At 39.1% G+C, this 44,239-nt stretch carries 38 protein-coding genes, 2 tRNA genes, 1 pseudogene and 2 riboswitches; of the genes and pseudogenes, 34 read left to right on the forward strand and 7 right to left on the reverse strand.

The features are described 5' to 3' along the window. Positions 1-737: 737 nt before the first annotated feature. The 9 genes and pseudogenes from IHV11_RS20500 (at position 738) to tsaD (ending at position 7,730) form a co-directional block, all read left to right on the forward strand. Positions 738-1,886, forward strand: coding sequence for a trans-sulfuration enzyme family protein (locus IHV11_RS20500; protein WP_197196057.1), 1,149 nt, complete (start codon positions 738-740; stop codon positions 1,884-1,886). A gap of 109 nt (positions 1,887-1,995) precedes the next feature. Beyond that, positions 1,996-3,375: an amino acid permease gene (locus IHV11_RS20505; protein WP_197192214.1), complete on the forward strand. Its 1,380-nt coding sequence runs from the start codon at positions 1,996-1,998 to the stop codon at positions 3,373-3,375. Positions 3,376-3,516: 141 nt separating this feature from the next. Beyond that, positions 3,517-3,593, forward strand: a tRNA-Met gene (locus tag IHV11_RS20510). 105 nt (positions 3,594-3,698) lie between these two features. Next, positions 3,699-3,774: transfer RNA gene (locus IHV11_RS20515), tRNA-Asp, on the forward strand. Between the two features lie 327 nt (positions 3,775-4,101). After that, on the forward strand, positions 4,102-5,100 hold the full coding sequence (thiL, locus tag IHV11_RS20520) for a thiamine-phosphate kinase (protein ID WP_197196058.1): 999 nt from the start codon (positions 4,102-4,104) through the stop codon (positions 5,098-5,100). A gap of 9 nt (positions 5,101-5,109) precedes the next feature. Further along, positions 5,110-5,620, forward strand: a pseudogene (gene tsaE, locus IHV11_RS20525) (tRNA (adenosine(37)-N6)-threonylcarbamoyltransferase complex ATPase subunit type 1 TsaE). Then, positions 5,562-6,257, forward strand: a complete 696-nt coding sequence (gene tsaB, locus IHV11_RS20530; RefSeq protein WP_197196060.1) for a tRNA (adenosine(37)-N6)-threonylcarbamoyltransferase complex dimerization subunit type 1 TsaB — start codon at positions 5,562-5,564, stop codon at positions 6,255-6,257. The pseudogene tsaE and the gene tsaB overlap by 59 nt, the downstream one beginning before the upstream one ends. 10 nt (positions 6,258-6,267) lie before the next feature. Further along, positions 6,268-6,717 (forward strand): ribosomal protein S18-alanine N-acetyltransferase, encoded by a 450-nt coding sequence (rimI, locus tag IHV11_RS20535; RefSeq protein WP_066399684.1) that lies wholly within the window; start codon positions 6,268-6,270, stop codon positions 6,715-6,717. Then, positions 6,714-7,730 (forward strand): tRNA (adenosine(37)-N6)-threonylcarbamoyltransferase complex transferase subunit TsaD, encoded by a 1,017-nt coding sequence (gene tsaD / locus IHV11_RS20540; protein WP_197196061.1) that lies wholly within the window; start codon positions 6,714-6,716, stop codon positions 7,728-7,730. Before rimI ends, tsaD begins: the two co-directional genes overlap by 4 nt. A 405-nt stretch (positions 7,731-8,135) precedes the next feature. Here tsaD and IHV11_RS20545 read toward each other — a convergent pair whose 3' ends face one another. Then, positions 8,136-10,076, reverse strand: a complete 1,941-nt coding sequence (locus tag IHV11_RS20545) for an ABC-F family ATP-binding cassette domain-containing protein (RefSeq protein WP_197196062.1) — start codon at positions 10,074-10,076, stop codon at positions 8,136-8,138. Positions 10,077-10,498: 422 nt separating this feature from the next. On the opposite strand from IHV11_RS20545, the gene moaC reads away from it, so the two are divergent. The 5 genes from moaC (at position 10,499) to IHV11_RS20570 (ending at position 12,945) form a co-directional block, all read left to right on the forward strand. Beyond that, the gene (gene moaC / locus IHV11_RS20550; protein WP_197196063.1) at positions 10,499-11,002 is read left to right on the forward strand and encodes a cyclic pyranopterin monophosphate synthase MoaC; all 504 of its coding nucleotides are present in this window, start codon (positions 10,499-10,501) and stop codon (positions 11,000-11,002) included. Between the two features lie 45 nt (positions 11,003-11,047). Continuing rightward, positions 11,048-11,683, forward strand: a complete 636-nt coding sequence (locus IHV11_RS20555; protein ID WP_144704923.1) for a redox-sensing transcriptional repressor Rex — start codon at positions 11,048-11,050, stop codon at positions 11,681-11,683. A gap of 18 nt (positions 11,684-11,701) precedes the next feature. Beyond that, positions 11,702-11,884, forward strand: coding sequence for a twin-arginine translocase TatA/TatE family subunit (locus IHV11_RS20560; RefSeq protein WP_191755387.1), 183 nt, complete (start codon positions 11,702-11,704; stop codon positions 11,882-11,884). A gap of 12 nt (positions 11,885-11,896) precedes the next feature. After that, positions 11,897-12,679, forward strand: a complete 783-nt coding sequence (tatC, locus tag IHV11_RS20565; protein WP_197134602.1) for a twin-arginine translocase subunit TatC — start codon at positions 11,897-11,899, stop codon at positions 12,677-12,679. A gap of 74 nt (positions 12,680-12,753) precedes the next feature. After that, positions 12,754-12,945, forward strand: a complete 192-nt coding sequence (locus IHV11_RS20570) for a hypothetical protein (protein WP_197196064.1) — start codon at positions 12,754-12,756, stop codon at positions 12,943-12,945. Between the two features lie 191 nt (positions 12,946-13,136). Here the strand turns inward: IHV11_RS20570 and IHV11_RS20575 are convergent, their stop codons facing one another. Both IHV11_RS20575 and IHV11_RS20580 read right to left on the reverse strand, forming a co-directional pair. Continuing rightward, complete coding sequence (locus tag IHV11_RS20575) at positions 13,137-13,340, reverse strand: YdiK family protein (RefSeq protein WP_153236451.1); 204 nt, start codon at positions 13,338-13,340, stop codon at positions 13,137-13,139. Further along, complete coding sequence (locus IHV11_RS20580; RefSeq protein WP_197196065.1) at positions 13,337-14,050, reverse strand: CPBP family intramembrane glutamic endopeptidase; 714 nt, start codon at positions 14,048-14,050, stop codon at positions 13,337-13,339. Before IHV11_RS20580 ends, IHV11_RS20575 begins: the two co-directional genes overlap by 4 nt. Positions 14,051-14,296: 246 nt before the next feature. On the opposite strand from IHV11_RS20580, the gene groES reads away from it, so the two are divergent. From groES to IHV11_RS20600, 4 genes are all read left to right on the forward strand, one after another. Further along, the gene (groES, locus tag IHV11_RS20585; protein WP_137792218.1) at positions 14,297-14,581 is read left to right on the forward strand and encodes a co-chaperone GroES; all 285 of its coding nucleotides are present in this window, start codon (positions 14,297-14,299) and stop codon (positions 14,579-14,581) included. 101 nt (positions 14,582-14,682) lie between these two features. Then, positions 14,683-16,320, forward strand: coding sequence for a chaperonin GroEL (gene groL / locus IHV11_RS20590; protein WP_137792217.1), 1,638 nt, complete (start codon positions 14,683-14,685; stop codon positions 16,318-16,320). 383 nt (positions 16,321-16,703) lie between these two features. Then, complete coding sequence (locus tag IHV11_RS20595; protein ID WP_197196066.1) at positions 16,704-18,566, forward strand: AAA family ATPase; 1,863 nt, start codon at positions 16,704-16,706, stop codon at positions 18,564-18,566. Position 18,567: 1 nt separating this feature from the next. Continuing rightward, complete coding sequence (locus tag IHV11_RS20600; protein WP_197196067.1) at positions 18,568-19,581, forward strand: hypothetical protein; 1,014 nt, start codon at positions 18,568-18,570, stop codon at positions 19,579-19,581. Positions 19,582-19,803: 222 nt separating this feature from the next. Here the strand turns inward: IHV11_RS20600 and drt3a are convergent, their stop codons facing one another. Continuing rightward, entirely contained in the window at positions 19,804-21,162 is a 1,359-nt protein-coding gene (drt3a, locus tag IHV11_RS20605) for an antiviral reverse transcriptase Drt3a (RefSeq protein ID WP_197196068.1), read from the reverse strand. 372 nt (positions 21,163-21,534) lie between these two features. Between drt3a and IHV11_RS20610 the strand changes: the two genes are divergently transcribed. Continuing rightward, complete coding sequence (locus IHV11_RS20610; RefSeq protein WP_197196069.1) at positions 21,535-23,301, forward strand: RNA-directed DNA polymerase; 1,767 nt, start codon at positions 21,535-21,537, stop codon at positions 23,299-23,301. A 163-nt stretch (positions 23,302-23,464) separates the two neighbouring features. On the opposite strand, the gene IHV11_RS20615 is transcribed toward IHV11_RS20610, so the two are convergent. The 3 genes from IHV11_RS20615 to IHV11_RS20625 all read right to left on the reverse strand — a co-directional run bounded on the left by IHV11_RS20615 (position 23,465) and on the right by IHV11_RS20625 (position 25,848). Then, entirely contained in the window at positions 23,465-24,646 is a 1,182-nt protein-coding gene (locus IHV11_RS20615) for a DUF4317 domain-containing protein (RefSeq protein WP_197196070.1), read from the reverse strand. 138 nt (positions 24,647-24,784) lie between these two features. Next, a complete protein-coding gene (locus IHV11_RS20620) occupies positions 24,785-25,192 on the reverse strand; it encodes a hypothetical protein (protein ID WP_197196071.1) in 408 nt (135 codons plus the stop codon). 131 nt (positions 25,193-25,323) lie between these two features. Beyond that, positions 25,324-25,848: an ECF transporter S component gene (locus IHV11_RS20625; protein ID WP_197196072.1), complete on the reverse strand. Its 525-nt coding sequence runs from the start codon at positions 25,846-25,848 to the stop codon at positions 25,324-25,326. Positions 25,849-26,153: 305 nt separating this feature from the next. On the opposite strand from IHV11_RS20625, the gene IHV11_RS20630 reads away from it, so the two are divergent. The 15 genes from IHV11_RS20630 (at position 26,154) to IHV11_RS20700 (ending at position 44,013) form a co-directional block, all read left to right on the forward strand. Continuing rightward, positions 26,154-26,864: a hypothetical protein gene (locus IHV11_RS20630; RefSeq protein WP_197196073.1), complete on the forward strand. Its 711-nt coding sequence runs from the start codon at positions 26,154-26,156 to the stop codon at positions 26,862-26,864. 383 nt (positions 26,865-27,247) lie between these two features. After that, a complete protein-coding gene (locus tag IHV11_RS20635) occupies positions 27,248-28,222 on the forward strand; it encodes an AAA family ATPase (protein WP_197134580.1) in 975 nt (324 codons plus the stop codon). Further along, positions 28,222-29,493, forward strand: a complete 1,272-nt coding sequence (locus IHV11_RS20640; protein WP_197196074.1) for a DUF58 domain-containing protein — start codon at positions 28,222-28,224, stop codon at positions 29,491-29,493. Before IHV11_RS20635 ends, IHV11_RS20640 begins: the two co-directional genes overlap by 1 nt. Next, entirely contained in the window at positions 29,480-31,678 is a 2,199-nt protein-coding gene (locus tag IHV11_RS20645) for a transglutaminase domain-containing protein (RefSeq protein ID WP_197196075.1), read from the forward strand. Before IHV11_RS20640 ends, IHV11_RS20645 begins: the two co-directional genes overlap by 14 nt. A gap of 40 nt (positions 31,679-31,718) precedes the next feature. Next, positions 31,719-31,820: riboswitch (purine riboswitch) on the forward strand. A 137-nt stretch (positions 31,821-31,957) separates the two neighbouring features. Beyond that, a complete protein-coding gene (gene guaA, locus IHV11_RS20650) occupies positions 31,958-33,514 on the forward strand; it encodes a glutamine-hydrolyzing GMP synthase (RefSeq protein WP_305069372.1) in 1,557 nt (518 codons plus the stop codon). Positions 33,515-33,616: 102 nt separating this feature from the next. Further along, positions 33,617-33,718: riboswitch (purine riboswitch) on the forward strand. Between the two features lie 328 nt (positions 33,719-34,046). Then, the gene (locus tag IHV11_RS20655) at positions 34,047-35,345 is read left to right on the forward strand and encodes an NCS2 family permease (protein ID WP_197196076.1); all 1,299 of its coding nucleotides are present in this window, start codon (positions 34,047-34,049) and stop codon (positions 35,343-35,345) included. Positions 35,346-35,507: 162 nt separating this feature from the next. Beyond that, positions 35,508-36,254, forward strand: a complete 747-nt coding sequence (locus IHV11_RS20660; RefSeq protein WP_197196077.1) for a prepilin peptidase — start codon at positions 35,508-35,510, stop codon at positions 36,252-36,254. Between the two features lie 126 nt (positions 36,255-36,380). Next, positions 36,381-36,884, forward strand: a complete 504-nt coding sequence (locus tag IHV11_RS20665; RefSeq protein WP_197196078.1) for a hypothetical protein — start codon at positions 36,381-36,383, stop codon at positions 36,882-36,884. 53 nt (positions 36,885-36,937) lie between these two features. Beyond that, positions 36,938-37,483, forward strand: coding sequence for a hypothetical protein (locus tag IHV11_RS20670; protein ID WP_197196079.1), 546 nt, complete (start codon positions 36,938-36,940; stop codon positions 37,481-37,483). A gap of 396 nt (positions 37,484-37,879) precedes the next feature. Further along, positions 37,880-38,062 (forward strand): hypothetical protein, encoded by a 183-nt coding sequence (locus IHV11_RS20675; RefSeq protein WP_197196080.1) that lies wholly within the window; start codon positions 37,880-37,882, stop codon positions 38,060-38,062. Positions 38,063-38,213: 151 nt separating this feature from the next. Beyond that, positions 38,214-39,887, forward strand: coding sequence for a transglutaminase domain-containing protein (locus IHV11_RS20680; protein ID WP_197196081.1), 1,674 nt, complete (start codon positions 38,214-38,216; stop codon positions 39,885-39,887). A 21-nt stretch (positions 39,888-39,908) separates the two neighbouring features. Beyond that, positions 39,909-40,118: a hypothetical protein gene (locus IHV11_RS20685; protein WP_197196082.1), complete on the forward strand. Its 210-nt coding sequence runs from the start codon at positions 39,909-39,911 to the stop codon at positions 40,116-40,118. Between the two features lie 20 nt (positions 40,119-40,138). Further along, positions 40,139-41,482 carry a VWA domain-containing protein gene (locus tag IHV11_RS20690; protein ID WP_197196083.1) on the forward strand — a complete coding sequence of 448 codons (1,344 nt, stop codon included), beginning with the start codon at positions 40,139-40,141 and terminating at the stop codon, positions 41,480-41,482. An 11-nt stretch (positions 41,483-41,493) separates the two neighbouring features. Then, positions 41,494-42,480, forward strand: coding sequence for a hypothetical protein (locus tag IHV11_RS20695; RefSeq protein WP_197196084.1), 987 nt, complete (start codon positions 41,494-41,496; stop codon positions 42,478-42,480). Positions 42,481-42,579: 99 nt separating this feature from the next. Then, positions 42,580-44,013 carry a nicotinate phosphoribosyltransferase gene (locus tag IHV11_RS20700; protein ID WP_197196085.1) on the forward strand — a complete coding sequence of 478 codons (1,434 nt, stop codon included), beginning with the start codon at positions 42,580-42,582 and terminating at the stop codon, positions 44,011-44,013. Positions 44,014-44,239: the final 226 nt, after the last annotated feature.

Here is a 44,239-nt window from a genome sequence, read left to right on the forward strand (position 1 = left end):
TGTGTTTTTTAAAAAGATAGAAAAGAAAAAAGGTGGCTTGGCGGTTGCCAAACTTCTGATTATGGAGGCTGGGGATGGAAGGCTCGAGCTCGGGGGTATAGCGCTTGGTTCTGGCTGAGAGCGGTTGTTGAGATTTAGCGAACCGCCTTTATTTTTGCTTTTAGACTTAATTGTGGTCTGTTCCGACTTAATTCGCTCTCATTTTGACTTAATTTTTCTTATTTAGACTTAATTAGGACCAGGAGATACCCATAGTGGTATCCGCGGGAGGCACTCTTTAACGCTTCAATCCCCCACAAAACTCTAAAAATACGAAGAAGATGGCCAGAGCCATCTTCCACCTCCCGATATTCTTAAAACAAAAACTCCAAAATCCATCCCAAAAGCCCCTCAAGCAGCTCCGACAACCAACACCCAAGCCAAAAACTCACTAAAACACCTCAGATGCCACACACAAATTCCCTAATCAGCTCTCCCCATCAACTCCACCGCACATAATTTCACGGTAATCGTGATTTTATTCACGGTAATTCTCCATATATTCACGGATAAGCTTCATAATTTCACGGATAAAATTTTTATCGAATTTTCGACAACTACAGCCACTAGCTAATTTTAAAACTACGCCAACAACTAACTAACACACATCACAAGCACAAACCAACATTTCTCTACACAATATCCCACCAATTTTATGCTAAACTAAAAGATAAAAAACAATGGGGAGGCCATATATCATGAAGAATGTTCATTTTGATACATCCAGCGTACATGCAAGTGGTCATAATAGTGTGAAGTCGGTAAGTAAGATCAATCCGATCTATCAGACATCAGCTTTTTCTTTTAACGATCTAGACGACCTAGAGGATTATTTTAGAGGAAAGAACGATTACTTATATACACGTATGAACAACCCCAACCAGAACGATTTTGCGAGTGGTGTCGCAAACCTCGAACAAGCTCCTGCCGGTGTTGTGACATCATCCGGTATGTCAGCCATTTTAGTTGGTATCTTAGCGGTCGCACAAGTTGGTGATCATATACTAGCATGTGATGATTTGTATGGCGGCACCTATCAGCTTCTTTCTGATGACCTCAAAGACTTTGGAATCGAAACCACGTTCGTTTCATTCAAGGACCTAGATGAGGTTAAACGAAACATCCGTAACAACACAAAACTCATATATTCAGAATCCATAACAAATCCTTTATTGCGTGTAGAGAATCTAGAGGGACTTGTTGCTCTTGCAGAAGAACATAATCTTACTACGATGATCGATAATACATTCGCCACACCATATGTGCTTCAACCGTATACGAAAGGTGTCGATCTTGTTGTTCATAGTGCGACGAAATATTTAAATGGACATAGCGACGTGACAGCAGGTGTAGTAGTAGGAAAAGAGGAGTTAATCGCAAAAGCTCGAGCGAAAATGATTCATCTGGGCTGTAATCTAGGACCGTTTGATGCGTGGTTAGCTTCTCGCGGCTTAAAAACATTAAGCGTGCGTATGGAGCGTCACATATCTAACGCCACTGAATTAGCGAACCAGCTTAAACAGACAGAGGGAATTAAAACCGTCTACTACCCAGAATACGTGAGTGAAAACGGAAATTCATCAATTGTTACGATCGAACTCGACGAGAAAAGCAGCGTGCATACGTTCTTTAAGTCATTGGATTGGGTTCATATCGTTCCAACGCTTGCTGGTGTAGAAACTACGGTCTCGTATCCACTCGGAACTTCTCACCGTTCACTACCAGCTGAAACATGTGAAAAATTGGGGATCAATAAGAATGTAATCCGAATATCTGTGGGTATTGAAAATATTGAGGATATCGTAACTGTCTTTAAAGAAGCTGCCAAAAAAGCCCTATTACAATAGGGCTTTTGGGCTTTTTACTGTAATAAAAACGAATTGTTTCTTTTTGTCGAAATGTGATATGATACCTGAGTGAAAGCGCTTCATCATATACATCAAGGGAGGCATAAAAATGAAGCCAAAACAAGAATTACATCGTGGGCTCGAAGAACGACATATTACACTTATGTCACTCGGGGCCGCTATTGGAGTGGGCTTATTTTTAGGGTCAGCTTCAGCAATTGAAATGGCGGGGCCAGCAATTTTATTAGCATATGCATTAGGCGGATCTGTAATGTTCATCATTATGCGAGCGTTAGGTGAGATGGCGATCCATCAACCTGTTGCCGGATCTTTTAGCCGTTATGCTAAAAACTATATTGGACCACTAGCCGGTTATTTAACAGGCTGGAACTATTGGTTCTTATGGATCGTAACATGTATGGCTGAGATCACAGCCGTAGGTATTTATATGAAGATGTGGTATCCGGATGTACCTGTTTGGATCTGGGCACTATCTGCACTCGTGATTATGGCGAGCATCAACTTGCTTGCGATCAAAGCGTATGGAGAGTTTGAATTCTGGTTTGCACTTATCAAGATCGTTGCCATCGTATTGATGATTATTACTGGTTTAGGCATGATACTATTTGGTTTTGGTAACGGTGGAGTTGCAACAGGAATCAGTAACCTTTGGGAAAATGGCGGTTTCGCACCAAACGGCATACAGGGAATCCTCATGTCTATGCAGATGGTTATGTTTGCATTCTTAGGAATCGAGATGATCGGTGTTACAGCAGGTGAAGTTAAAAATCCTGAAAAATCTTTAGCAAGAGCTGTAAACTCTGTATTCTGGCGTATCCTCATTTTCTATGTAGGGGCATTATTTGTTATCATGTCCATCTATCCGTGGGATCAGATCGGAACGCAAGGAAGTCCGTTCGTTCTTACTTTTGAAAAAATCGGAATCGGACAAGCTGCTGGTATCATTAACTTTGTCGTACTAACTGCGGCATTATCCAGCTGTAACAGTGGAATATTCAGCACAGGACGCATGCTTTTCAACCTGGCTGAACAAAAACAAGCACCAGCTAAACTTCATAAAGTAAGTAAAACGGGCGTACCATCTGTTGCTGTATTAGTTTCAGCCGGAGCACTTCTGATTGGAGTCGTTTTAAACTATCTTGTTCCTGAAAAAGTATTCGTGTGGGTAACAAGTATTTCAACATTCGGAGCGATCTGGACATGGTCGATTATTCTTGTGTCTCAGCTTAAGTTCCGCAGAAGCTTAAGTGAAGAAGAAAAGAAAACATTGAAATTTAAAGTTCCGTTCTTCCCATATGGATCATATATCGCACTAGCTATTCTTATCTTTGTTGTCGGACTCATGGCATACTTCCCAGATACACGTATCGCCTTGATCGTAGGGCCTTGTTGGTTGATCTTATTAACAGCGATCTACTATTTAAAAGGGTTCAACAAACGTCCCGAGAATAACGATAAAGTGGCATAAAATAGAGGGCACAGGAAATAAATAAAATTTCTTGTGCCTAATATTTTTAAAACACTTGCATCATACTAAGATACATGATATATTAATAAATGTCCGAAACAAGTTGTTATCTAAACCAGAGAAAACAACATTTTATAACGTCGCGGGGTGGAGCAGTCTGGTAGCTCGTCGGGCTCATAACCCGAAGGTCGCAGGTTCAAATCCTGTCCCCGCAACCAATTAAATTTCATGAACTACGTCGAGTAAACGTCTAGCCATGAAATATCGGGAGTGCCCATTGGGTGCAACCAATTAAATTTACTACATCAATTACATACTAAGCTGGACCCGTGGTGTAGTGGTTAACATGCCTGCCTGTCACGCAGGAGATCGCCGGTTCGACCCCGGTCGGGTCCGCCACTTTTAAAAACGAAACAAGGTTTCGTGTTTTTTTATGTCTAAAAGTAAGTTAAACTAATATACAACTGTCACCTTAGGAGTTTTATTATAATCCTAAGGCTTTTTTATAAGTTGATTTAAGAGTTGAGGTTGATTTCCCCTCCAGGTGCTTCGCTTTCCGCGGGGCGACCGGTGAGCCCCTTGCCGCTTTGCGCCCTTAAGGGTCTCACCTGACCGCTCGTCCCGCAGGAGTCTCGCACCTTCCGCTCCAATCAACTTAATCAATGAAGTCTTGTAAAGCTATTTAAATAAAACTTAGTAAAGTAAACTCCAGAGAGGAGCACATCCATGATTAAAGATGAATTTGAATGGATCAACAGCATCACGCCTCGTCACTTTTTTCAAAAAGAGGTGGTTCAAGGCATTGGGGATGACGCTGCTCTTTGGTCGGTGAACAAAAAGTTGGATCAAATCGTTTGTGTGGATACCATGGTAGAAGGTGTTCATTTTACGAGGAATACGTTATCACCTTATCAAACGGGCTTTAAAGCACTTGCTGTGAACGTGAGTGATATTGCTGCGATGGGTGGTATTCCGCAGTTCTACCTCGTGTCGATCGCGATTCCTTCAGAATGGACAGAGGAAGAGTTGCAAGAGATCTATCGTGGCATGAGCGAACTCGCAATGAAATACAAAATCGATCTTATGGGCGGAGATACCGTTTCTACAAAAGGGCCGTTAGTATTATCAGTGACGGTTATTGGAAAAGTAGAAAAGGGTAGATCTTTATTAAGAAGTAACGCGAGACCAGGAGACTCTGTATTTGTAACAGGAACAACGGGAGAATCAGCGGCAGGGCTTTCTGTTTTATTAGAAAAAACAAGACAGGCTGCATTTGCGGCAAATGAAGAAATATGGATACAGCAGCATCAGATGCCAATCCCTCATATCGAACAGGGAAGAATTCTCGCAGGAAGCGGTTTTCGAATCTCCTTAAACGATGTTAGTGACGGAGTGGCGAATGAGTTGAATGAGATCGCTGAAGCGAGTAACGTTTCCATTCATATAGAAAGAAACAGCTTACCCGTTAGTGAGTCCTTAAGAGATTTACCAGAGGCGGACGTGCTCAACCACCAGTTGTTTGGTGGGGAAGACTATGTGCTGGTTGGGACGGCGTCAGAAGAAGATTTTAAGGTGCTGTCAGATACATTCAAACAACATGGGCTGCCGCTTTATGAAATCGGAAAAGTTGGAGAAGCTGGTAAGGCTGAGGTCTATCTTCACAAACAGGACGAGAAGCCTGAACTTCTCACGAAAAAAGGATTTAATCATTTTAGGGAAAGGTAAGGGGAAGTCATGAGTACTTATCATTTTGAAACAAAGTCAGCGGAAGAAACGATGTCTTTTGCCGAAAAGCTAGGCTCTATTCTTCAAAAAGGAGATGTACTCACACTGGCTGGAGATCTTGGAGCGGGAAAGACGACTTTTACAAAAGGGCTCGCAAAAGGACTTGGAGTGACCCGTACAGTGAACTCTCCTACTTTTACCATCATTAAAGAATACAGCGGTCGACTGCCGCTATATCATATGGACGTGTACCGGTTAGAAGACTCTGATGAAGATCTAGGGTTTGACGAGTACTTTTCGGGAGAAGGCGTTTGTGTGGTCGAGTGGGCCGTATTTATAGAAGACTATTTACCAGAGGAAAGACTTGAACTCGTTATCTCACATAAAGGCGACGATGAGCGCGAGATTCAATTAAAACCTATCGGAAGCAGATACGAAGAACGCGTTAAGGAGATTATGTAATGAAAGTACTTGCAATAGATACATCCAATCTTGTGATGGGGATCTCGGTATTGGATGAAGGAAAAGTGCTCGGTGAGTATATTACAAACTTAAAAAAGAATCATTCGATACGAGTGATGCCCGCGATTGAAGAAGTATTAAAAGAGACCGGGGTAAAACCTGCAGAACTCGATCGCATCGTGGTGGCGAAAGGGCCAGGATCTTATACAGGTGTTAGAATCGGTGTAACGATCGCAAAGACACTTGCGTGGACGCTAAAAAAAGAACTCGTTGGGATCTCGAGCTTAGAAGTACTTGCTCAGAGCGGAAAATACTTTGATGGCTATACTGTTCCTTTATTTGATGCGCGCCGCACGCAGCTCTTTACGGGCCTCTACGGAAGAAATGATTCAGGAGAGTTTCAAAATCTTTGGGAAGACGGGATCATCTTATTAAAAGATTGGTTGGACAAGCTTCAAGAGCTAGATAAAAAGATATTATTCGTCGGGAACGATTTACCTCTGCACAAAGAGACGATTCAGAACGTGTTGGGCGATCAAGCTGTTTTTGGACAAGTATCTGATCACAATCCGCGTCCAAGCGAACTCGGACGTATCGGTATGACGAGCGAACCGGTTGATATCCATTCGTTTACTCCAAGCTATCTTCAGTTGGCAGAAGCAGAAGTGAACTGGCTGAAGTCACAGGGGAAGTAGGGTGGATTTGATGGGAGAGCCTTATACATTTAGACTGGCAAAAGTAAGCGACATAGATGATATCCTTGGAATCGAGCAAGCATCGTTTGCTGTTCCATGGTCCCGAGAAGCTTTTTACAGAGAGATTGTTGAGAACCAGTTCGCTCATTACCTCGTCATCGAAGACTCCTTTCAGCCGGTCGGTTATTGCGGCATATGGCTTGTTATGGACGAGGCGCATGTTACGAACATTGCGATTCTTCCTTCATATAGAGGGAGAAAGCTAGGGGAGATGCTCATGAGAGAAGCGATCAAGCTCGCGAAGATGCATGGCGCTGTATCGATGACTCTAGAGGCACGCGTAAGTAATCATGTTGCACAGAATTTATATAAAAAACTAGGATTCGAAGCAGGCGGTATCCGGAAAAACTATTATAGCGATAATGGTGAAGATGCTTTAGTGATGTGGGTGGAATTATGATAAAAGATGAATTGATATTAGCGATAGAAACAAGCTGTGATGAAACGGCAGTAGCGATTGTGAAGAACGGTACAGAACTGTTGGCAAACGTTGTCGCGTCACAGATTGAGAGTCATAAACGTTTTGGCGGCGTTGTGCCTGAGGTGGCGTCACGCCATCATGTTGAAGAGATTACAGTCGTGATTGAAGAAGCGTTGAAGCAAGCGGAGTTAGAGCCAGGAGATCTCACGGCTGTTGCGGTAACAGAAGGACCAGGACTCGTAGGTGCTCTTTTGATCGGTGTTAACGCAGCGAAAGCGTTCGCCTTCGCACATGGTCTGCCACTCGTTCCTGTGCATCATATCGCAGGGCATATCTACGCGAACAGACTCGTAAAAGAAATGACGTTTCCTTTGTTATCTCTTATCGTCTCAGGCGGGCATACAGAGCTTGTCCTGATGGAGGAGCACGGCACGTTCAAAGTGATCGGTGAAACAAGAGACGACGCAGCAGGTGAAGCGTACGATAAAGTAGCGCGAACGCTTAACATGCCATACCCAGGCGGTCCTCATATCGATAAGCTCGCACAAGAGGGAGAAGCAAACATCGACCTGCCTCGCGCTTGGCTAGAGCCAGAATCCCTTGATTTCAGCTTCAGTGGCTTAAAGTCAGCTGTGATCAACACGGTTCATAATGCTACACAACGCGGAGAAGTGATCAAGCCTGAAGACCTGGCTGCGAGCTTCCAAGCGAGTGTTGTGGATGTACTTGTGGAAAAAACATACCGTGCTGCAGAACAATATAACGTAAAACAAGTCCTCTTAGCCGGAGGAGTAGCGGCAAACAAAGGACTTCGTCACATGTTGGAGAACCGTTTTAATGAAACGAAGTACGACCTTGTCATTCCTCCACTTCACTTATGCACAGATAATGCTGCCATGATCGGAGCTGCAGGGAGTGTAGCGTACCAAAAAGGAACGCGTGGAGATATGGCGTTAAACGGTGTACCGGGGTTAGATTTAGAAGCTCAATAAGTAAAAAGCTCTTTTCCTTTAATGAGGAGAAGAGCTTTTTTAGTTATCGACAGAAATCGACACAAAAACCTTTCTTTTTTGTGGAAAAGTTATACACAGCTTTGTGGATAATGTGGACAATGGTTTTGAAACATTTGAAACCAAGGGTTTGTGTTATACACAATTCACATCATGTATACACATGTTCGTGTGGATAAAGTGGATAAGTCGTCAAAAAATGCAAAATCCACAGGTCGAACTGTGGATAAGATTTTATAGTAGTAACGTTTTTAAGAGGTTTTTGGGCTTTTGCTTAGTGAAATTGTTTGTAAAATGTGTAGAAGCAATGTCGAAATGTGCGAAGACCAACTTGAAGATGAATAAAAAAAGCTGATATCCCACTATATAAGGATATCAGCTTTCAATTTAAGCATTCTGAAGTTCTTCCCATTCTTCCATCAACGTTTCCATCTCTTCGTTCAAAGCATCAAGCTGAGACTGAAATTCTTGCGTTTTTTCATAATCCTGAAAGACCTCAGGTTTACAAAGCTCAGCTTCGGCCGACGTGATTTTCGTTTCGAGTCCTTCTAGCAGCCCCTCAATCTCCTCGATACGGCGCTGCCTTTTACGATCGAGCTTCTTCGCTTCTTTATCGATCGAGTTCTTTGCACCGTTCCCTTGGTTGGAAGAAGGAGTATTAGCCGCGTTCTCAGCTTTCTGGCGAGCGGCAATTTCTTCACGTGCTTTCATCTCGTTTTTCTTTTCGGTGTAATAGTCGTAGTCACCTAGATACTCGGTCACCCCTGTTGGTGCGAGTTCAACGACCTTTGTAGCGATACGGTTGATGAAATAACGGTCATGCGATACGAAAAGAATCGTACCAGGATAATGGATCAGAGCTTGTTCAAGGATCTCTTTGCTGTCGAGATCCAAATGGTTTGTCGGCTCGTCCAGCAGAAGAAGGTTTCCTTTTTCCATCATAAGTTTCGCTAGAGCAAGTCGAGCCTTCTGACCACCGCTCAGCTCTGTTACAAGCTTCAACACATCGTCACCGCTAAACAGAAACTGGCCAAGGATCGAACGGATCTCTTTTTCCGTTTTTTCCGGATAGTCATCCCATAGCTCGTTCAACAAGGTCTTGCGTGAATGCAGGTCTGCTTGTTCCTGATCATAGTGAGAGATCATGAGTCCACTGCCGTAACGTATATCGCCCGATATGAGCGGCAGCTGCTTACGTATCACTTTTAATAAAGTCGATTTGCCGATTCCGTTCGGTCCAACGATCGCGACGCTGTCCTGGCGGTTAACCGCTACCGATACATTCTTAAATAACGGTTCGCCATCTTCATATCCTGTGCTCACGTTCTCAAGTTTCAGCACATCGTTCCCACTTTGTCTTTCAATCTCAAAAGAAAAACTAGCAGACTTTTCTGCACCAGCGGGCCGCTCTTTCAATTCCATCTTCTCTAACTGTTTGCGACGACTCTGTGCACGTTTCGTGGTCGAAGCACGCACGATGTTGCGTTGAATAAAATCTTCCAACTTTGCAACCTGTTCTTGCTGCTTCTCAAACTCTTTCATCTCTTGAGCAAAGCGCTCCGCCTTTTGTTCTAGATAGCTTGAATAGTTCCCTGTGAAACGGTAAGATCGCTTTCTCGAAACCTCATAAACGGTCGTTACGATTTTATCGAGGAAATACCGGTCATGGGAGACGATTAAGATACCGCCGGGATAACTCTGCAAATATTGCTCGAGCCACGTTAGTGTTTTGATGTCTAAGTGGTTCGTCGGCTCATCGAGAATGAGTAGATCTGGTTTTGTTAAAAGAAGCTTCGCGAGTGCGAGTCTCGTTTTTTGTCCACCACTTAATGTGTTGATCTTCGTATCGCGATCAAAATCGGCAAACTGAAAGCCGTGAAGCACCGTACGTATCTCCGCTTCATACTGATAGCCACCTTCGTCTTTAAACGTAACCTGAAGCGCATCATAGTCTTTCAGGAGACGTTCATACTCCGCTTCATTCGCAATCACTTCTGGATCGCCCATGCGCGCTTCCATCTCACGCAGTCTTTTCTCTTTTTTACGAAGGTCTTCAAACACAGAGAGCATCTCGTTCCAGATCGACTCATCCGAATCCAGCCCCGCATCCTGTGCAAGATAACCAGTCTTCACGTCTTTCGGAATCATGACATGACCAGAATCATAGGAATACTCACCAGTAATCACCCGAAGCAGCGTAGATTTTCCCGCACCGTTCCGCCCAACAAGAGCGATCCGCTCGCCCTTTTGAACCTCTAGTTTTATATTCGATAAAATAACGTCCGCGCCAAAAGACTTCGTAACGTCCTGAACTTGTAAAATAATCATTATAATTTCACCTCTATGAAAAACGGGTGGTTTTATTTATTTAATTGACTTGTTTCAAAAGTGTGTTGCTTTTGAACAATGCTGAAAAAATGCTTCATTGATAAGTTGGTTGGAGCGTAAGACACGAGACTCCTGTGGGACAAGCGGTCAGGTGAGACCCTTAATGGCGCAAAGCGGCAAGGGGCTCACCGCCTGCCCCACGGAAAGCGAAGTGCCTGGAGCGGAGAACAACTACTTCCATAAGCATGCTTTTATACAATCAGCCCTTAAATAAACATTTAAACCCTGTCTAACTAGTAGTTTAGCGTAGTTTGGAGATTCGCGCCAACAAAGGGAATGTTCAACATTTTGCAATAATTACAAGTAAAATCTTAACGACAATAAAAGCGGTTTCGTGTATATTCATCATGAGGAGGGGTTTTATGACAGAGTTTACCCATTTTAACGAAGAAGGCCGTGCGCGCATGGTTGATATTTCGGAAAAAGAAACATCTCACCGAACAGCCGTAGCGGTAAGCGGGGTAACGGTTTCTGAAGAAGTCTTCCTTAAGATCAAAGAAAACGGATTTAAAAAAGGGGACGTTCTAGCCGTCGCGCAGATCGCTGGAATCATGGCTGCCAAAAAGACCTCTGACTGGATTCCGATGTGTCACCCGTTATCACTAACTGGCGTTGATCTGTCTTTTTCATGGGATGAATTGGCGGACAATATGTATAAATTAAACATTCAAGTCGAAGTGAAAACGAAAGGCAGCACCGGCGTTGAGATGGAGGCGTTAACAGCGGCTTCTGCAGCAGCGTTAACCGTCTATGATATGTGTAAAGCAGCGGATAAGGGAATGGTGATCGGGCCTACATACCTTTTATCGAAAACAGGAGGCAAGAATGGGGACTTTCTACGTTCTTCAAGCCCTGACAAAATATGATACAATAGGATTAGATAAGCTTTCTACACTTGGAGGGCTCCAAATATGAACCAAGATCAGTTAAAAATACCACACGCAACAGCAAAACGGCTGCCCTTGTATTATCGTTTTTTGAAAAACTTATCATCTTCCGGTAAACAAAGGGTGTCTTCTGCTGAATTAAGCGAAGCTGTTAAAGTAGATTCTGCGACGATCCGCAGAGATTTTTCTTATTTCGGCGCATTAGGCAAAAAGGGTTATGGCTACAATGTTAATTATCTGCTGTCGTTCTTCGCGAAAACGTTGAACCAGGATGAAACGACTACCGTAGCATTAATCGGAGTAGGTAACTTAGGTACTGCCTTTTTACATTACAATTTCACCAAAAATAACAATACCAAAATAGAAGTCGCATTCGATGTAGACAAAGCTAAAATCGGCAGCGAAATTGCTGGAGTTCCGATCTATCACACAGAAGACATCGAGCAAGAGCTGAAGAACCGAGGTATTGATGTTGCGATCTTGACTGTTCCAGTCGGAGCGGCTCAACCGATCGCAGATCAGTTAGAGCGCGCAGGTGTAACTGGCATCTTAAACTTCACACCCGCACGATTGACCGTCTCACCAGAGATTCGTGTTCATCACATCGATTTAGCTGTTGAATTGCAATCGCTTGTTTATTTTATGAAAAACTATTCTTAAACCAAGGAGGTAATCGTTATGTTAGGACCAGGAAGTATCGCGGTAATCGGACTTGCAGCTCTTGTTATGTTTGGACCGAAAAAGCTGCCTGAGCTAGGAAAAGCAGCAGGTAAAACGCTTCGCGAGTTCAAGAATGCTACAAAAGGCATGATGGACGAAGAAGATGACAGCAAAAAGGAACGCGAACAACTGAAGAAGTAAGGATGTTTGTCTATGACCTCTGAAAAAAATATGTCGCTATACGGTCACATTGGCGAATTACGAAAGCGCATCATGTGGGCGATCCTAGCTTTCTTCGTATTCTTGATCGCTGGATTTTTCTTAGCCAAGCCCGTGATCGTATATCTGCAAAGTGATCCAATCGCAAAGAACATTCAGATGAACGCTTTTCATCTAACCGATCCACTGAACGTGTATATGACGTTTGCCTTTTTTATCGGGCTCGTCCTATCCGCACCAGTGGTGTTGTACCAACTCTGGGCATTCATCAGCCCGGGGCTTTATGAGAACGAACGAAAAGTAACGCTCATGTACATCCCGATCGCATTCATGCTCTTCTTAACGGGACTCGCATTTTCGTACTTTATTCTGTTTCCGTTCGTTGTCAGCTTTATGGGAAATGTCGCTGTGGCACTTAGTGTAGAAGGCGAATACGGAATTCAGGAATACTTCTCATTCCTATTCAACATCACACTGCCGTTCGGACTGTTGTTCCAGTTCCCGGTCTTGATCATGTTCTTGACTCGACTCGGAATCGTAACACCTGATCTCCTCAAGAGCATACGAAAAGTAGCCTACTTTGGGATCTTAGTAGTAGCTGGATTGATAACACCGCCAGAGCTGCTGTCTCACTTAATGGTCACGTTCCCGCTGATCCTATTATACGAAATCAGCATCATCATTTCGAAGGCAGCTTATAAAAAACGAATGAAAGCGGAAGTCGAAGCACTCGTAAAAGAACGAGAAGCACAAGCAGAAGCTATGTATCATGATTAAAAAGAGGATGACTCCACGTGGGGAATCCTCTTTTTTGTGTGGTTGGAGTGAAGCTGTGGTATGGGAGAGTGGGAGTGGACAGTAAAAATGGAGAAGTGGACAGTAAATGTGAAAAAGTGGACAGTATTTCTTCGAAAGTGGATAGTAAAACTCAAAAAGTGGACAGTATTTTCGTTGAAGTCGACAGTAAGCATCGTTTGAGGTGGCTGGCGGGCTATTTAGCTGCCACCAAAAGTAATGAACAGCCTCCGTTTTGGTGCTGGTGATGATAATCTGTCGGATTCGGAGATTAATCTGTCCATTTCAGCAAATAATCTGTCTAATCTCCAACATAATCTGTCCAAACCAGCCAATAATCTATCCAATCCCACCTCCGTCACTGGCCAACCTCAAAAAGCACCACAAAAACACCCTCGCAAACAAAAAAACTGCCTCCATCAGAAGCAGTTCCCTCATATTATTTCTTCTTTTTTCTCTTCAAGTGGCTGTTTAATGCGAAATAGCGGATGGCATTGGCGTAATCGAAGGTTGCTACGACCATCGTGATGATCGTCCAGAAGCTTGTCATGCCGTACTCGCTTGCGTAATGAACGGCTAAGTACGTAAAGACGACTCCGATCCCTAGATATAAAAATGCCATAAACAGTGGTGATGTCTTCATAATAGTCCTCCAATAATCAATTGCGCTGTTTCTAGCTGTTGTTCCATTTCTTTGATTTTATCGGCAAATAATACTTGAACGATCAATACGAGCGTGTTCATGGCAACGTGTGCCGCGATCGGTACGATAAGACGTTGCGTTCGCACATACAGAAAAGCGAACGTGAAGCCCATTGCCGTGTAGATTAGTAAGTGTGTGAAGTCCGCATGAACAGCAGCAAAGATTAACGAACTGATCAAAGCAGAGATAAAGAAATTAAAGCGTTTATGAAGAGATCCGAAAATAATCTTTCGGAAGATGATCTCTTCTAGTATTGGCCCAACGATGGCCGTTACAATCATAAAATATTTAACGTTTTTCACGATTTCAACGAGTTGCTTCGTGTTTTCCGATCCAGGTTGGATACCGAACAGGTTCATCTCGATCATGCTCGCGATAATTTGAGCGGCGTACGCCATGAATATACCGATGATCGACCATAGAACGGCAGATCCTTTTGAGACGCGCTTAGTATTTCGGTGGCGTTCTCTCATTTCAGGGATCAGCATGTAAAGGATAATAACAAGAGCCGCAATAAAGCTGAACGTTCCCCACATTCCAAAAAGTTGATTTTTAGGAACACCAAGTTCATTTAACAGTGGAATCCCAATGTAACCTGAGAATTGCATCACGATATATATGAAGATGATCCACCAATATTTTTTCTTCAAATTACCTTCTCCTTTACGTACAGCCCTAAAAATAATTACGTTTTATACCTCTTTATATGCTTACCTATTTTAACATAGAATAGGCAGGGCTCGCGAGGATATCGAATTTGCGGGTAATTGGATTCAAATTTATATTTCTCACTTGCAAAATTTTTTAGTTTTATTTATTATTAGAAATGGAGTTAGCACTCACTAACAAAGAGTGCTAATAAGAAATCTTTTAACTATTTAAGGAGGGTGTTTCACTTGTTAAAGCCACTAGGTGACCGTATTATTATTGAGCTTGTAGAAGGTGAAGAAAAAACTGCAAGCGGCATTGTATTGCCAGATTCAGCAAAAGAAAAGCCTCAAGAAGGAAAAGTTGTTGCTGTAGGTACGGGCCGTGTAACGGATAACGGCGAGCGTATCTCTTTAGAAGTTTCTGAAGGCAACACGATTATTTTCTCAAAATACGCTGGTACAGAAGTTAAGTACCAAGGTAAAGAATTCTTGATTCTTCGTGAATCTGACGTATTAGCGATCGTAGGCTAAACGTTAGGTAACTTGGAAGCTTCAAAGTTTTGAAGCTACATAAATCAAACATAAAGCATATGTAAGTCACTAACTTTTAAAATTAATGGGAGGGTTTTTACATGGCTAAAGATATTAAATTTAGTGAAGACGCACGCCGCTCAATGCTTCGTGGTGTTGATGCACTAGCAAACGCTGTAAAAGTAACACTTGGACCAAAAGGACGTAACGTTGTGCTTGAGAAGAAATTCGGTTCTCCTCTAATCACAAACGACGGTGTTACAATCGCAAAAGAAATCGAGCTTGAAGATGCATTCGAAAACATGGGTGCTAAGCTTGTAGCTGAAGTTGCGAGCAAAACGAACGACGTAGCAGGAGACGGAACAACAACTGCAACAGTTCTTGCTCAAGCGATGATCCGTGAAGGATTAAAGAACGTAACAAGCGGAGCAAACCCAATGGTACTTCGTAAAGGGATCGAAAAAGCAACGGCTGCTGCTGTTCAAGAACTAAAAGCGATCTCTAAACCAATCGAAGGCAAAGAGTCTATCGCACAAGTTGCGGCGATCTCTGCAGCTGACGAAGAAGTAGGACAATTGATTGCTGAAGCGATGGAGCGCGTTGGAAACGACGGCGTTATCACGATTGAAGAATCAAAAGGATTCACAACAGAGCTTGAAGTGGTTGAAGGAATGCAGTTCGACCGCGGATATGCATCTCCATACATGGTAACAAACTCTGACAAGATGGAAGCAGAGCTTGAGAACCCGTACATCCTTATCACAGATAAGAAGATTACGAACATCCAAGAAATCCTTCCAGTACTTGAGCAAGTGGTTCAACAAGGAAAATCTCTATTGTTGATCGCTGAAGACGTTGAAGGTGAAGCACTTGCTACATTAGTAGTTAACAAGCTTCGCGGAACATTCAATGCAGTAGCTGTGAAAGCTCCTGGATTTGGTGACCGCCGTAAAGCAATGCTAGAAGACATCGCAGTTTTAACTGGCGGTGAAGTAATCACTGAAGAGCTAGGTCTTGACCTTAAGACTGCGAACATCACGCAGCTTGGTACAGCTTCTAAAGTTGTGGTTACAAAAGAAAACACAACAATCGTTGAAGGTGCTGGAGATTCTTCTAAGATCGCAGCTCGTGTTAACCAAATCAAAGCACAACTCGAAGAAACAACTTCTGAGTTTGATAAAGAAAAATTACAAGAGCGCTTAGCGAAATTAGCTGGTGGAGTAGCGGTAATCAAAGTTGGTGCAGCTACAGAAACTGAGCTTAAAGAGCGCAAACTTCGTATCGAAGACGCACTAAACTCTACGCGTGCAGCGGTTGAAGAGGGTATCGTATCCGGTGGTGGTACAGCTCTAGTTAACGTGCTAAAAGCGATCGCTCAAGTAGAAGCGACTGGCGACGAGTTAACAGGTGTGAAACTAGTACTTCGTGCACTAGAAGAACCAGTTCGTCAAATCGCACACAACGCAGGTCTTGAAGGATCTGTAGTGGTTGAGCGTCTGAAGAACGAAGAAATCGGAATCGGCTTCAACGCAGCAACAGGCGAGTGGGTAAACATGTTCGAATCTGGAATCGTTGACCCAACAAAAGTTACACGTTCAGCTCTACAAAACGCAGCATCCGTATCTGCAATGTTCTTAACAACAGAAGCGGTAATCGCGGATAAGCCAGAAGAAAACGCTGGCGGCGGAATGCCTGACATGTCCGGAATGGGCATGGGTGGAATGGGCGGCATGATGTAAGTAAGCTTTAACGCCTGTAATAGCTACGGCAAAAAAATTAATTAAAATTTATACTTGTTTTTAAATTTGAGCTAAGTATAGCCAAGGGTTTTCAACAGTTTAATAAACTGTTGGAAACCCTTTTTTCATTCAGTGATAGAATCTTTTATAATTTGGCTATCTTTCGTTTCTTTATTACCTCTTATAAAGCCAGTTAGAAGAGTTTCAGTTGACTATAACGGTATTACATGAGCAGTGTTTCTTTTTTAGACACGTAATCAAGTTTATAACATAATAAATTGCATTTTTTAATAAATAATCTATTACATAGTTCTTAAAATGCTATAATAAAATTTATTGGAAATTTTATGCTTAATTAGTTTATTTAGGAAAGAGGGTTAGCAGTGGAAATTCTGTATCTATGGATAAGAGGTTACAAGAATATAAGTAATCAGGGGTTTAATTTTGGGGGAGAATTGTTATTTCATTATGAAGGAGGTTACCTTGAAGTAGAACAAAACGTGATGCATATTCCAGGTTTTTTTGATATCTTTCCAGAACAAAGTGTTTCCTATTCAAATATATTGAATGTATCTGGTATCGCTGGTGAAAATGGTACAGGAAAAACAAATTTCCTTGATTTTTTAAAGTATTTATCGGGTCATAATATAGAAGATTATATTTTATGCTATAAAAGCAATAATGGGGACTATTATATATCAGGGGCAAAATGTGAGTTGAAAAAGTCACCTGTAGAGATTATACGAACTAGTCTAAGCGAGTTTTTTGCCTCTTGTAGATTTATTTATTTATCTAATATACTCGATATAACTAGGAGAGAAGAACCCAACTCCAAACTATTCAATATATCTACTAACTTTTTAATTACAAAAGAAGGATTCGAACAGTTTCGTGCAATTGAATTCTTAAGACAAATTACTTTTGCAATTGATAAAAATTTTTCTTCTTTAATAGATTTTGAACTTCCAGAAAAAGTTATTTGTAATTTGACTTTGGAGACAACAAATGACTTTTTGAAGGAACTAGATAGTTGGTATATGGATTCGATAGATCAAAAACAAATTAATAATCGTAATCAATTCCTTAATATTAGTATTAAAAATATAAAAAAGTTACACGGAGTATTCAGGGAACTATTAAAAAAACAAAAAAGTTCTCATTTTTATATTCAATTCATATCGCACATTATCAAAGTATTATGGTTAGACATACTTAAGCTTCCGAGAAGAATAGCAGAATATTTGATAAATAATAACACAAATTTTGATGAATTAATCAACTATATTACTAACTGTTTAAAGAATAAGATTGATGCACAAGTTAAGGATTTGGCAAATTTAACTTTAATCGCAATTAATCAATTTAGTGTTTCCCTAGAAGATAATCTTTTTAAAGTTGCGGGTTATAAAAATGAATTAAAAAATATAAAAATAATAAGAAAATGGCAAAAATCTTCACATTATATCTTTATGACAGTTGAAAATTTCACAGAAATTTATCAGGATGTCAGCACTTTTGATTGTTATTCTCATATCAAAATTTCAACAAATCATATATTGTTAAGAGATTTTATTAACAACTATTTACGCTCATTTAGAAGAAAAGGTTATCTCTATTTTGAATGGGTGGAACTAAGTGCCGGGCAAGTTGCAAGACTAAATATTTATTCAAGGTTACATTATGCTATGAGCAAATTGCCCAAACATTTAACTAACGTTGTAATTATTATTGATGAAGGTGAGCTTTATTTTCATCCTGAGTGGCAGCGTAAGTGGCTTTGGTATTTACTTAGAGCTATTTCATCAGTATACATTTATAAAAAAATACAATTAATCGTTTCTACACACTCTCCATTTGTATTATCAGACTTGCCGAATAGAAATGTGATATTTTTGAAAAAGGGAGAAAACGGATTACAAGTTACCGAAGGATTAGAAGATAATCAACTTACATTTGCTTCTAACATTAATACGCTTCTTAATAATTCGTTTTTCATGGAAAATGGATTAGTCGGAGAAGTAGCCAAAATTAAAATTAATAATATTATTAGTCTACTTAATAATAAAGATCCAGAAGAAATTAGAGTGAATGAATCTCAAATATCTAAACAGTTACGTTACATCGGAGAACCAATTATTAGAAATAAGTTATTTAATATGTTAAACAATGTACTTACTGTTGATTATTTACAAGTCCACAGAAGACTGGATCAAATTGAGAAACGACTAAATAATAGAGGATTATAAATTGATTAAAATTAAATTGGATAACCATCTGAAAAGCGAAATTGAAGAACTCCATATCAATTTTTTTAATGATAAATTATTACCGAAACTTGATAAAATTATTAAAGCTAAAAATTTGGAAAACAAAAAATCGGAAGAGGAACATAGGTTTTTACGGTTTTTACGGAAGATTCGCTATCAGATTTTAGTGGGTACTCCTCAACAGCACCAGAAAATTATCTTACATATACATAAAAATTATTCTCTTCAATTAAGAAAAGATATTATAAAAGGTGAAAAAAAACGTAGTAAAGCCTCTATTCTGAATAAAGAATTAAAAATTGTATTTAATTATAATATGTTTACCCGTGCCACTAATACAAATGTTTGGTGTGCTTATGAACTATTGAATAAAATTAATATTCAAGTTTGTCCTTACTGTAATCGTCAATATATTACAACTCTATATACAGAAAAACAAAAAACAAGAGCTCAACTCGACCATTTTTTTGATAAAGCAACTTATCCTTTTTTAGCAATTTCCTTATACAATTTAATTCCAAGTTGTTCAGTATGCAATTCTTCTTTGAAAGGACAAAAGAAATTTTTTATAAATACTAATATTCATCCTTATCTTGATTCATTTGGAGATAATTATAGATTTACTTTTGATCTTACAGATAGCATTGAGTCACTTATTACTAAGAATGGTAAAATTGATATAAGGTTGAGATCTCACACGAAGGATTCAAATTTTGAAAGGAAGGCTAAGAATAACATTAAAATTTTTCTGCTTGAAAAACTTTACAATGAACATAGTGCTATTGTAAAGGAGACCCTCCAGAAACATATTTGGTATTCTGAAGAATATGCTGAATCTTTAATCAAATCATACCCTGGTGTATTCAATAACAAAGATGAGGTACTAAGGATGGTCTTTAATAGTGAGACAGAAGAGGAAGGTTTTAATAATCGCCCTTTTTCAAAATTAATAACTGATATCGCAAAGGAATTACAAATTCGAGGGTGGATTTAAATATTTTGTGATTCTTATGTCTTTTTCGTACAAACATGTTTATTTCAAGATTTAGAATGGGAATTAATCAGAGCTCTTTTAAATAATTATATTCAATAAAAGACTACACACTAAACTAATAGGTAGTCTTTTATTGAACACAGTGTGTTTACATAAAAAAAATTATTTTATTTAACCGTGAACGTATTCAATCAATAAAAGCAGAGTGTTGTAGATAATTGATTATCTGATTAGATAATCATATTTTAAATAATAAAAAAACATTTTTGACAATTCTTTATAAGAATACTTACTTAAATGAGGTTGTGTTAAAACGGGATTAATAGATATTAATTTACGGATATAATCCAGCTTTTTATATTTATAAATCGCATTAAATTTATGCATATTAACTTTTAAAGAAATGCTATATAATCTTTTTTTATCATAATTACTATAAGCATGAAATTTAGAATTTAAAATATTTTTAACGTTATTTATTTCTCTAATAATTAGGTCATCAACATAATTAGTAACTTTATTTTTTTCATCCATACTTATATATTTATAATTTTCAGCAAAGCCAAAACAAATCCTTTTTTTTCTATATTTAACTTCTTTGTTTTTTGTAATAAACTGCTCTTTTTTAATAACAGCATTCTTCTTTGTTAAAAAATCTAATCTACTAATTAATAACTCAAGATTTCGATTACTTTTAAATTCATTAAAACAGAATACTATTTTTTCTAAGTATTTATCTAGTTTTTCCTGAGTAACTGAGATACTCAGTTTTTTATTTTGAACTTTAAATTCATAACCTAGATACTTAAAACAATTGATAGTATCGTTATTTTTAGAGTTTAAAGGAAAAATAGTAAATTTGTATTTTGCGTCATTATTATTTAATTGTAGATGATGATGTTTAAAAATCCTATCAATTCTGTTCTTTAGTTCGGTAATTTCTTTCTTAGTCAGCTGCCCATTTATAATAAATAAAATATCGTCAACATATCTAGAATAATAGTTTATTTTTGGATTTAGATGTTTCATTTCTTCATCAAATACTTTCATATATATTTCAGAAAGAACATTACTAATTGATATTCCTTGAGGTAATCCTTTATCAACCTTTTTAAATAATTCCTTAAGAATATAATATTCTTGCGAAGATAATAGTGATTTTTCCTTTATTTTACCTAACAATATATGTTGTGGTATTGTATCAAAAAATTTCTTAATATCTAAGCGAATAATATAATAATCTAATTTAAACTCAAATTTTAATAAAATAGATTGTATTATATCGTCTCTATTAGGAAAGGTAATTCTGTACTTTTGCTTAATTCGATCTTTAAGATATTCTAAAACGAGTCTATCTCTAATAGTAGGAATAACAACTAATCTATTAGAAGGAAGACTCACTTCTCTTAAAGAAGTAAATTTATAAGTCCCGTTACTAATCTTTTTCAATATCAAATTAAATTCATCTTCTTTAATTTTATTGAATTGTTTGGGGCTAATACGATCATTACCAGTTTTTAATTGATCATATTTAGAAGAATAATAATTCCTAAGCAAGTCTTTAGTGAGCTTATGCTTCATAAAAAAACAACTCCTATTTAAGCCGGTTAGACGAACTTTAAGGGTTGTGTAGATCCAACAAAGTCAGAAATATAAACTAGTTATTATTTCTTTTAGACCTGTTAGGTTTTTGTTATAAGTGCAAAATATTCTTGAGGATGGATAGAGTGTAAAAGTGTTACAATACATTACATTCTATACTGACGTCTAACCGCGCAGTATAATTTTACCATACAATCTTTTAGGGAGAGAATAAAAATTATAAATAAAAGTGAATTTTTACTTACTGATGTTTTGCCTTATGAAGTGCCACTGATTTTTTCCAATGACAATTTATATAAATATCTAAATAAACTTGACGTTGTGAAAACGAATCATTGGAATCAATACTCATTGGATAAGTTATTCCCCAAAATAGAAACTACTCAACCCTTTAATTTTCTTATTTATAAAAATGAATCTAGTACCAGACTTTTAAGTCTTATTCATCCACTAGCACAATTAAATATATTTAAAGTAGTAGAAAAATACGATCTAGAAATAATTAATTTTTTTAAGCAGAATGCTATATTTTCTTTGAGATATCCATATAAAGTAAATAATAAGTTTGTAAATATCAATGATACTATATCGAAAAATTTACTCTCTCTTTTAAATGAAGATAGTGATGACTCTTCTTGGTATCCATCCAGCTATTTTATAAAAAAGAGGTTTACTAGAATAAATCATTTTTACAACTCGAATTTCATAAGAAAATTGGAAATTAAGTATTCAAAATTAATGAAAATAGATTTTCAAAATTGTTTCTACAATATTTATACTCATTCATTAGACTGGTCTTATCTTGGAGATATACAATTGGCTAAAGAAAATAGAAGTAATTTAAGAGTATCTACAATTTTAGATAAAGTATTACAGGCAGCTAATTTCGGGGAGACAAATGGTATAGTTGTAGGACCTGAATTTTCAAGATATATTGCAGAATTTGTTCTATGTAATATCGATAAAATTGTCTATGAAAAATTAAAACAAAAAAGATTACTTAATAAAATAGATTATGAAGTTCTAAGATTTATGGATGATATCTTTATATTTTGTAATGAAAGCATCCATGCAAGTGAAATAAAAAAAGTGATAGAAGAAGCCTGTTTTAGATACAGATTATCAATTAATGAAACTAAAAGTCAGTTGGAGTACCGTCCTTTTTTTAAAAATAATTTATGGGAAAGTAAAATTAGAATAAAACTAGTTAATTTTAATAAAATATTATCAGAGTATAACGGGGAAAACCATCGTGTTATAAATAACATATTTCAGGAAATAACAGATGAAGTAAAAGAATTATTGATAGATTTTCCTGGGGAACAACATAAGTTAATTGGGTATGTATTAAAATTTTTTGAAAATAAGATAGAAGAAATAGTAGTCTATATAAATGAAAAAAATAATACTATAAGGAAGTATATTTTATTTAAATTAATTGATTTAATTCAATATTTATTAATATTTTCAATAAACTTTTCGAATATTTTAAAATTTATAAAGTTGAGCTTGTTTTTATATCTTAGTGAAAAAGACAATGGTGAAGATGCTACAGATTTGTTGTATAAAAAGTCTTTAGAGATACTAAAATATCACTCAAATAAAAGAACTGAGGTTCTTAATTTATTTGTGTTTTTAAGATTTATTGCGAAAGATATTCCGGAAGGCTTATTAATACGTTTTATTAATGAGAGCAATGATTATTTTACAGTTTCTACTATAGCTTATTATATTAGTGCGCCTGAAAGAAAATATAGATATAAAAATGTTAAAAGGTTAATAAATCTTACAATAGATGAAGTAGTTCAAAATTTTCTAGATGGTGAAATAAATAAATATAATATAAAAAAAATATTGGTTTCTAAAGACTTTTACTTAATTTATGACTTTTATACTAGTCCTATTCTATTCAAAGAAACAAAAGCAAAAATAGATATCCTGAAAAGAAAGGTAGACATTATAAACATAGATTGGTCTGAAAAAAATTTATATAATTTTTTTATTGATTTTATAAAAGGTTTTAACAGTCCATTTATGAATTGGGATGCAAATATTAAAGATATAATAGAAGTCTTAGATAGAAAGTCACTAAAATTAGAAACAAGTAATTCGGGATAATAGTGTCTAAATTAAATTGACTATGTGTTAACTGAAATTTATTTTATTGATATTCTTCACAGCTAATAAAGCTTCTCTTAATTTATTTATTTATAATTGAGAAGCTTTTGAATAGCTTATTATTTTAGTAGCAAAGGAAAAAAGATGTAAGGTGATTTACTTTCTATTTCTCAATCTTCTCCCCAAAAGCCTCCGGAATCATCGTAAAGCCTTCAATCACCGTATCTTCCTCAACTTCGATCATAAGGTAACGTTTACCGCTAAGCTGCACTTGTTTCACATATCTTAAATCTTGCGGACTAATCGAAATTTTAGCTACCTTAGTGTCGATCTTAATCGACTTCGAGTTGTATTTTGGTACAACACTGCTTGCCTTAATCTCATACTTATCGTCATCAATGACTTTTTGGAAAGCAGATTCAACCTTTTCCACACTGATATCTTCAATACCGCTCGCTTTCAAAACGCGCTCTACGTCCTTAGAATCTAGTCGTGGGTGTTCTTCCTCTTCGTTCTCTTCAATCATCCGGTTGATCTCTTCATACACATTGGAGAGGGTAGACGTGTTCAATTGATCTTGTGTTACGTCTTTAATAATTTCTTCAAACACGATCTTATCGTCTTTTGCCGTCATGATTTCTTCGCCATTTAAAACGTCCATGATGAATTCGTAATCGGGCTCATGGACTTTACCTGCTGAGTACAGGATGTGGTTCACGTCTGCTGCATTATCACTGAAACAAGGGAAGAGGAATCCTCCGATCGGCGCGTTCAGGTTAATAACAGGATCGACCACGAAATTGTACTTGAACTCTTTTTCCACATAATCAAAGAGCAGTTCTTTCTTCGGTTCTTGTGTATTATTTATGCTGCACAAAATAAAGGGGAAGGAGTAAAGGGCATCTCGTTCACTTATCTCCGCCTCATCATTTTTGCGCTTCGACGGCTTATAGTATTCTCCTTTAATAAAGGTAATCACGATATCCTTTTCGTACTGACGGTTTAAGAGCATTTTTCCTACCATTTGAAGCATGCGCTCTTTCCAGTCTTCTGTATCGCTTGCAAGTAATCCCTGATGCAGAATAAGTTGGCTATTATTTTCAGCATTTCTATTAAACTTTAATTCAAATAACTTCTCATCGAGATTTCCACCAAGCAATTTTTTGAAGTTATTAAAAAAGAGCTCTTGTTGTTCAGCATCTAGCATCTCAAAAGGCTGACTCACGTGATGGTAGATCTCGCTGGATTCTTTCGTAATATACACATTAAAGATGCTCGAGATCTTCAGTAGATCGTTCTCTTTTTTGAACTGTTTTCGTATTTGAGCGATATCTTTTTTGTTCATGCTTCTATACACTCCTAAGTTGTTGCGATTTTAAGTTGACAGTCTCTATATGTCTAACAGGGAAGTATTCTTTATTTTAACATTCAGGAGGAGTGAAGTGTGAAGGTGAAGTTTTTGTCGGTTCATAGATTGATTGCCTTAGAAGTTTAACAGTTTTTTTAATTTAACAACATCAACTCGTTGCAGGGTATAACCTGTACTCGTATCGTCGGCATACATAATCATGCCACTATCTCTGTCTTTTCGTAACCAAAGTAAATAGCTCTCCTTATTACCGTTTGAATCAACAAGAGTCATCTCTAAATCATTTCTTGATACATTTAAGATTCCAGGTATTCTTTCAGCAGACTGTATCGCATCTCTAGCAATTCTAACGGCCTTGTTATTTTTAAAAGTCTTATTCACATCGCCTGTAATAATAAGCGCTTCTTTTTTATCCTGTTTAATGAGGTTTGGAGCGGTCTCTTTACTTTCAGAATAAACGCTGCACCCAGCAAACAAGATACTTAACGTAATAAGAATCAGTTTAAGTAGTGACTTCTTCATTTTACACCCCTTAAAATATCCTTTTTATGGTAAGTCGCATCATATTCTTAAAAGGTTTCAGTGGACTTCGAAATATAAAAAAAACCCATATCGCATAGGGATTCAGCCGATACGACACAGGGTCTCTGTTACTAAAGAATTCTTTTCTTAATACGTGCTACGAGTGGAACCACGATTAGTCCAGCAAATCCAACTTGCAGAACGTTTCCTGGAATTGATCCGAATGGTTGAATCCAGTTGCTGTAAAGCACAACTTCTGCAAAATAGTAGCCTACCACTTTAATCAGCATAGCTACGACAACTGCCAAGGAATAAACGAGCACACGTTTTCCTGGTACTTTTTCAGATATAGCGCCCGCTACATAGCCCATTGCCCCAACGATGATAAAGGTGAACGGAGCCCATATTGTCCATCCAGATAGAAGATCGAATAATCCCATCCCAAAAGCACCTGCAATAGCACCGGTTCTTCTGCCGAAAACAAAAGCCGCTACGAATAGAGGAATGTTACCTAAGTGGATTAGACCACCGTTTCCTGCGATGGGAAGCTTGATGTTGATGAACATTGTTGCAACAAGCGTTAGTGCCACGAATAGTGCGCTGATGACTAACATTCTTGTTTTAGTCGATTGTATTGATGAATAAGTAGTATTCATACCATAACCTCTTTCATAAAAAATGAATGTAAAAAAATGATTGCACTTATTCATTATATATGTCCTTATTCTTTTAGAAAACAGCTATTTTATGGGTAGGGTGAAGAAATAGAAAAATAAACTAGTGGAATGAGCGAGTTTCTCAAAAGGAAAGAAGGGGAGAACGACACATTTGCCGAAATCTATTTTGTAGAGCATAGACGTATCGATACAGTTCATTGCGAATGCCTATAGTAGAGGAATTAAACGATATGTATCGCATGGCGATATAAGGAATAGATGAAGAGAAATGAAGGAGGCCCGATATGCGACGTGATATACAACCGAATGAACGAGCTTTCTCCTCCAAGGAAGTTGCAGAAGAAGTAGGGATTGCAACACCTACTGTTCGAAAGTATGGACAAATTTTAGAACGAAACGGATACGAGTTTTTAAAGGATGGAGATCGACGTATCTTCGTTCAATCTGACATCGAATCGCTCATAGCGCTACGCGATACAGATAAGCCATTAGACGATACTGCTAAAGATCTCGTGCTTCAACAAAAAGAAAGATTGAAAGAAACGATTCAAACGGACGTAGCGTTACCCGATACATATGAGAACCTTCCACAAGACCCTAATCAATTACGAGAAGTCTTGATGATGCTAGCGAATGAATTAGCAGCGACACGCGAGATGAATGCGCAGCTGACAAACGATATGTCAGAGCTTAAAGTAACCGTATCAAGACTTCAGCAAGATCATCATGCAATCAGTGCGAATGTCGGAAACGCAGCTCAGAAAACGAACGCTAAGATTGAGAAGCTGACTAATCAACAGAAAGAACAATACGAAGCATTGCTAGAACAGGAAAAAGAGAAAAGTGAACTTCTGCAGCAAGAAATTCAAAAGTTAAGAGAAGATAATGTAAAAGAATGGCGCCTACAGAACGATTTTAATAGACGATTAGAAATCGTGGTTCAAAGCCGACCGAAAAGCAAATGGGAAGCGATTCTATCTCTATTTAGAAAGTAAGTTTTGTGTATCGGGGGGCGATACGGTCAAGCGCTATGAAGCTCTTTTTACATAGATATATCGTGACCCGATATGGACTTTACAACGATACAAGATACATTCATCAACATTCAATCGTCATATTTCTACAATTTCCCGAGAAATATCTACAAAAACAGCATACTTATTAAGCTTGGGAAATTAGAGTTTAATATCTCAAAACAATATTTAGAAAGAGCGATTACGGTGTACTGTTTAAGGTGCATCTTTTTTATTTGTTCACTGATATCGAATCTGCTCTTTTTTTGTAAAAAAACAAGGAATATCGTCTGTCTGATGAGAATATTTAAAGGAAAGAAAAAATTAAATAATGTAGAGACAGAAATGTTAGAGGGGAGTCTATCATGAGCGCTAGAAATGAAAAGACATTTGAATATCATCCTCATCTTAGAGAGGTCATCGCAAACGTAGAAAAGGTTATGGTAGGTAAGAAGAAGGTTACAGAGTTAACGCTTGTTTCGTTATTAGCAGGGGGACATGTTTTACTTGAAGACGTACCAGGAGTAGGGAAGACGATGATGGTGCGATCCATCGCTAAATCTCTGGGCCTAACATTTAACCGCATCCAGTTCACACCTGATTTATTGCCGTCTGATATGACGGGGGTATCGATATATAACCAAAAAGATATGAGTTTTGAATTTAGACCGGGTCCTCTCGTTGGAAACATCATTCTCGCCGATGAGATCAACCGTACGTCACCGAAGACGCAATCGGCACTTCTTGAATCGATGGAAGAAATGAGCATGACGGTTGATGGACAGACGCACATACTGCCCGATCCTTTCTTAGTTATGGCCACACAAAATCCGATCGAATACGAGGGAACTTATCCGCTTCCAGAAGCACAGCTTGACCGATTCTTAATGAAGCTTACGATGGGGTATCCAACTCCAGAGGAAGAATTTAATGTATTGAACGTGATTGGAAACGAACACCCGATTCATCTCCTTAAACCAGCCATCTCGCCTGAAGAAATCTCAGAATTGAAAACAGCTGTGAAGAACATCTATGTATCAGATTCGATCAAGCGATATATCGTTGATCTGATCAATCGTACACGGAATCATAAATCCATTGCGCTCGGTGTTAGTCCGCGTGGATCGCTCGCGTTATTAAAAGCAGCACAGGCTTTTGCCCTTCTCATGAACCGTGATTTTGTTATCCCTGATGATGTGAAATACTTAGCACCGTATGTTCTTGTTCATCGTGTGCTATTAAAACCTGAAGCCCGCTTTGAAGGGGTCTCAGCAGAAGAAGTAATCAATGAGCTTTTGGCACGTGTGCCTGCACCTATTCATAAGGAACAGCATGCATAATGAAGGCGTTTCTTCATAAATTTCGGGAGCGGTATAAAACACCGATCGGGTTTTCAGGGATCATCTTTTTACTACTTGTTACATTCTCTTTTGCCATGTTTCAAGGTGGATTCGTAAGCTGGTTTCTATTTTACAGTGTACTTCCGCTTGTTCTTTATTCTATAACGATGGCTTTCTATCCGATACAGAGATTGAAAGTCGATCGATATATCTCTAAAAACAAATTGATGGCAGGCGAAGAAATAGAAGTGACAATTGTCATCAAACGGCGCAGCAACTTTCCGCTTTTCTACGTGGTCGTTAAGGACGTGCTTCCAGAAGTATTGCTTCGTGAAACGCGATATGAGGGCAATACGCATCAGATCCAGTCTCGTATCCTGTTGTTTCCGTTGTTCAGAAAGCATCTAGAATACTCGTATACCATAAATCCGGCACCACGCGGATTGTTTAAATTCGATCAGATACAAATCAGTACAGGCGACATCTTTGGCTTTGTTTTGAAAAGCACGAGTGTCTCCGTTCAAGACCAGATCTTTGTGTACCCGCAGTACCAGGATATTGAGCGGTGGGAAGCAGGGAAGATGCTGCAATCTGGTATGAAAAAGGTCGGGAAGCGTTCGTTTACTGACTATACATCGACAGTCAGTGTGCGTGATTATGTCGCTGGCGACCGAATGAACTGGCTGCACTGGAAAGCGAGTGCGAGGTCGAACAAACTGCTGACGAAAGTGTTCGAACAGCAACGGAACGATGATTTTGTGATCGTACTTGATCATTGTGAAAAGAGCTACGGCACGCATGATTGGCTGTTTGAACGCGGCGTATCGCTTGCGGCATCCATCGTTCACTATGCGATCTCAAAAGGTGGTTCGATCGGCTATCATCCGCTATCCGGAAAAGAAATCCCGATGAATATTGGGGTTGAACAAGAGTGGCGGATTCTTCACGAACTGGCAAAAGTGAAGTCAGACGTGAAGCTGCCGTTTGAAGAACGGTTGAAGCAGGAATACATGGCTGGTTATATGGAAGGAAAGACGGCACTTATTATTTCACCGAACCTTTCTGAATACACGATGAAAACGCTCGAGCTTATCGCATCCAGACAGCAAACGAACGTGATTTTCTTTTACTTAGCGCTTGACTCAAAATTGAAGAGTCAAGAACTCACGTATATCTCTCGAATCAGACAGTTCGGTGTGCCTGTAACACCGATTATTGGTTCTGACTTTAACGAAGCGCTGAAGGCAGGTGGCACGTATGCCTCAATCTAATCAGCAACAAGCGTCAACACTACACGTTTTAGTTCTGTACGGCTTAGGCTTTCTTCTTTTATGGGAGTGGTTAAGACCGCTTAAAGAGCTTACGACGACGAACGATATTCAGATTTTTGTGATGTACACGCTCTTTTTGTTTATCGTTACGTATTTTCAGCTTCCGTTCTGGATTTCTTTTCCGGTGAAATTGGGAGCGATGTTATATGCGCTTCATTCGCTTTACTTTTTTGATGTCTTCTTATCGTTTAAGTGGGTTCCGTTTCTGATTGAAGATATCAAATATAATCTAGGGCTTTTTTCAGACCAGAACTGGAACGAGATGACGTCTCTTTCCAGGAGTCTTCTGTTCTTTATTTTACTCTGGCTCGTCAGTTATTTGATGCATTATTGGCTCGTCCAGACACGCAGAATCTTCCTGTTCTTCTTGATCACGGTTATCTATATTTCGATACTCGATACATTTACGGTGTATGATGGCAAGTTCGCGATCATCCGTACCGTTTTCATCGGACTGATCTTGGTTGGTATCTTACGAATGATGAAGATTATTGAAACGCAAGGGTTTTCTCTTTTAAAAGGAAAGTTCCCTGTTCTTTGGGTGGCACCACTTTCTGGCGTCATTGCATTGTCGTCAGCTCTCGGGTATGTGGCACCAAAAGCATCTCCAATCTGGCCAGATCCTGTTCCGTTTCTTCAGAACATGTCAGGAAAAGATGGAGAAGAAGGACTAGGAAAAGGCGCTGGAATCGCAAAGATTGGTTATGGTGAAAACGACAGCCAGCTTGGTGGGCCGTTTGAGTTCGACTATACGCCGATCTTCACCGCTTATGATAACGGCAGGCATTATTGGCGGATAGAAACGAAAGAATTTTACACCGGTAAAGGGTGGGAAAATAAGATTCCGACTCAAGCGATCGCTTTAGAAGCAGATAATCCTTCAGCCGATACGAATTACACGAGAGTCTGGGAAGATGGATTAGAAATGAAAGACCATAAAGCACGTATCGAAGCGGAAAAACGAAAAGAATATTCATTTTTAATGATTCCAGGAAAGTTAACCAACATTAAAGCAGAATCGGACATCAACTATCAGTTAGATGGTGTTAACGGGAAGATTTCTACCTTTCAAGGTGGGAGTGAAGAGAAACTTTCTGAATACGAGATGGACTACCAGTTACCTGTAATAAAAGAAGAGCAATTAAAAGCTTCCAACAATCAATACCCCGTTTATATAACAGAAAATTACCTTCAGCTACCAGAAACATTGCCGCAGCGGGTAAAAGATCTTGCGCAAGACGTTACGGCCAACCAACCAACGCTCTACGATAAAGTAAAAACGGTCGAAGGCTATTTTGCTAAAAACGCCTATGGCTATAACACGATCGAAGTTGCGGTTCCAAAAGGCGATGAAGATTACGTTGATCAATTTTTGTTTGAAACGAAAATAGGGTATTGCGATAACTTCTCAACGTCGATGGTCGTGATGCTGCGTTCTGTTGGCATACCTGCTCGTTGGGTAAAAGGCTTTACTCCTGGAACCTTTGAGGCACTTGGTGATGATGGTCTTCGCGAATACACCGTTACAAACGCAAACGCCCACTCTTGGGTAGAAGTGTATTTTTCAGGAATCGGATGGGTTCCTTTCGAGCCGACGCGCGGATTTGATAATCCGTTCGAGCCAGAGAGTGAAGAAAAGGATTCCACACCAGCTGCGCCTGTTCCGACTCAGCCAGACAAGCCTGAAAAAGACGTTACGAAGGATGATAGTTCTGCTTCAGGAGAAAAAACAGGTTCAGATTCAATCCTGAAATCTGTTGGGACGCTAGCTGTAGTTCTTTTAATCGGTCTTGTTGTGATCGCGGGGCTGGCTTATCTGTTCCGCAGAAAATGGCTTCGTCAGTACACGATTTGGCGCTACAAACACAAAAAAGGCGCTGATAGCTTTGAACAAGCCTTCGAACGCTTGATGTGGCTATTAAAAGTATATGGCATAAAAAGAAGACCTGCCTTTACGTTGAGAGAGTACGCTCTGTATGTTGACAGAGAGCTTGATACAAAGGACATGAGAATCCTCGCGAAAGCTTATGAAGGCGTTCAATTCAGTCCGAAAAAGCAGTCAGATCTGTGGAATGATTTTCATAAAGAATTGTGGGAAAATTTAATTAAAAGAATCCGCCCTTGACCGCTATAACAGGCATTGTTAGAATGTCTTTAAGATTATAGTGTCAGATATTATTCTCCTTCGTATATCCTCGATAATAAGGTTCGAGAGTCTCTACCGGGTTGCCGAAAATGACCTGACTATGAAGGCAGGATTCTTTATAGCTACATTTTAAGGAATTCTGCCTTTGTTTTTGTATGTGGAAAACAAGGGTAGAATTCTTTTTTGTTTTATAAAGAAAGTGTAAAGATAGACAAGCTGACGGATACTATAGCTGATAATAATAGATGGGGTGAGTACATGAGCGTAACGAATGATTTGCACGTAATGAGTGAAATGATCGTTGTGTTAGATTTCGGTGGACAATATAATCAGTTGATTGCACGTCGTATCCGTGATTTAGGAGTATACAGTGAATTACATCCGCACACGACAACGGCGGAAGATATAAAGAAAATGAACCCAAAAGGAATCATCTTCTCTGGTGGACCTAACTCTGTTTATGCAGACGGGGCACCAGCTTGTGATCCAGCTATTTTTGATCTGGATATCCCAGTGCTTGGTATCTGTTATGGTATGCAGTTGATGAGCTATCACTTCGGCGGTAAAGTAGAGCGCGCGAGCCACCGTGAATACGGTAAAGCAGAAATCACTGTAACAAACACGAACAAGCTCTATGAAAAACTTCCAGAACAACAAGTGGTATGGATGAGCCATAGCGACTTGGTTGTTGCGCCACCAGAAGGTTTCGTAACAGACGCTACAAGTCTTTCTTGTCCTGTAGCGGCGATGAGTGATGTATCTCGTAAACTTTACGGTGTACAATTCCACCCAGAAGTTCGTCATTCAGAGTACGGTATCGAGTTTCTGGATAACTTCGTAAAATCTGTTTGTGAATGTGAAGGAAACTGGACGATGGAAAACTGGATCGAAGACGAAATTCAAAAGATCCGTGACGTTGTTGGCGACAAAAAAGTAATCTGCGCAATGTCAGGTGGCGTTGACTCATCTGTTGTTGCCGTACTTGTTCACAAAGCAATCGGTGACCAGTTAACATGTATCTTCGTTGACCATGGTCTACTTCGTAAAGATGAAGCAGATCAAGTTATGAAAACGTTCAGCGAAGGATTCAACATTAACATCATTAAGGTCGATGCGAAAGAGCGTTTCTTAAGCAAGCTTGAAGGTGTATCTGACCCTGAGAAGAAACGTAAGATTATCGGTAACGAGTTCATCTACGTATTTGATGAAGAAGCGTCAAACCTACAAGGCATCGAGTTTCTTGCACAAGGCACGCTTTACACAGATATCGTAGAGAGCGGTACAGCTACTGCACAAACGATCAAGTCTCACCATAACGTTGGCGGACTTCCTGAAGACATGCAGTTCAAATTGATCGAACCTCTTAACACACTCTTTAAAGATGAAGTGCGTAAAGTAGGTACAGAGCTTGGTATTCCTGAGCACATCGTTTGGCGTCAGCCGTTCCCAGGCCCAGGCCTAGGAATTCGTGTACTTGGTGCGATTACAGAAGAAAAATTAGAGATCGTTCGTGAGTCTGATTTCATTCTTCGTGAAGAGATCGCAAAAGCTGGTTTAGAGCGTGAAGTGTGGCAATATTTCACGGTCCTACCTGACATCCGTAGTGTCGGTGTTATGGGTGACGCTCGTACGTACGATTACACGATTGGTATTCGTGCTGTAACGTCGATCGACGGAATGACTTCTGACTGGGCACGTATCCCTTGGGACGTACTAGAAAAGATCTCTACACGTATCGTAAACGAAGTGGATCACATCAACCGCGTGGTGTACGATATTACGTCTAAGCCACCAGCAACGATCGAGTGGGAATAGGTTTGAAAGCGAAAACACGAACGATTATTGCAAAATAACATAAAATCATTCGTAAAAACGCTTGACGTACGACAAAGTTCGACCTATACTCAAGTAGTAATTAAAAATTAAATGTATTTCCTACGTATAAATTCGGGGATATGGCCCGAAAGTTTCTACCAGACTGCCGTAAATGGTCTGACTACGAAGGATTTTTGAAACATGGCGCACATGCTCTCTTTGCATAGGCCTCGTTTCATTAACTCTTACGTATTCAGACCCAAGGGCTTGTCCCTTGGGTCTTTTTGTTAGTTATTTTCTATAGATTGCTGCTAGTCGCTGAATTTCATCTTTGAAAGTTGATTGTAGTGTAGGGTGCGAGACTCCTGCGGGACAGGCGTGCAGGTGAGACACTTATACGTGAAACGTACGAATGTGGCTCACCGCTTGCCCCGCGGAAAGCGAGCACCTGAAACGGAAATCAACCTCATCCAAAAGCGACTTGAAATAGCTTTCGTTTTTATACGTAGACAGGGTATAGGGGGATATATAGATGGAAAAGTATTTTGGATTCAAGGAGTTCAACACTTCTTACAAAAAAGAAGCAACAGCGGGATTAACAACGTTCCTTGCGATGGCTTATATTTTATTCGTTAACCCATCCGTATTAGGCGATGCTGGTATGGATAAAGGTGCCGTGTTCACGGCAACTGCACTTGCAGCGGCCCTTGGAACACTTTTCATGGGGATCGTAGCAAAATATCCGATCGCACTTGCGCCAGGTATGGGACTTAACGCATTCTTCGCATACTCAGTAGTCTTAGTCATGGATATTCCGTGGCAGACAGCACTTGCTGGCGTATTGATGTCTGGAATTATCTTTATTTTTATTACTTTATTTAAAATTCGTGAAACCATCATAAACGCGATCCCAGAAGATTTAAAGTTCGCTGCAGCGTCCGGTATCGGACTGTTCATCGCATTTATCGGACTGAAGAACGCGGGAATCGTTGCTCCAAGTGAAGCAACACTTGTTTCTCTTGGTGACTTAACGCAAGGTCCGACACTTCTTGCCATCTTTGGTTTCATCATTACGATTTTAATGATGATTCGAAACGTTCGTGGAGGAATCTTCTACGGAATGGTGATCACAGCTGTAGTTGGTATCTTTGCTGGCTTGATCAATAAGCCTGATCAAATCGTAGGAGCGATTCCGAGCCTTGCGCCAACATTCGGACAAGCTTTCTCTCACTTTGATCAAATTTTTACGATCGACATGATGGTCGTTGTTCTAACGTTCTTTATCGTTGATTTCTTTGATACAGCAGGCACATTGATGGCAGTTGCATCACAAGCGGGAATTATGAAAGACAACAAGCTGCCTCGTGCAGGTAAGGCGTTGCTTGCAGATTCTTCAGCGATCGCAGTTGGTGCGATACTTGGAACATCTTCAACAACAGCATATATCGAATCAGCTTCCGGTGTAGCAGCGGGTGGACGTACAGGATTCACGTCCGTTGTAACGGGTGGATTGTTCTTATTAGCTCTTTTCTTCTCACCATTATTAGTAGTCGTAACACCATCTGTAACAGCACCAGCACTGATCATCGTCGGTGTATTGATGGTATCGGTACTAAGCAAGATCAAGTGGGACCGTTTAGAAATCGCAGTACCAGCATTCTTAACGCTGATCGCCATGCCGCTCACATACAGCATCGCAACAGGTATCGCACTAGGGTTTGTCATGTACCCACTAACAATGACAGTAAAAGGACGTGTAAAAGAAGTTCACCCGATCATGTGGGTTCTCTTCATCGTCTTCATCAGCTATTTTGTATTCTTAGTCGAATAGAGAAAAACTTTCGTAGGAATGTCCGTTTTCGGGCATTCCTTTTTTGTATGGATAGGAAAACAAATAAAAAAGATAGCCGATAACTTTAAGGAAGAGAGATGCAAAAAATAAGTTTCTTCATTATAATAGTGTGCAGAATGTAGATTAAGGGAGAAGTGGGAAATGGAAGCAATGTGGAGCGTTTGGTTTTTTGTAGTAGGAGCCGTATTAGCCTCGTTCGGCGGAGTAATCGGCTATCGTCTGCCAAAAGGAATGAAAATCGTAGGGGTAGAACGTTCACAATGTGACCATTGCGAAAGGCAATTAAAATGGTACGAGCTGTTTCCCGTTGTTTCGTTTCTAGCTGCGGGTGCAAAGTGTAAATCATGTAAGAAGCGGATTCCCCTTTTATATACGATGGTGGAGCTCGCAACAGGTGCTCTTTATAGTTTTTCATACATAAAATACGGGTTCTCTATCGAATTGTTGTTAGCCTGTTCACTCGTTTTATTATGCGCCATCATTACCGTTTCCGACTTATTGTACTTTATCATCTCGGACAAAGTGCTGATCGTATTTTTCGTGTGGTTCTTAGCGTTACAAGTAATCTTTGAACCTAGAGGCTGGGTAGATGCGGCCGTAGGAAGTTTGCTCGGATTTTTATTTTTGTTATTGTTAGCCGTTCTCTCTAAAGGCGGAATTGGTGGTGGAGATATTAAGCTGATGGGCGTATTAGGACTCGTACTTGGGTTCCAAGGAGCATATCTGACAATGATGGTCGCGTCCATCGTCGGCGTTTTAGTTGCAATCGTAGGATTAGTAACGAAGAAATATAACCGTAAGACGGCAATCCCGTTCGGACCGTACTTAGCGGCAGGCGCGTTAGTGACGTTTTATTATAGTGAGGAGTTGTTGGGGTTGATCTTTTGACCTCAACTTTTTTATGTTGGAACTTTGATTTGGGTTGAGCGTAAGTAGGGTATAAAAATTAGATTAGTTTGAAGGTTAATGAGGATTACAGTTACATATAGAAGGGGATTAAGTTAGGAGGTATCGTTGAAAGTGTGGTTAATTATATTTTGGAATATACTAGCGTTCATTTTAGCATTAATATTTGGAATAGCTTATTACAAAAAGAAGAAGAAAGAAAAAGTTAGTCAAATTCGTGCTGAACTCTGGGGAACTGCTGTCTTTATAGGAGTTATGATTTTTTTTAATGGGGTAATTCTGTACGTGAACTATTCAGACGAGCAAAGAGTAAAAGCTGCATATACAGAAATGGAAAAAAACAATGAAGAAAGAGGAAATGAAGAAGAATCTTTTGCTAACCTGGAGTTATCACTTAAAACTGATAGAAACAAGGGCCTAGATACTCATTATATTTTTGTAGCTAATTTTAATAAAAAGGTATCATTTCATGGAAAGGTTTATATAAAAACCATCATCAATAATAAAATAGTTGACGGGGAATACACAACTAAAAAAATTACTATAAAACCAGGAGAAAAGAAACAAATAGATCATTTTGATGGGAGAAGTCTGTACGATTCATATTCCTGAGAGTGGAAAGGTGAACTTAATTAAATTGAAGTTTTAAAAAGGTGAGGACAAAAATGGATAATGACTATTTGAGTGGTGTGATTTGGTTTAACATAGGAGCTTTTGCATTTGGACTTATTCTAGCCATTAGCTCATTCAATCATTTTAGAAAATTAGGTAGAACGAGAACAGGTGTATATTGGGCGATCGGGTGTATTGCGACATGTTTACTATTTATAAATGCCATTATTAAAATTGTTGATACCATGGATAATCATATGAAGAATCAAGCTTTTGAAACACTGGAGGAAACATATCAGGAAAGAGGAGATCATAACAATGAATCCTTTAAGAACTTAGAGGTTGTCGTTATTCCTGAAAAAGGCAGAGGGGCTGCATCTTATAACATTTATGCAGCTAATTTTAACAAGCAGTATACGTATAACGGGAAAATCGAGATTTCGGTTAAGAACAGACAAGAAAAGAAAGTTTTTACACACGTTACGGAAGCCGTTACTTTAAAACCGGGAGAGAAAAAAGAGCTTAAAAATACGCTGTATGATACCACGCACTATAGTTATTCGTGGAGATGGCTAGGCAATTTTAAAAAAAGTGAATAGAATTTTGAAAGTACCTAAATGGATTGGGTGCTTTTTTGTGATTTAATTCTTTTTACCTACGTGAATTCATCTGCTTCAAATGAGTTAAAAGCACATATCTAGTGGACTAGAGGTTTATATTTGAAATATTAGAGGTAAAAACAATTGTAAAAATGGATATTTAAGGATATTAGTAATGAAGAAATTACTAGTACTGTTTTCTAGGAGAGGTGTCGTAAAAAGTCGAAGATTGCGAAAGGTAGTAATAAGGTTGTGGATAAGTGTGATAAACCTTTATATAGCAAGGTTTTAGAAGGTTGACTCATCTGGAAATTCTGTGATAGTTTTGGCATAGAAAAAAATTAGACAAGACGAGAAATAAATACGTAATTATAAATTGTGGCCGGGGGAATCTGTATGTCAAAAAGTGAAAAGAAATGGCGTCGTTTCTATATGATGATGTACATCTTTATTTATGGTATTTATGTTCCTTATAATCTTTTCATGTGGTTAGGTGGGAATGAAGGGTTTCCGTATGCGATGTTGGGTATAGCTTTAGGTCTGCCTATGATGAAGAGAAATCATATAAACAGTATTTGAGAAAAAGAACAAAATGTATAGTTGATCAAATAATGATTTTACTGGGAACTTCTTCAAAATAAGTCCGTAATAATTTTTAAAATATAATAATGTCGTGTGAGATGGAAGCTCCATCTCTTTTCTTTTGAAAATAAACAAAGGAGATTATTCAATGAGAAATAAAATAACTAATTTTCTTCTGATATTCATGCTTCTGGCACTAACCGCCTGCATCACAGACCAATCCCCTTCTGCTACACCTGAACAAGAAGCGAAAAAAGATAAGTATACAACCCTCGCTGAGGAAGCAAATAAAAAGGACAAATTAGAGAAACTAGAACTTCTTCCTTACGCAGAAGAAGTGGAAGCGACGTTATCTAGCCCTAAGTACAAAGAGTTTACGGCAAACTCGACGGTACTCATTAAAGGTAAGGCGAAAAAGTATAACAGCTTCAAGTCAGATCATGTATGGATTAAGGTGAGGAGTAATCAAGAAGGGCCAAACGGTCGAGAGTTCAGTTATTACGCTCCTTTAAAGGAAGGCAAGTTTGAACAAAAGGTTCAGTTGTTTAATGGGAAGGGAAATTATTCTGTCAAAGTGAGCGTACCAAGCGATAAGGCAGAAGATTACTATTACGATATTGCCTCATTTGATGTAGAGAACGTAAACCCTAAAATTAAGAGGGATATTGCTTATACAAAGAACGCATTTCAATACGATTTAAAGTTAAAAAATTCCATAAATGGGTATATGGAAAGAGATGGTTCTTTCGAGCTTACGGGTGACGTTGCTGATTCCAGTGTGGAGCAGCTTATGGTTGAGCTTAAGAAAGAAAGTGAATCTACTAAAATTATGGTTCCGGTTGAGGATGGAAAGTTCGCTCAAAAAATCCCTCTTTATTATGGTGCTGGTGTACATGAGGTACAGATTATGACGCCTAAAGAAGGATCGACCGACTTTTTTACGGATGCGGCTCACTTATATGTAAAGAATTTATCCAATGAATCCTTTGAACCTGTGAAGTATTCCTCTGCTTATGAGGAAAAAGGCTTCAAACTTGAGTCCCCAGAAGTGGGCGGTGAAAAAGCGGATCTGACATACAACATTAAAGGAAGAATTGACCCAAAAGGGAAAGATGCGAACAAGACGAATGTCGTTTTTGTTCAGACAGAGAAAGACGACCTAAAAGCGATGTACGCGATCCCTGTTGAGAACAATAAGTTTGAGGGGGAGTTTTTTCTCCGTTTTGGACCTGGGAGGTACGAAGTGTCTTTAATGGCACCAGATTTTACAATGACAAACGGCTACATGCAGTATTTTGAAGGGGTAGCCTCATTCACGGTTGAGAATACAAACACGAGTGATCAACGATTTACCTTGCCATCTAGAGGTATTCAGTCGGATGCAACTGAGATTACGAATCTAGCTCAGCAACTGACAAAAAATAAGAAGACTGATAAAGAAAAAGCACTAGCAGTTTACGAGTATGTCGCAAAAAACGTGAGCTATGACGTAGACAAGCTAAACAATCGAACGTTTGAGTTTGATGACAGTGCGTTAAAAACGTTGGACGAGAAAGAAGGCGTTTGTCAGGACTTTGCATATTTAGCGATTGCTCTATTGCGTGCAAGTGGAATGGAAGCGCAAATGGTAACAGGGTTTGCTGGGCAAAATCATGCGTGGGTGGAGACGAAGGTGGACGGACGCTGGTTAACGATGGACCCAACATGGGGATCAGGTTACCTGCAGGATAACAAGTTCGTTCCAAAGTTTACGATGGAATACTTTGACCCGAAGCCAGCAGATTTTCAGAAAACACATACGAAAAAAGAGATAGAGTTTTAATTTAAGAAAATGAGGTGCGATATGTCTAAGAAAGAAAAGCGATGGAGACGAGTCTATTTCCTTCTATATCTATTAATCTACGGGCTTGTCGCGCCGTTAAGTTTGATTCTCTTTGTTATAGGAGAAGAATCATTTCCGTTCTTTATTATTCCGGTGGTCCTGGCACTGCCAGCTATGAAGAATAACCATATACAGAAGATAAGAGAAAGAGAAGGGCTGAGTAAATCGTGATTAAGAAAAATGAGAGAAAAATGAATCGTTCATTTAGTGTAAGGTTGTCTCTAATTCTATTATTTGTTCTTTTATTAACCGCATGCTCAACCGAAAAAACAGCATCGGATACTGATGAAAAGAAAAAAGAACCGAAAAAAGAGACGGTTGAAAAAGCGCCTACTGATCCTGAAGAGATGGTGAAACAGGGTGCAGGTAAGTATAACGAGAAGGTAAAAGATCTTGAAGGTGATGCTCTTGATCAAGAGATTAACAAAATCACAAAGAACTATCCTAAAGGTATGAAGGCTGAGGAAGCCTATAACCGAATTGTTGCTGGGTTTGCTGCCAATCATCAGCCGGGGTTTCAGGAGTTAGAGGACTTTGACATTACGTTTGAAGAAGTAGAGGCGTATGAAAAGTATAAAGAAGAAAATGAAGATGGAGAGGAAAAGAAAGAAGGTCCTCTGAATGTTGCCATTCTTCTAGATGCAAGTGGTAGTATGGCAGGAAAGGTTTCTGGAACGGATAAGATGACGGCGGCGAAAGAAGCGTTGAAGAAGTTTGCAGGTGGATTGCCTGAGGACGCGAACGTCATGCTGCGTGTTTATGGACATAAAGGAAGTAACGCTGATAAAGACAAGAAGGTTTCGTGTGAAAGTACGGAAGTTATGTACCCTTTAGGTTCGTATAATGAAGGAACTTTCCAACAATCTCTCTCTAAATTCAAGCCAACCGGTTGGACACCTCTCGCAGCTTCCATTGAAGCAGCTGAAAAGGACCTTCAAGGGAAAGAAGGAAATAACGTCATTTATATCGTGAGTGATGGAATTGAGACATGTGATGGAAATCCTGTAGAAGCAGCGAAAAAGTTACACGAATCGAACATCAAGGCAGAAGTAAATATCATAGGCTTTGATGTAGATAATGAAGGTCAGCAACAGCTTAAAGCTGTGGCCGAAGCGGGTGGTGGAGAGTTCCAATCCGTTTCATCCCAAAAAGAACTTTTTGATGAAGTCGATTCTAACTGGTCGAAGGCGATGCATGATGCCAGTATCAACTGGAGTTCATCGATGGATTCATCAAGCGTAAATTGGAGTAGTTCGGGTAAGGGTCATTCTATGAGAAAAGTGTATTCAAAGATTTTGGATAGCCTTATAGATGAATTTGGGTTGCTACGAAGCGTGAAAATGGAATTATATAAAAAAGAAAAGTTGTCAAAAGAGGAATTGGAGAAGTTAGACGATCTCATTTCAGAAAGAAATAAAACTCTTAAAGAATATGCCTCTCAAAAACATGATGCTAGACAAGAAGAATTGAATCAAGAAACAGACAGAGTACTAAAACTCATTGATGAATACGCGAAAGATGCCAGAGCAGAATAGGGGATTGAATCTTGAGTAAATTAAAGCTTTTATTAATAACTACAAGCATTGCCTTAATGGTTTCGGGGTGTAGTAGTAACGAATCAACAAGCGGTAATAAAGAAAATCAAGAACAAGAGAGTAAAAGTGAAAAAGAATCCGTTAAGGTCACAGATAAAAAAGTAAAAGCGCCTAAAGACCAAGGTGATTACGAAGTTTGGTTTGAGGGAGAGGCAGATCGTAAAGGGAAGTTAGTTACTCTTAAGGGACGAACAAACCTTTTGCCTGAGTCTGGACTAGTTATCTGGCTAGATAGTGTAGAGGGTACGATTATTGGCGGACGTGGTGACACTCAGGTTAATGAGGATGGGACATTCAAGACTGAAATGAAAATCCCTAAAAACTCTGACGGGTTACTAAAAGTGCAAGTTAAATTTGAACCTAGTACCGACAATCAACCAATCAAAGATCACTATGGAGAAAACGGTGAAAAGTTGAAAGGTCCGTTTGTCAGGTTGCAAGAAGAATCAGATATGCAGCAGAACATCACACTTTTAACCCTTGAAATTCCTCAAGATGAGTCAAATGCTTCTGCTAAAATAAAGGAGCCTGAGTGGGACAAGCCTGAAGATTACGGCTCTCCCGCAGTTCGATTAGATGAACCCGACATTCAAAAAGATGATAAGTATCTTTATATAGAAGGAAAGTCAAATCTATTAGAGGGTACAAGATTGAAAGGGAGCTTGGATATTCCGAATTATATTGTCTCAGGATTATCGGATGTGACTGATGTTAATCCCGACGGATCATACAAATTAATCATTGAAAAACCTTCAAGCATGAACAAATTGAAGGATGTTAAGGAATACGAAGTAGTTCTGAGTGTTAGTCCAGCGGATAATCAGTGGAAATCAAACTTAGAAGTATACGGCGTAAATGGCGAGAAATTTATGGGTGATTACGCTGTCGATCAAAATGGAGTAAAAGAGATTGAAAAGCGTCTTTCCATCTCAGAATAAGTAGTAGCCCGATGATCTTCTAGGTTATCGGGCTTTTTACTATGTTTAACAACCACACAAATAGAGAAAAATGTAGAGAGAGAAAGGCGGGACTCATACATGAGCTATGAAGATTTAGCATTACATACAGATAAGTATCAAATTAATATGATGTACGCCCATTGGAAAAACGGAACGCACAACAACATTCGCGTATTTGAAGCGTTCTTTCGAAAGAATCCATTTAAAAGCGGTTATGCCGTATTCGCGGGACTTGAGCGTATCATTCGTTATTTGGAGCATCTTCATTTTACAGAGGAAGATATCGACTATTTAAGAACACAAGAAGAACACTATGAGGAACCATTCTTAGAGGAGTTAAAGAACTTTAACTTTTCGGGAGAGCTATTTTCGGTAAAAGAAGGAACGGTTGTTTTTCCGAATGAGCCGTTAATTCGCATAAAGTGCCGTGTGTTTGAAGCACACTTGTTAGAGACAGCACTTCTAAATTTCATGAACTATCAAACCTTGATAGCAACGAAAGCAGCCCGCATTCGCTATGTCACTCCTGATGATCAATTGATGGAGTTTGGAACACGTCGTGCCCAAGAAGCTGATGCCGCAATATGGGGTGCACGTGCCGCATACATTGCAGGCTTTGATGCCACATCGAACATGCGCGCCGGAAAACTATTCGGTATTCCGACAAAAGGAACGCATGCACACGCGTGGGTTCAAGATCATGATTCAGAAGAAGAAGCGTTTGAACGGTTTGCGGAAGTTCTGCCCAATCAAAGCGTCCTACTTGTAGATACGTATAATACATTAAAAAGTGGAATTCCTAACGCGATAGAAGTTGGGTTGAAGATGAAAGCGGCGGGTAAATCACTTAAAGGTATTCGTCTGGATAGCGGTGATCTCGCGTACCTATCCATTCAAGCTCGTAAAATGTTAGATAAAGCGGGCCTCACAGATGTTGAAATCGTAGCGAGTAACGACTTGGACGACGATGTGATCTCAGATTTAAAAGCACAAGGTGCAACAATCACTTCTTGGGGAATTGGGACGCAGCTTATTACGGCATCAGATCAACCAGCGCTTGGAGGCGTTTATAAAGTTGTAGCTAAATATGAAGACGGAGAATTTGTACCCACGATTAAAATTTCATCTAATGTAGAGAAAATCACAACACCTGGATATAAAAAGGTCTACCGCATTATTAATTCAAAAGGAAAAGCTGAAGCGGATTACATAGCGATGGATGATGAGATACTTCCTGAAAAAGATTTAAAACTTTTCGATCCGGTGCACACATACAAAAGCAAAGTGGTTTCTTCCTTTACTGCCGAAGAACTGCTACAGCCGGTTTATATAGAAGGAAAGCTTGTGTATGACCTTCCGAATCTAGAAGAAATCCGGCGCTATCATCAAGAGCAGCTTGGATTGTTTTGGCCTCAGCACTTACGAAGATTGAACCCACAAGAATATTTTGTTGATCTATCCGTTCAAGTATGGAAGACGAAAAATGACCTTTTAGAGAAGTATTCTTTATAGCGAGCAAACCTCTTTTCGACATGAAAAGAGGTTTTTTAATAAAATCTTTAAAAAAGCGTTGACGGTCGGCCGTATCGCTGATATAGTAATAAACGTTGTTGCTTTTCTTACATAACGTTCGACAAAAACAAACATAAACTTTTAAAAAAAGTTGTTGCTTCGAAAGAAGATATGTGGTAAGATAGTTTTTGTCGCTGCTTTAAGAGAGTGACGCGATAAAGAAAAA

Source organism: Fictibacillus sp. 26RED30, from assembly GCF_015903845.1.
Classification (GTDB): Bacteria; Bacillota; Bacilli; order Bacillales; family Fictibacillaceae; genus Fictibacillus; species Fictibacillus phosphorivorans.

Excerpts from the sequence above, each read along its gene's own strand:
- IHV11_RS20500 (WP_197196057.1), top strand. The coding sequence starts at position 738 with ATGAAGAATGTTCATTTTGATACATCCAGCGTACATGCAAGTGGTCAT.
- IHV11_RS20505 (WP_197192214.1), top strand. The coding sequence starts at position 1,996 with ATGAAGCCAAAACAAGAATTACATCGTGGGCTCGAAGAACGACATATT.
- thiL (WP_197196058.1), top strand. The coding sequence starts at position 4,102 with ATGATTAAAGATGAATTTGAATGGATCAACAGCATCACGCCTCGTCAC.
- tsaB (WP_197196060.1), top strand. The coding sequence starts at position 5,562 with ATGAAAGTACTTGCAATAGATACATCCAATCTTGTGATGGGGATCTCG.
- rimI (WP_066399684.1), top strand. The coding sequence starts at position 6,268 with ATGGGAGAGCCTTATACATTTAGACTGGCAAAAGTAAGCGACATAGAT.
- tsaD (WP_197196061.1), top strand. The coding sequence starts at position 6,714 with ATGATAAAAGATGAATTGATATTAGCGATAGAAACAAGCTGTGATGAA.
- IHV11_RS20545 (WP_197196062.1), bottom strand. The coding sequence starts at position 10,076 with ATGATTATTTTACAAGTTCAGGACGTTACGAAGTCTTTTGGCGCGGAC.
- moaC (WP_197196063.1), top strand. The coding sequence starts at position 10,499 with ATGACAGAGTTTACCCATTTTAACGAAGAAGGCCGTGCGCGCATGGTT.
- IHV11_RS20555 (WP_144704923.1), top strand. The coding sequence starts at position 11,048 with ATGAACCAAGATCAGTTAAAAATACCACACGCAACAGCAAAACGGCTG.
- IHV11_RS20560 (WP_191755387.1), top strand. The coding sequence starts at position 11,702 with ATGTTAGGACCAGGAAGTATCGCGGTAATCGGACTTGCAGCTCTTGTT.
- tatC (WP_197134602.1), top strand. The coding sequence starts at position 11,897 with ATGACCTCTGAAAAAAATATGTCGCTATACGGTCACATTGGCGAATTA.
- IHV11_RS20575 (WP_153236451.1), bottom strand. The coding sequence starts at position 13,340 with ATGAAGACATCACCACTGTTTATGGCATTTTTATATCTAGGGATCGGA.
- groL (WP_137792217.1), top strand. The coding sequence starts at position 14,683 with ATGGCTAAAGATATTAAATTTAGTGAAGACGCACGCCGCTCAATGCTT.
- drt3a (WP_197196068.1), bottom strand. The coding sequence starts at position 21,162 with ATGAAGCATAAGCTCACTAAAGACTTGCTTAGGAATTATTATTCTTCT.
- IHV11_RS20615 (WP_197196070.1), bottom strand. The coding sequence starts at position 24,646 with ATGAACAAAAAAGATATCGCTCAAATACGAAAACAGTTCAAAAAAGAG.
- IHV11_RS20620 (WP_197196071.1), bottom strand. The coding sequence starts at position 25,192 with ATGAAGAAGTCACTACTTAAACTGATTCTTATTACGTTAAGTATCTTG.
- IHV11_RS20625 (WP_197196072.1), bottom strand. The coding sequence starts at position 25,848 with ATGAATACTACTTATTCATCAATACAATCGACTAAAACAAGAATGTTA.
- IHV11_RS20630 (WP_197196073.1), top strand. The coding sequence starts at position 26,154 with ATGCGACGTGATATACAACCGAATGAACGAGCTTTCTCCTCCAAGGAA.
- IHV11_RS20635 (WP_197134580.1), top strand. The coding sequence starts at position 27,248 with ATGAGCGCTAGAAATGAAAAGACATTTGAATATCATCCTCATCTTAGA.
- IHV11_RS20640 (WP_197196074.1), top strand. The coding sequence starts at position 28,222 with ATGAAGGCGTTTCTTCATAAATTTCGGGAGCGGTATAAAACACCGATC.
- IHV11_RS20645 (WP_197196075.1), top strand. The coding sequence starts at position 29,480 with ATGCCTCAATCTAATCAGCAACAAGCGTCAACACTACACGTTTTAGTT.
- guaA (WP_305069372.1), top strand. The coding sequence starts at position 31,958 with ATGAGCGTAACGAATGATTTGCACGTAATGAGTGAAATGATCGTTGTG.
- IHV11_RS20655 (WP_197196076.1), top strand. The coding sequence starts at position 34,047 with ATGGAAAAGTATTTTGGATTCAAGGAGTTCAACACTTCTTACAAAAAA.
- IHV11_RS20660 (WP_197196077.1), top strand. The coding sequence starts at position 35,508 with ATGGAAGCAATGTGGAGCGTTTGGTTTTTTGTAGTAGGAGCCGTATTA.
- IHV11_RS20670 (WP_197196079.1), top strand. The coding sequence starts at position 36,938 with ATGGATAATGACTATTTGAGTGGTGTGATTTGGTTTAACATAGGAGCT.
- IHV11_RS20675 (WP_197196080.1), top strand. The coding sequence starts at position 37,880 with ATGTCAAAAAGTGAAAAGAAATGGCGTCGTTTCTATATGATGATGTAC.
- IHV11_RS20680 (WP_197196081.1), top strand. The coding sequence starts at position 38,214 with ATGAGAAATAAAATAACTAATTTTCTTCTGATATTCATGCTTCTGGCA.
- IHV11_RS20685 (WP_197196082.1), top strand. The coding sequence starts at position 39,909 with ATGTCTAAGAAAGAAAAGCGATGGAGACGAGTCTATTTCCTTCTATAT.
- IHV11_RS20690 (WP_197196083.1), top strand. The coding sequence starts at position 40,139 with ATGAATCGTTCATTTAGTGTAAGGTTGTCTCTAATTCTATTATTTGTT.
- IHV11_RS20700 (WP_197196085.1), top strand. The coding sequence starts at position 42,580 with ATGAGCTATGAAGATTTAGCATTACATACAGATAAGTATCAAATTAAT.